At 62.6% G+C, this 54,619-nt stretch carries 57 protein-coding genes and 2 tRNA genes (2 of these 59 cut by a window edge); 32 read left to right on the top strand and 27 right to left on the bottom strand.

Annotated features, from left to right (window positions below; genetic code table 11):
• On the top strand, positions 1–781 hold the 3' portion of the coding sequence (locus Q0949_RS08990; protein ID WP_299370710.1) for a fatty acid desaturase. The gene continues 149 nt to the left of window position 1, outside the view; 781 of the gene's 930 nt are visible here — the last part of the coding sequence; its start codon lies beyond the left edge, outside the window; its stop codon occupies positions 779–781.
• Positions 782–797: 16 nt separating this feature from the next.
• Positions 798–1,697 carry a DMT family transporter gene (locus Q0949_RS08985; protein WP_299370707.1) on the top strand — a complete coding sequence of 300 codons (900 nt, stop codon included), beginning with the start codon at positions 798–800 and terminating at the stop codon, positions 1,695–1,697.
• Positions 1,698–1,703: 6 nt separating this feature from the next.
• On the opposite strand, the gene Q0949_RS08980 is transcribed toward Q0949_RS08985, so the two are convergent.
• Both Q0949_RS08980 and Q0949_RS08975 read right to left on the bottom strand, forming a co-directional pair.
• Complete coding sequence (locus tag Q0949_RS08980; protein ID WP_299370705.1) at positions 1,704–2,408, bottom strand: NUDIX hydrolase; 705 nt, start codon at positions 2,406–2,408, stop codon at positions 1,704–1,706.
• 50 nt (positions 2,409–2,458) lie between these two features.
• A complete protein-coding gene (locus tag Q0949_RS08975; protein ID WP_299370703.1) occupies positions 2,459–2,866 on the bottom strand; it encodes a DUF983 domain-containing protein in 408 nt (135 codons plus the stop codon).
• 198 nt (positions 2,867–3,064) lie between these two features.
• Here Q0949_RS08975 and Q0949_RS08970 point away from each other — a divergent pair, with 198 nt between their 5' ends.
• From Q0949_RS08970 to Q0949_RS08955, 4 genes are all read left to right on the top strand, one after another.
• Entirely contained in the window at positions 3,065–3,505 is a 441-nt protein-coding gene (locus Q0949_RS08970; protein WP_299370701.1) for an EF-hand domain-containing protein, read from the top strand.
• A gap of 62 nt (positions 3,506–3,567) precedes the next feature.
• The gene (locus tag Q0949_RS08965) at positions 3,568–4,155 is read left to right on the top strand and encodes an RNA polymerase sigma factor (protein WP_299370699.1); all 588 of its coding nucleotides are present in this window, start codon (positions 3,568–3,570) and stop codon (positions 4,153–4,155) included.
• Positions 4,156–4,162: 7 nt separating this feature from the next.
• The gene (locus Q0949_RS08960) at positions 4,163–4,534 is read left to right on the top strand and encodes a hypothetical protein (protein WP_299370697.1); all 372 of its coding nucleotides are present in this window, start codon (positions 4,163–4,165) and stop codon (positions 4,532–4,534) included.
• Between the two features lie 2 nt (positions 4,535–4,536).
• A complete protein-coding gene (locus Q0949_RS08955) occupies positions 4,537–5,019 on the top strand; it encodes a periplasmic heavy metal sensor (protein WP_299370695.1) in 483 nt (160 codons plus the stop codon).
• Positions 5,020–5,032: 13 nt separating this feature from the next.
• On the opposite strand, the gene Q0949_RS08950 is transcribed toward Q0949_RS08955, so the two are convergent.
• Positions 5,033–6,430 carry a diguanylate cyclase gene (locus Q0949_RS08950; protein ID WP_299370693.1) on the bottom strand — a complete coding sequence of 466 codons (1,398 nt, stop codon included), beginning with the start codon at positions 6,428–6,430 and terminating at the stop codon, positions 5,033–5,035.
• A gap of 95 nt (positions 6,431–6,525) precedes the next feature.
• Between Q0949_RS08950 and Q0949_RS08945 the strand changes: the two genes are divergently transcribed.
• The 7 genes from Q0949_RS08945 to Q0949_RS08915 all read left to right on the top strand — a co-directional run bounded on the left by Q0949_RS08945 (position 6,526) and on the right by Q0949_RS08915 (position 14,270).
• Complete coding sequence (locus Q0949_RS08945) at positions 6,526–6,810, top strand: DUF3572 domain-containing protein (protein WP_299370691.1); 285 nt, start codon at positions 6,526–6,528, stop codon at positions 6,808–6,810.
• The gene (locus Q0949_RS08940) at positions 6,801–7,529 is read left to right on the top strand and encodes an HAD family hydrolase (protein ID WP_299370689.1); all 729 of its coding nucleotides are present in this window, start codon (positions 6,801–6,803) and stop codon (positions 7,527–7,529) included. The genes Q0949_RS08945 and Q0949_RS08940 overlap by 10 nt, the downstream gene beginning before the upstream one ends.
• Positions 7,530–7,635: 106 nt before the next feature.
• Entirely contained in the window at positions 7,636–9,198 is a 1,563-nt protein-coding gene (locus Q0949_RS08935) for a trimethylamine methyltransferase family protein (RefSeq protein WP_299370687.1), read from the top strand.
• A gap of 97 nt (positions 9,199–9,295) precedes the next feature.
• Positions 9,296–9,883, top strand: coding sequence for a heme NO-binding domain-containing protein (locus Q0949_RS08930; protein ID WP_299370685.1), 588 nt, complete (start codon positions 9,296–9,298; stop codon positions 9,881–9,883).
• Positions 9,880–10,917: a GGDEF domain-containing protein gene (locus Q0949_RS08925; protein ID WP_299370683.1), complete on the top strand. Its 1,038-nt coding sequence runs from the start codon at positions 9,880–9,882 to the stop codon at positions 10,915–10,917. Before Q0949_RS08930 ends, Q0949_RS08925 begins: the two co-directional genes overlap by 4 nt.
• 252 nt (positions 10,918–11,169) lie before the next feature.
• A complete protein-coding gene (locus Q0949_RS08920; protein WP_299370681.1) occupies positions 11,170–13,200 on the top strand; it encodes a hypothetical protein in 2,031 nt (676 codons plus the stop codon).
• The gene (locus Q0949_RS08915; protein ID WP_299370679.1) at positions 13,197–14,270 is read left to right on the top strand and encodes a transporter substrate-binding domain-containing protein; all 1,074 of its coding nucleotides are present in this window, start codon (positions 13,197–13,199) and stop codon (positions 14,268–14,270) included. Before Q0949_RS08920 ends, Q0949_RS08915 begins: the two co-directional genes overlap by 4 nt.
• Positions 14,271–14,306: 36 nt before the next feature.
• Here the strand turns inward: Q0949_RS08915 and Q0949_RS08910 are convergent.
• The 5 genes from Q0949_RS08910 to Q0949_RS08890 all read right to left on the bottom strand — a co-directional run bounded on the left by Q0949_RS08910 (position 14,307) and on the right by Q0949_RS08890 (position 19,030).
• Positions 14,307–14,381: transfer RNA gene (locus tag Q0949_RS08910), tRNA-Glu, on the bottom strand.
• An 80-nt stretch (positions 14,382–14,461) separates the two neighbouring features.
• On the bottom strand, positions 14,462–16,201 hold the full coding sequence (gene recJ / locus Q0949_RS08905) for a single-stranded-DNA-specific exonuclease RecJ (RefSeq protein ID WP_299370677.1): 1,740 nt from the start codon (positions 16,199–16,201) through the stop codon (positions 14,462–14,464).
• Between the two features lie 61 nt (positions 16,202–16,262).
• On the bottom strand, positions 16,263–17,231 hold the full coding sequence (gene glpX, locus Q0949_RS08900) for a class II fructose-bisphosphatase (protein WP_299370675.1): 969 nt from the start codon (positions 17,229–17,231) through the stop codon (positions 16,263–16,265).
• 33 nt (positions 17,232–17,264) lie between these two features.
• Positions 17,265–18,551 carry a homoserine dehydrogenase gene (locus tag Q0949_RS08895; RefSeq protein ID WP_299370673.1) on the bottom strand — a complete coding sequence of 429 codons (1,287 nt, stop codon included), beginning with the start codon at positions 18,549–18,551 and terminating at the stop codon, positions 17,265–17,267.
• A 137-nt stretch (positions 18,552–18,688) separates the two neighbouring features.
• Entirely contained in the window at positions 18,689–19,030 is a 342-nt protein-coding gene (locus Q0949_RS08890) for a hypothetical protein (RefSeq protein ID WP_299370671.1), read from the bottom strand.
• A gap of 49 nt (positions 19,031–19,079) precedes the next feature.
• Between Q0949_RS08890 and Q0949_RS08885 the strand changes: the two genes are divergently transcribed.
• On the top strand, positions 19,080–19,679 hold the full coding sequence (locus Q0949_RS08885) for a TetR/AcrR family transcriptional regulator (RefSeq protein WP_299370669.1): 600 nt from the start codon (positions 19,080–19,082) through the stop codon (positions 19,677–19,679).
• Between the two features lie 47 nt (positions 19,680–19,726).
• Here Q0949_RS08885 and Q0949_RS08880 read toward each other — a convergent pair whose 3' ends face one another.
• From Q0949_RS08880 to Q0949_RS08870, 3 genes are all read right to left on the bottom strand, one after another.
• Entirely contained in the window at positions 19,727–20,638 is a 912-nt protein-coding gene (locus Q0949_RS08880; RefSeq protein ID WP_299370667.1) for a pirin family protein, read from the bottom strand.
• Between the two features lie 376 nt (positions 20,639–21,014).
• Positions 21,015–21,434, bottom strand: coding sequence for an SRPBCC domain-containing protein (locus Q0949_RS08875; RefSeq protein ID WP_299370665.1), 420 nt, complete (start codon positions 21,432–21,434; stop codon positions 21,015–21,017).
• A complete protein-coding gene (locus tag Q0949_RS08870; protein WP_299370663.1) occupies positions 21,431–21,751 on the bottom strand; it encodes a metalloregulator ArsR/SmtB family transcription factor in 321 nt (106 codons plus the stop codon). The genes Q0949_RS08875 and Q0949_RS08870 overlap by 4 nt, the downstream gene beginning before the upstream one ends.
• Before the next feature lie 136 nt (positions 21,752–21,887).
• Here Q0949_RS08870 and Q0949_RS08865 point away from each other — a divergent pair, with 136 nt between their 5' ends.
• Positions 21,888–22,346 carry an MmcB family DNA repair protein gene (locus Q0949_RS08865; RefSeq protein ID WP_299370661.1) on the top strand — a complete coding sequence of 153 codons (459 nt, stop codon included), beginning with the start codon at positions 21,888–21,890 and terminating at the stop codon, positions 22,344–22,346.
• Between the two features lie 13 nt (positions 22,347–22,359).
• On the opposite strand, the gene Q0949_RS08860 is transcribed toward Q0949_RS08865, so the two are convergent.
• Positions 22,360–22,548, bottom strand: coding sequence for a DUF6324 family protein (locus tag Q0949_RS08860; RefSeq protein ID WP_299370659.1), 189 nt, complete (start codon positions 22,546–22,548; stop codon positions 22,360–22,362).
• A gap of 81 nt (positions 22,549–22,629) precedes the next feature.
• Between Q0949_RS08860 and Q0949_RS08855 the strand changes: the two genes are divergently transcribed.
• Entirely contained in the window at positions 22,630–23,112 is a 483-nt protein-coding gene (locus tag Q0949_RS08855) for a GNAT family N-acetyltransferase (protein ID WP_299370657.1), read from the top strand.
• A gap of 59 nt (positions 23,113–23,171) precedes the next feature.
• Positions 23,172–23,248: transfer RNA gene (locus Q0949_RS08850), tRNA-His, on the top strand.
• Positions 23,249–23,346: 98 nt separating this feature from the next.
• On the opposite strand, the gene Q0949_RS08845 is transcribed toward Q0949_RS08850, so the two are convergent.
• On the bottom strand, positions 23,347–23,637 hold the full coding sequence (locus Q0949_RS08845) for a DUF6476 family protein (RefSeq protein ID WP_299370655.1): 291 nt from the start codon (positions 23,635–23,637) through the stop codon (positions 23,347–23,349).
• Between Q0949_RS08845 and Q0949_RS08840 the strand changes: the two genes are divergently transcribed.
• The 3 genes from Q0949_RS08840 (at position 23,636) to Q0949_RS08830 (ending at position 26,755) form a co-directional block, all read left to right on the top strand.
• Positions 23,636–24,661, top strand: coding sequence for an RluA family pseudouridine synthase (locus tag Q0949_RS08840; RefSeq protein ID WP_299370653.1), 1,026 nt, complete (start codon positions 23,636–23,638; stop codon positions 24,659–24,661). The two genes, Q0949_RS08845 and Q0949_RS08840, sit on opposite strands and share 2 nt — an antisense overlap.
• A 213-nt stretch (positions 24,662–24,874) precedes the next feature.
• A complete protein-coding gene (gene rpoH / locus Q0949_RS08835; RefSeq protein WP_299370650.1) occupies positions 24,875–25,771 on the top strand; it encodes an RNA polymerase sigma factor RpoH in 897 nt (298 codons plus the stop codon).
• A gap of 66 nt (positions 25,772–25,837) precedes the next feature.
• On the top strand, positions 25,838–26,755 hold the full coding sequence (locus tag Q0949_RS08830) for a hypothetical protein (RefSeq protein WP_299370648.1): 918 nt from the start codon (positions 25,838–25,840) through the stop codon (positions 26,753–26,755).
• Here the strand turns inward: Q0949_RS08830 and Q0949_RS08825 are convergent.
• Positions 26,752–27,927, bottom strand: a complete 1,176-nt coding sequence (locus Q0949_RS08825; protein WP_299370646.1) for a dipeptidase — start codon at positions 27,925–27,927, stop codon at positions 26,752–26,754. The two genes, Q0949_RS08830 and Q0949_RS08825, sit on opposite strands and share 4 nt — an antisense overlap.
• A 137-nt stretch (positions 27,928–28,064) precedes the next feature.
• Between Q0949_RS08825 and Q0949_RS08820 the strand changes: the two genes are divergently transcribed.
• Entirely contained in the window at positions 28,065–29,042 is a 978-nt protein-coding gene (locus Q0949_RS08820; RefSeq protein WP_299370644.1) for a Gfo/Idh/MocA family oxidoreductase, read from the top strand.
• A gap of 21 nt (positions 29,043–29,063) precedes the next feature.
• Positions 29,064–29,333 (top strand): DksA/TraR family C4-type zinc finger protein, encoded by a 270-nt coding sequence (locus Q0949_RS08815; RefSeq protein ID WP_299370642.1) that lies wholly within the window; start codon positions 29,064–29,066, stop codon positions 29,331–29,333.
• A 7-nt stretch (positions 29,334–29,340) separates the two neighbouring features.
• Here the strand turns inward: Q0949_RS08815 and Q0949_RS08810 are convergent, their stop codons facing one another.
• From Q0949_RS08810 to Q0949_RS08795, 4 genes are read right to left on the bottom strand one after another with little or no spacing between them, the layout of a single operon-like run.
• A complete protein-coding gene (locus Q0949_RS08810) occupies positions 29,341–30,624 on the bottom strand; it encodes an aminotransferase class III-fold pyridoxal phosphate-dependent enzyme (protein WP_299370640.1) in 1,284 nt (427 codons plus the stop codon).
• 4 nt (positions 30,625–30,628) lie between these two features.
• Positions 30,629–31,732, bottom strand: a complete 1,104-nt coding sequence (locus Q0949_RS08805) for an enolase C-terminal domain-like protein (protein ID WP_299370638.1) — start codon at positions 31,730–31,732, stop codon at positions 30,629–30,631.
• Positions 31,729–32,835 (bottom strand): enolase C-terminal domain-like protein, encoded by a 1,107-nt coding sequence (locus Q0949_RS08800; RefSeq protein ID WP_299370636.1) that lies wholly within the window; start codon positions 32,833–32,835, stop codon positions 31,729–31,731. The genes Q0949_RS08805 and Q0949_RS08800 overlap by 4 nt, the downstream gene beginning before the upstream one ends.
• Before the next feature lie 19 nt (positions 32,836–32,854).
• Positions 32,855–35,305 carry an FAD-dependent oxidoreductase gene (locus Q0949_RS08795; protein WP_299370634.1) on the bottom strand — a complete coding sequence of 817 codons (2,451 nt, stop codon included), beginning with the start codon at positions 35,303–35,305 and terminating at the stop codon, positions 32,855–32,857.
• A 68-nt stretch (positions 35,306–35,373) separates the two neighbouring features.
• On the opposite strand from Q0949_RS08795, the gene Q0949_RS08790 reads away from it, so the two are divergent.
• From Q0949_RS08790 to Q0949_RS08780, 3 genes are read left to right on the top strand one after another with little or no spacing between them, the layout of a single operon-like run.
• Positions 35,374–36,261: a MurR/RpiR family transcriptional regulator gene (locus Q0949_RS08790; protein ID WP_299370632.1), complete on the top strand. Its 888-nt coding sequence runs from the start codon at positions 35,374–35,376 to the stop codon at positions 36,259–36,261.
• Entirely contained in the window at positions 36,258–37,343 is a 1,086-nt protein-coding gene (locus Q0949_RS08785) for an aromatic ring-hydroxylating dioxygenase subunit alpha (RefSeq protein WP_299370630.1), read from the top strand. The genes Q0949_RS08790 and Q0949_RS08785 overlap by 4 nt, the downstream gene beginning before the upstream one ends.
• Before the next feature lie 35 nt (positions 37,344–37,378).
• The gene (locus Q0949_RS08780; RefSeq protein WP_299370628.1) at positions 37,379–37,771 is read left to right on the top strand and encodes a carboxymuconolactone decarboxylase family protein; all 393 of its coding nucleotides are present in this window, start codon (positions 37,379–37,381) and stop codon (positions 37,769–37,771) included.
• A gap of 9 nt (positions 37,772–37,780) precedes the next feature.
• Here Q0949_RS08780 and Q0949_RS08775 read toward each other — a convergent pair whose 3' ends face one another.
• The 6 genes from Q0949_RS08775 to Q0949_RS08750 form a co-directional block, all read right to left on the bottom strand.
• A complete protein-coding gene (locus Q0949_RS08775) occupies positions 37,781–39,601 on the bottom strand; it encodes a M3 family oligoendopeptidase (RefSeq protein ID WP_299370626.1) in 1,821 nt (606 codons plus the stop codon).
• Positions 39,602–39,666: 65 nt separating this feature from the next.
• On the bottom strand, positions 39,667–40,524 hold the full coding sequence (locus Q0949_RS08770) for an amidohydrolase family protein (protein ID WP_299370624.1): 858 nt from the start codon (positions 40,522–40,524) through the stop codon (positions 39,667–39,669).
• The gene (locus Q0949_RS08765; RefSeq protein WP_299370622.1) at positions 40,517–42,109 is read right to left on the bottom strand and encodes an ATP-dependent DNA ligase; all 1,593 of its coding nucleotides are present in this window, start codon (positions 42,107–42,109) and stop codon (positions 40,517–40,519) included. Before Q0949_RS08765 ends, Q0949_RS08770 begins: the two co-directional genes overlap by 8 nt.
• A complete protein-coding gene (locus Q0949_RS08760; RefSeq protein ID WP_299370620.1) occupies positions 42,106–43,107 on the bottom strand; it encodes a ligase-associated DNA damage response exonuclease in 1,002 nt (333 codons plus the stop codon). The genes Q0949_RS08765 and Q0949_RS08760 overlap by 4 nt, the downstream gene beginning before the upstream one ends.
• 38 nt (positions 43,108–43,145) lie before the next feature.
• The gene (locus Q0949_RS08755; RefSeq protein ID WP_299370618.1) at positions 43,146–44,087 is read right to left on the bottom strand and encodes an alpha/beta hydrolase; all 942 of its coding nucleotides are present in this window, start codon (positions 44,085–44,087) and stop codon (positions 43,146–43,148) included.
• The gene (locus Q0949_RS08750; protein ID WP_299370616.1) at positions 44,087–44,377 is read right to left on the bottom strand and encodes an SCP2 sterol-binding domain-containing protein; all 291 of its coding nucleotides are present in this window, start codon (positions 44,375–44,377) and stop codon (positions 44,087–44,089) included. The genes Q0949_RS08755 and Q0949_RS08750 overlap by 1 nt, the downstream gene beginning before the upstream one ends.
• A 173-nt stretch (positions 44,378–44,550) precedes the next feature.
• Between Q0949_RS08750 and Q0949_RS08745 the strand changes: the two genes are divergently transcribed.
• The 5 genes from Q0949_RS08745 to Q0949_RS08725 all read left to right on the top strand — a co-directional run bounded on the left by Q0949_RS08745 (position 44,551) and on the right by Q0949_RS08725 (position 49,511).
• Positions 44,551–45,009 (top strand): tetratricopeptide repeat protein, encoded by a 459-nt coding sequence (locus Q0949_RS08745; protein ID WP_299370614.1) that lies wholly within the window; start codon positions 44,551–44,553, stop codon positions 45,007–45,009.
• A gap of 21 nt (positions 45,010–45,030) precedes the next feature.
• Positions 45,031–47,922, top strand: a complete 2,892-nt coding sequence (locus tag Q0949_RS08740) for a helicase-related protein (RefSeq protein WP_299370612.1) — start codon at positions 45,031–45,033, stop codon at positions 47,920–47,922.
• The gene (locus Q0949_RS08735) at positions 47,923–48,309 is read left to right on the top strand and encodes an RNA-binding S4 domain-containing protein (RefSeq protein WP_299370610.1); all 387 of its coding nucleotides are present in this window, start codon (positions 47,923–47,925) and stop codon (positions 48,307–48,309) included.
• Positions 48,310–48,360: 51 nt separating this feature from the next.
• Positions 48,361–48,696: a ferredoxin FdxA gene (gene fdxA, locus Q0949_RS08730; protein WP_299370608.1), complete on the top strand. Its 336-nt coding sequence runs from the start codon at positions 48,361–48,363 to the stop codon at positions 48,694–48,696.
• 302 nt (positions 48,697–48,998) lie between these two features.
• A complete protein-coding gene (locus Q0949_RS08725; RefSeq protein ID WP_299370606.1) occupies positions 48,999–49,511 on the top strand; it encodes a CarD family transcriptional regulator in 513 nt (170 codons plus the stop codon).
• Between the two features lie 54 nt (positions 49,512–49,565).
• Here Q0949_RS08725 and cobS read toward each other — a convergent pair whose 3' ends face one another.
• A complete protein-coding gene (gene cobS, locus Q0949_RS08720; protein WP_299370604.1) occupies positions 49,566–50,330 on the bottom strand; it encodes an adenosylcobinamide-GDP ribazoletransferase in 765 nt (254 codons plus the stop codon).
• A 71-nt stretch (positions 50,331–50,401) separates the two neighbouring features.
• On the opposite strand from cobS, the gene cobT reads away from it, so the two are divergent.
• Entirely contained in the window at positions 50,402–51,409 is a 1,008-nt protein-coding gene (cobT, locus tag Q0949_RS08715; protein WP_299370602.1) for a nicotinate-nucleotide--dimethylbenzimidazole phosphoribosyltransferase, read from the top strand.
• 63 nt (positions 51,410–51,472) lie between these two features.
• Here the strand turns inward: cobT and Q0949_RS08710 are convergent, their stop codons facing one another.
• A complete protein-coding gene (locus Q0949_RS08710; RefSeq protein WP_299370600.1) occupies positions 51,473–53,344 on the bottom strand; it encodes a monovalent cation:proton antiporter-2 (CPA2) family protein in 1,872 nt (623 codons plus the stop codon).
• A gap of 18 nt (positions 53,345–53,362) precedes the next feature.
• Positions 53,363–53,818, bottom strand: coding sequence for an Lrp/AsnC family transcriptional regulator (locus Q0949_RS08705; RefSeq protein WP_299370598.1), 456 nt, complete (start codon positions 53,816–53,818; stop codon positions 53,363–53,365).
• 136 nt (positions 53,819–53,954) lie between these two features.
• Between Q0949_RS08705 and hppD the strand changes: the two genes are divergently transcribed.
• On the top strand, positions 53,955–54,619 hold the 5' portion of the coding sequence (gene hppD, locus Q0949_RS08700) for a 4-hydroxyphenylpyruvate dioxygenase (protein ID WP_299370596.1). 430 nt of this gene lie beyond the right edge of the window; the window shows 665 of its 1,095 coding nt (coding positions 1–665); it begins with the start codon at positions 53,955–53,957; the stop codon falls past the right edge of the window.

Below are 54,619 nucleotides of genomic sequence, written 5' to 3'. Positions count from 1 at the left end.
GGTCCTGGCGGTTTCGCTGGTCTTGCACGCGTCGCTGACACATGAAGTCCTGCATGGGCACCCCTTTCCGTCCCGCAGCCTCAGCGAGGCCTTGGTCATCGTCAATCCGGGGCTATTCATCCCCTATCTGCGGTTTCGCGACACGCATCTGGCGCATCATCAGGACGCCAACCTCACCGATCCTTACGATGATCCCGAGACGAATTACCTCGATCCCGTGGTCTGGCTGCGGCTCGCTCTATGGGTGCGGGTGTTGTTGGAGGTCAACAACACGCTGGCCGGTCGGATGCTGATTGGTCCCGTCTTGGCGCAGGTGATGTTCATGCGGAGCGATTGGCAAGCTGTGCGGATGGGCGATCGCCAGGTGGCACTGGGTTGGGCGTTGCATGTGCCGGGATGCATCGTGGTGCTGATGTTGGTGGTATGGGCGCCAATCCCGTTCTGGGCCTATCTGTTGGGGTGTTACGGGGCGCTGTCGGTATTGAAAATCCGGACGTTCCTTGAGCATCAGGCGCATCAAAAGGCACGCGGGCGCACGGTCATCATCGAGGATCGGGGGCTTTTGGCGTTCCTGTTTCTGAACAACAATTTCCACGTGGTACATCACATGCATCCGCGGGTGCCGTGGTACCGTTTGCCCGCGCTTTACCGGGCCAGTGCGTCGCGGTACCTGGCCTGCAACGAAGGCTATCGATATCGATCCTATATGCAGGTTTTCGCCCGTCATTTCCTGCGCGCCAAGGACAGCGTGCCGCATCCGCTCTGGTCCTCCGACCGCTGATACGGGATAGAGGGCCATGACCCTCTGGATTCCCATTACACTCGCCGCTGCCTTCTTTCAGACGTTGCGGTTCATGTTGCAACGGCAGTTGTCGCTGGGCACGTTGAGCGCGTCTGGCGCGACGCTGGCGCGGTTTGTGTATTCCGCGCCACTCGTGGCGGTTCTGATCAGCATCTACCTGTGGGCCACAGAGCAGAGCGTCCCTGTGTTTGGGCCTGCCTTGTGGGGCTTTGGCATGTTGGGTGGGTTGGCGCAGATCCTTGCGACCGTGGCCACGGTGCGCCTGTTTCAGGCGCGCAACTTTGCGGTGGGCATCACATTCAAGAAAACCGAGGTGATGCAGGCCGTTTTGGTTGGTTGGGTCCTGCTGGGAGATGCGGTCAGCGGTTGGGGCCTAATGGCCATTGGACTTGGGCTGGTGGGCGTGGTCCTTCTGTCGGTCCCGCCCGGGCGCGGGTTCGGGTGGCGCGACATGGCGAACCCGTCCGCAGGGCTCGGGTTGGTGGCGGGATTGCTCTTTGCAGTCTCGGGCGTGTGTTACCGCGGCGCGTCGTTGAGCCTTGACCTTGAGGATCCGCTCGCACGCGCCGGGCTGACCCTCGCGGTCGTGACGGCGATGCAGACGATTGCGATGCTGATCTGGCTGCGGTGGCGCGATCCGGGGCAAATCGGTGCCGTCTGGGGGGCGCGGCGGGTAGCGGTCTGGGTCGGTTTGATGTCGATGGCCGGGTCATTCTGCTGGTTCACGGCCTTCACCTTGCAGAACGCCGCCTATGTCAACGCGGTCGGGCAGGTCGAATTGATCCTGAGCGCGCTGGCGTCGGTGCTGGTCTTCCGCGAGGCGATCAGCGGGCGCGAATGGCTGGGCATGGCGGTGCTTTTGGCGTCCATTCTGATGCTGATCGCGGTGATCTGACGGGGATCAGTCGGGCTGGGCGTAGCCGCGCAGACGCAAGAACAGGCTTTCTTCTTCGTTGTTCTTGAAGAATGGCACGCTTGCGGGGGGGGCCGGGTCCGTGACGCGGGCGGCGATTTCGCTCAGGACGACTTCGGTGATGAACGGCATGTCATAGGACCGCACGTCGTCCAGTGCGACCCATTGCAGATGCGACAGCTCGTCAGAGGCCGCAGAAAAATCGTCAGGGTCAGAGGCCAGAGTGTCCGCGTCGATCAGGAAAAATCGCGCATCGAAGCGGCGCGGGCGGCCCGGAGGGGTCAACGCGCGGAACACGAATTGCAACGGTGCGGCGTGCGGGCGGTGGCCGGTCGCGGCAAAGTCCTGCCAATCGGGCGGTGCATCGGGCCAGTGGTCCCTGGTGCCCAGGACCTGGCCAGTTTCTTCAAACAGCTCGCGAATGGCCGCTGCGGCGAGGGCCGAGCCCAGATCCGTGGCGCTGTCGTCGCGCAGGCGCGCATCATTCGGGGCCGTTACCGCGGTTGCGAGCGGTACGTGATGATCGCCCGCGTCCACCGCGCCACCCGGAAAGACGAACTTGTTCGGCATGAACACCGCCTTTGCCCCACGCTGACCCATCAGGATGCGCGGTGCGACATGCCGGTCCCGCAACACGATCACCGTGGATGCGTTGCGGATGGCCGATTTGTCCTGAGATATATCCTGTGCCATTGCGGGCCCCTGATCTGTGCTTGGATCCGGCCCGCTGCAAGGCGCGGTGTTTAACCGGCGCGGGCGAAACCACCCATGCCGCGCGCCCACTGAAAGCCGACAATGGCCCCTTTGAGCCTGGGCAGAAGGTAGAGCGACAAGCCCACGCAGCCAACCGCAAAAATGGTGAACAGCACCAGGGGCTCGGGCCGCCATGTGACAAAGACCCAGTGCAAGAGCGGTGCCATCAGGTGCCCAACCAAGAGGATCGTCAGATATGCAGGCCCGTCATCCGCACGATGGTGCGAATAGTCGAGTTTGCAAACGGGGCAGCCGGGCGCCACCTTGAGATAACCCTTGAGCAAGCGGCCTTGCCCGCAGCGCGGGCAACGGTTGCGCCAGCCGCGCCACAACGCAGGGCGGACGGGGTGTCGGGCATCTTCGGAATGTGCCACTTCGGCATTTGACTGGGTCTGCATGTGAACAGCTTTCTGTATTGGTGCCGCCAAACTGGGGGTTGGTGCAGCAAAGCGGAATGCCGCAATCTGTCCTTGCGTCCCGATGTCGCGTTGGTGACGCCAAAACTTTTTTCGACGGAAATGCGACGGCCCCCCGTTTGACCTGTACCCGGCGCAGAAAAGGACCTGCGCCATGAGGCAAAAAAACGGAGTATCAAAATGCAACGAAGCACATTTATCGCAGGTATCGCGGCAGCTGCCATCGGGATTTCCACAGTCGCTGCTATGGCGGCAGGTCGTGGTGGCCCGGATTTCGCAACGCTGGACGCAGACAACAGCGGTGAAATCTCGCTTGCCGAACTGCAAGAGGCCGGGAATGCCCGCTTTGCCCGCGCGGATGCGGATGGCGATGGGTTCCTGACTGAGGCGGAGCTGATCGAAGCGGCCAAGGGTCGTGCCGAAGACCGTGCCGCCAAGATGATCGAGCGCATGGATGCAAATGCGGATGGCAAACTGTCGGCGGACGAACTGAAACACCCGCGCCGTGATCCCGCTCGGTTCTTTGAACGTATGGACGCGGACAAAAGCGGTGGCATCAGCGAAGAGGAATTCGCCGAGGCCCGTGACAAGATGCGTGGTAAGCGCAAGTCCAAAAACTGATCACAGCCGCCTCAGACCCTGCCCCTTGCAATAAGGGGCAGGGCAGGGGTAGCCGGGGTTTGATGACTATGCCGCTCGATACGGATCCGCAGACGGACGATGCCGCGCTTTTGGCGCGCTTTGCGCGTGGTGATGCCGGTGCGGCCCGGACACTGACCGCGCGCCTTGTGCCGCGGGTCCATGCGCAGGCGATGCGGATGCTGGGCGATCAGGCAGCGGCCGAGGATGTGGCCCAAGAGGCGATGATGCGCTTGTGGCGGATTGCGCCGGAGTGGCGGACGGGCGAGGCAAAGGTGACGACGTGGTTGTACCGTGTTGTCGCCAACCTGTGCACCGACCGGCTGCGGGCACGGTCGCGCGGACCGGTTGGGCTGGACGAGGCGGCAGAGCCCGAAGATCCTGCGCCATCGGCAGAAGCGCAATTGCAGACGCAAGCCCGCCACGACGCATTGCGCCGCGCCTTGGCAGAACTGCCGGAGCGCCAGCGTCTCGCGGTGATGCTGCGCCATTTCGAAGGGGCGTCGAACCCGGAGATCGCGGCGCGGTTGGACATCAGTACAGAGGCTGTCGAAAGCCTCACGGCGCGCGGCAAGCGGGCATTGGCACAGGCACTCAAAGGGCAGGTCGCTGCCCTTGGATACGAAGGATGAACATGCGATGACACAGAACCGCCCCCCCGAACCATCGGATCCGCGTTGGCTTGATGACATCTTGGACGATCTGGCGCAGGCGCCGGTGGCGGCACCTTCGCCGCAGCTGATGGCGCGTGTTCTTGCGGATGCGGAGACGATGTTGCCCGCCCCGGGCGGTGTCAGACCGGCGCGGCCTTGGTGGCAGCAGATGGTTCAGGGACTGGGCGGTTGGGGCGCCGTTGGCGGTCTGGTTGCCGCGGCGGCCACCGGGTTTGCGGTTGGGCTGGGTGGGATTGACCCCACCGGTACGGATGCGCTTTGGTCGCTTGGCTATGACACCCTGTTTGAAGAAACGGGCGGGCTTGATGCCTTCGGCTGGGATTGGGATGAGGGTTGAGCATGAGCGATACATCTGGAACACCGCTGTGGATCAAGCTTTTGCTTGGGATCTCCCTCGCCGCGAACCTTGCGATCATCGGGCTGGTGGCGGGCTTTGTCCTGCGCGGCGGCCCCTTGGGCGGCAAGGGCCCCGGTGCAATGGGGTATGCCATGCCCTATGTGCTGGCACTGCCGCACGAGGATCGGCGCGGTGTGTTCAATGCGGTCCGGCGGGATGATGCCCTGCCGAACCGCAGGGATCGCCGTGCACAATTCAATGCCATGATTGACGCGTTGCAGACCACGCCGCTGGACGTCCCTGCGATCGAGGCGGTCCTTGCCAGCCAGGCCGACGGGGTCACGCGTGTTCAGAAACGGGCGCAATCGGAATGGCTGTCCATCGTGTCGGCGATGTCGGATGAAGAGCGCATTGCCTATGCCGGGCGGATCAAGGATGTATTGAGACGTGGCCCGGACCGGAAAAAGGGCGGGCCCAAGCGCTGAGCCACTGCTGCGTTCAGGCCGCCGGGCGGCTGAGCGTGACGCAATCGCGCCCCTTGGCCTTGGCTCCGTAAAGCGCCTTGTCCGCCCGGTCGAGAAGGCTTTCGGGTGTGTGAGCTACGGTCAGGGCCGCGGTTTTCGCGGGATCGCACACTGTCATTCCGATGGAAATGGTTGCGGTGACATCTGCGGACGAACCGGGCACCTCAAAGGGCGTGTCCCGCACGATCTGACACAGACGCTGGGCGGCGTTCTTGGCATCCTGAAGGCCCGCTCCAGGCATGACAATCAGGAATTCTTCGCCGCCGATACGAGCCACCATATCAACAGCGCGCAAGTTCTCGCGCAGCCTGCGGGCAGTGTCGACCAGCACTGCATCTCCTGCCGCGTGCCCGTGTGTGTCGTTGATCTTTTTGAAGTGATCCATGTCAGCGACCATGACGGCAAAGGGTCTGCCCGACCGGGTTGCCCGGTCTGCAATTCGGGCCAGGTGCGGCATGGCATAGCGTCGATTGTGCAGCCCGGTCAGCGGGTCGATCAGCGCCGCCTCGATCCCGGTGCGCACCGTGTCGCGCAGCGCATCGGACATGCGCTTGCGTGCCAGCAGAGTTTCGAGGCGCAACGCGACTTCGGATGGGTCACGGTGGAACGCCATGACGTCATTGGCGCCCATGTCCAGCATTTGCGCGCCAAGCTTGCAGTCGGGATCGACCTGCACCACGAGGATGACGCTGTGTCGCGTGCTCGCGTTGCTTCGGATCGTGGCCAGCAGACCAAGCATGTCTGCACTCGCATCCGGTTCCACGACCAGCACGAAACCGTCCGCGGCCTTGTCCTTGGAGCGGTGTTCGACGGCGGCTGCGGGGGTACAGCTTGCCACCGTGGCACGTGTATTTTCGCACAAGGCGGGTCGCCAGCTTTCAAGTCGGGCCTGATCTCGGGCAACAACGCGCACGGATTGCGCCGGGCCAAACTGCGTGCTGGGCTCTGCAAATCCAAGCGCGCGCGAGGTGCCGTCGCGCAGCTTCCATTCCGTTGCGGATGCAAAGGCACGGATGACGCTGCGGATCCGGGCCAGCAAAAAGCTGTCGTCGAGCGGTTTTTCCAGCACGTCTTCGGCGCCAGCGCCCAAAAGCCGGATCCGTGTATCGCCGTCACAGCCATTGCCAAGGACAATCAGAGGCACCTTGCCATGCAATCCCGCCTTGCGCATCCGGTTCATCAGCTTGAGGGGTCCGCCATCGGGCAACGTGTCTGCACAAAGAATGATATCGGGGCGGCTCTTGCCCATGGCACGAATGGCGTCGGCGATGCTGCCTGCTTGATCCATGTCATAGTGGCTGGCCGCCAGTTTGACCCGCAGCACAATGCGATTTGTAGCGATGGGATCAACAACCAGAACCTTGCCATGCATCCGACATTTCCAATTCGTAACAAAGAGTGTGTAATCGGTTCTTGACCCTTTAGGTTAACAAAGGGTTTCCAAATGGCGGTGAAGGAGCGTTTGTGATGTCGATGAAGCGAGAAACCGCCGAAGTTGTGGGCCTGCAGGCGCTGACGTGGATGGCCGGAAACGAAGAGTTGCTGCCCGTTTTCCTCGGGGCGACAGGCGCCAGCGAAGCGGATGTGCGGGCCGGGGCGACCGATCCTGCGTTTCTTGGTGCATTGCTGGATTTCATAATGATGGACGATGCCTGGGTGACGGAATTCTGTGATAGGGCGGGTCTGCCCTATGATCAGCCGATGCAGGCGCGCGCGGCCCTGCCCGGTGGGGAGCAGATGCATTGGACGTGAACGCACATGTCCCGATCCGTGGTATCATCTTTGACAAGGACGGCACGCTGTTTGATTTCGGCACTACGTGGGAAGCTTGGGCGGCCGGGTTTCTGGTGCGCATATGCGGACAGGATCTCGACCGTGCGCGGCGTGTGGGTGCTGCAATAGGCTTCGACCTTGACCAGCGCCGCTTTGACCGCACCAGCGTCGTGATCGCGGGCACGCCCGAGGACATCGCCGATGCGCTGCAGTCACAATTTCCGGACATGGCACGGGCCGAATTGCTGAGCATTCTCAATGACGAAGCAACGCTTGCACCGCAGGCCGAGGCGGTGCCGCTCTTGCCGTTTCTCACCGCGCTCAGGGCGCGTGATCTGCGTCTGGGCGTGGCGACCAATGATGCCGAAGCTCCGGCCCGTGCGCATCTTGAGGCCGCGCATGTCGTGCCGTGTTTCGATTTCATCGCCGGATCGGACAGTGGATATGGCGGCAAGCCGGATCCAGGCCAGTTGCTGGGATTCTGCGAAGCCACCGGCCTTGTGCCGGAAACTGTGGTGATGGTGGGCGACAGCCTGCATGACCTGCGCGCAGGGCAGGCCGCTGGAATGCGACGTATCGCTGTTTTGACCGGACTTGCCGAGGCTTCGGAACTGGCTCCTTACGCGAGCGTGGTCTTGCCGGATATCGGTCACATCCCTGGGTGGATCGATATGCAGGTGGGCGTGCGTCCAACGTAAACGGCCTCTTGCCCCCGAAAAACGACACAAGCCGTCGCAAACGGAGATGTGCACCCACGGGCCCTGCGGTGAGGTAGGCCTCACCAACAGGGCGGAGGATCATGCCATGGCCGGGACAGAACAAAAGCGCAGAACACGCGGAGGCGGCCGCGCCGGTGCAGCGGCGCGCCGGGGCGGGGCGGTGATCGAACAGATGCCGTGGAACCCGCCGGTGATGACCGACCTGCCGGTAGAGCCGCTGACCCCGGAAGGGGTCGAAGCAATTCACGACGGCGCTATGCGCATTCTCGAAGAGATCGGCGTGCAGTTCCTGAACGAGGAAGCCCTTGGCATACTGCGCGAGGCGGGGTGCCGGATTGACGGCGACATCGTGCGTATGGACCGTCATTGGGTCATGGAGATGATCGGCAAGGCGCCGTCCGAATTCACGCTGACCCCGCGCAACCCGGATCGCAAGATCACCATCGGCGGCAATCATCTGACCTTTGGCAATGTGTCATCGCCGCCCAACTATTGGGACATGGAGATTGGCACCAAGGTGCCCGGCAATCGCGAGATGTGCCGCAACCTGCTGAAGCTGACGCAGTATTTCAACTGTATCCATTTCGCAGGCGGCTACCCGGTCGAGCCGGTGGATATCCACGCCAGCGTGCGGCACCTCGACGTGGTCTATGACAAGCTGACGCTGACGGACAAGGTCATGCACGCCTATAGCCTCGGCAAGGAACGCGTCGAAGACGTGATGGAGATGGTGCGTATCGCAAGTGGCCTTACGGATGAAGAATTCGAAGCCAGCCCGCGCATGTATACGAATATCAATTCGACCTCGCCACTCAAGCATGATCACCCGATGATCGATGGCTGTTTGCGGCTGGTGCGGCGTGGACAGGCCGTGGTGGTCACGCCCTTTACCCTTGCGGGGGCCATGGCGCCGGTGACCATGGCGGGTGCGGTTGCGCAATCGATTGCCGAAGGGTTATGCGCGATTGCCCTCTTTCAATATGTCAGGCCCGGCGCGCCCTGTGCGATCGGCACGTTCACATCGAATGTCGACATGAAAACCGGCGCGCCTGCCTTTGGTACGCCCGAGTACATGCGTGCCACTCAAATGACCGGGCAACTGGCGCGCTTTTACGGCCTGCCGATGCGGTCTTCGGGTGTGTGTGCAGCCAATGTGCCAGACGGACAGGCGATGTGGGAAACCTCCAACAGTCTCTGGGCTGCCGTGCAGTCCGGGACGAATATGGTCTACCACGCGGCCGGGTGGCTTGAGGGGGGGCTGATCGCCAGCCCTGAAAAGTTCATCATGGATTGCGAGATATTGCAGCAAATACAGCGGTATCTGAACCCTGCGATCACCGGGACTGGTCCTGATGACATTGCGTTGGACGCTATCAAATCGGTCGGAAACGAAGGCCACTTCTTTGGCATTCAGCACACCCAGGACAGGTACACGACGGCCTTCTACCAACCGTTTCTGAGCGATTGGAAGAATTACGAGGGCTGGGAAGCCGCAGGGGGTGTGTGGACGCAGGAACGCGCCCACCGAATGTTCAAGGACATCATCGCAAATTTCGAAGCGCCGCCCATGGCGGAGAACCTGCACGAAGAGCTCAAGGAGTTTGTGGCACGTCGCAAGGCCGAGGGCGGGGCGCCGACCGATTTCTGAGCCAGCGACCGGGCGCGCAAATAGATCGAATTGTATCTGTTATCGGATTCTTTAGGGCTGCACGCGCAAAGTGCGTCCGAGGATTTGGGATAGAACGATGCATGGGCTGATCAATCGCGCGATTCAGTGTTTCGTCACTGACAGTTACGGCAGCGACAAATGGGTTGAAACGACCCGTGTCGCTGACCTTTCCTTTGTCGAATTTGAGGCGATGCTGATTTATGATGACGAGATCACGCCAAACCTGCTGGATGCGGTCAGCCAAGTCCTGAAACGTCCCCGCGACGAAGTGATGGAAGATATCGGTACCTACCTCGTATCCCATCCCAATGTCGAAGCACTGCGCAGACTGCTGCGCTTTGGCGGTGTAAGCTTTGTCGAATTCCTGCATTCACTCGACGACCTGCCGGATCGTGCGCGTCTCGCGGTCTCGGATCTGAACCTGCCCAAGATCGAATTGCGGGACCATTCGCCCAGCCAGTTCAGCCTGATCTGTGACAGCCCGGTGGCGGGATATGGCCATGTGATGATGGGTATCTTGCGGGCAATGGCGGATGACTATGGCGCGCTGGCATTGCTCGAACATACCGGCGGCGGGCAGGGCAAGGAAACGATTTCAATCACGCTGGTCGAAACAGAGTTCGCCGAAGGCCGGACATTTGATCTTGGGGCACGTGCGGGATGAGTGGGGTTGCGATGATGACAGAAGCGTTGGATGTTTTGTGTCCCATGCACGTGGTCCTGTCGCATACCGGTCACGTGATCCATGCCGGGCCGACAGTGCAGAAACTGCGCCCCGATGTGCCGCTGGTCGGACGGCGTTTCCTTGAAATATTCGATCTGAAACGCCCGCGTGCAATCACCAGCATCGACGGTCTGCGCGCCACGGCAGGCACCAAGCTGCACCTGCAATTGCGGGATGCGCCCCACACCGAGATCAAGGGCGTTCTGGTGGCGGGCCCCATATCCGGGCAATGTATTGTCAATCTGTCCTTTGGCATTTCGGTGGTTGACGCGGTGACGGATTATGCGCTCACCAGCGCCGATTTCGCAGCTACCGACCTCACAATCGAAATGCTCTACCTGGTTGAGGCAAAATCCGCAGCGATGGATGCGTCGCGCAAATTAAACCTGCGATTGCAGGGCGCGATGATCGCTGCCGAAGAACAGGCGTTTACCGATACGCTCACGGGTCTGAAAAACCGCAGGGCTATGGATCACGTGCTGGCCAGGCATCAGCAATGGGGCACCCGGTTCGGATTGATGCAAGTCGACCTGGACTGGTTCAAGGCGGTCAATGACACGCTTGGACATGCGGCTGGTGATCACGTATTGCAGACCGTGGCGCGCGTCATGGTGGATGAGACGCGCGACACCGACACGGTTTGCCGCGTGGGCGGCGATGAATTCGTCATCATCCTACCTTACGCCAAGGGTTGGGATGCGATGGAATCGATCGGCGCGCGGATCATTGCGCGATTGTCGCAACCCATCCCGTTCCAGGGCGAGGTGTGCCGTATTTCCGCCAGCATCGGCACCGCGATCTTCGAACCGGACGGCGATGAAACCATAGCTCAGGTGATGGATAATGCGGATGTCGCTCTCTACGCATCCAAAAATCGTGGCCGCGCGCAGCAGACGATCTATACCGAAGATCTGCGGATGGACGCCAAGAACCTCACCCCGCCTGCGGGCCGGTCCACAGTGGACAGTGCTTGACGCAAGGGTCAGGAATGCCTGACCTCAACGCTGCGTTGAATTTTCGCGCAAGGCGTGTTAACCTTTGTTATTGTTTTATCGATGCAGGTTCTCGCCATGTCACATTTTTACAGTGCTTTTTTGTTGTCAGCCCTGATTTTTGGGACCGGCTCATTCCAGACAAGTGATCCGTCATTGCCCCAAGCGGGCCCATGCAACCCTGAAGTGAGCCGCTGCCTCTGATCGGCGGTAGGCCAGTGTTGGTCCAAAATTATGAATTCGTTGATCTTCGCGGGCGTCGTTATCGCGGGGGCGATTACGCTCATGATCGAGGCGTATCGCAACTATAACTCCTCGCTGACGTCCATCCCCTTCAAGGAGCATCCGATCCTCCAGAACGTGGAGGTCGCCAAGCTGTGCACGCCGCGTGAAAAAAACATCGGGTTCCTGTTTTATTCGCTGCTCTATCTGGTCACCTATGTCGTCGTGCTGAGCTCGACCGAGATTTACGAATTGGTGGCCCAGGCCGCGGCGTCCAACTCCGAAATCGGGCCGACGGACGATATTATCGGGACGAACCAGGATCCGCTGAACCTGCTGAACACGCAATATGGCAAGCCCATCTTCATTTCGGCGGCCATCATCTCGATCTTTTCCATCGGTGCGTTGCGCCCGGTCGAGAGCACCATGCGATCGCTGGCACACAGGCTCGCAGGTGTGCCGCGCGGCGTCTATGCGGTGATTGAGGAATTGCACGCGATCCCCTTCGAAACCTTCGATGTGGCCTGCCAAAAGCCGTTGTCGGACATGTTCCTGGAAAATGCCGACGCCACATTCAAGGCGAGCTATGACAAGAGCCAGATCCCCTCGATCCTCAGCTCGCTGCGCACCATTGACTACCTGGCGCCAGCTATAACGGGAAAACAGCGCATCCAGCACTTCCCGTTCAGCCAATTGTCCACGATGAGTGAGCTGTCCACCCGACTGGAATACGATGTTGAGAACCTCAAGGATCTGCTCAAGGTCAAGCTGCCGGATGATGCAGCGGAGCGCAAAAAACTCTTCGACACCGCTAATGCCGTCGCGAATGACACCATCGCTCTCTTTGCTGTCCATTTCTTGCGCAACAACCGTGCCATCAAAAACATGGACGAAAAAAGCGCGATTTCCATTATCAACGAACGGATAAAACGGACGTACCGGGTTGAGATGAATTCCTTTGCGATGGGGCTGTTATTCTCACTTATGGCGGTCCCCGCGGCCTACGCGGTGATCCTGACGTGGAATGTCGCGGCGTCACCGATCTCTCCGCGGCTTGCGCAGGCAGATGTGCGCGAAAGCATCCAGCTGCGGCAAATGCCCATCGGGTTCGAGACACGCTGCACATTGTCTGCTTCGGATAGTCTGCCATTTGATCGATATGACGCGGAACGCTGGGGGCTTGACCCCGGCCGGACGATACCTGATGGCGCGGATCCGGCCGATTATGTGCCCTTTGATCTGAACCGCGGGACGGATCGGGACGACATCGCCCAAGCCCCGCAGGACAGTGACGCGGCCAAGCAGGCGGGATTGGACCGCTCGGAACGGGCCGCTGCGCGCAGTTGCGCCGCGATCTGGCGTAGCGTGATCAAGACGCAGTCGGCTGAGCGGCGGCAAAGCATTCTGGCCCTTTCCTTCTGGTGGTGCGTCGCGGTGTTCTTTGCGACCGCCTTGGCGGCCGTCACGGCAATTTTCGGCCGCGAGGTGCGCAAGGAAGACAATTCCTGGCCCGATTGGGAGCTGCGCCGCATTCCGTTCCTGCGCCTGTTTTCCATGGCGGTGATACCGGCGATCATGGCTGTTCTCGGCGTATTCATCGGCTCTTTCCTCGAATTCTACGTCAAGACCGGCTTTGACGCGACAGAGAACCAGATCCAGTTCTTTTTGAACAGCAAATGGGCCTTCTTCGTCATGCATGCAGGCGTTGGCTTTTTGGTGGCCATCGCGGTTTTGATCTTGACCGATCAACATGATCAACTGAACGCCGCGTGGACGATTGTGATCGGTCTCATCTTCTCCGTGTTGATTGTGGGGTGGTATTACCTGACCATCGTGGCCAGCTATCCACCCACGTTCATCAGGCCAACCCCGGACAATTTCCCGTTCAACTTCGAGATGCGAGAGGCGCTGGTCTATGCGGTGCAGCCGTTCTTCTTCATCCTTTTCTTTGCGGTCTTCCTTGAAGTGACCGAAGAGAGCGCAGCGGAGAAACGCAAGCGCAAGCGGGCGCAAACACGTGGTACAAAGGCGGCGACGACATGAGGCGGATGATTGCATTGATCTGCGCGGCTTTGCTCGCGGCTGGCGCGGTTGGTGCGCAGGACGCGTCGGTCCCGCCGGGGGCCAACGAGGACAAGCCACTATTGCGTATCGGCGTGCGCTCTCATGCACGGCCGTTCTCCTATAAATCCACCCGCGCGCCCAAGGGGCTGTCGATATCGACCGGGGCCGGTCCGATCCGGGCCGAAGGGTTCGACGGCTATCTGGTCTATGTCTGCGATGAAGTGCTCAAGCAGATGCTGATCAATCAGGACGATGCTCCCAATTTCGACGCAAGCCAGATCGTCGTCGAGGATATGGACGCCCTGATCAAGGCAGAGCGCGAACGCTTTCCCGACGCGCAGTTCGAATTTGACCGACTTGATCTGCTGGGGGGCAAGATCGACATTCTGTGCGATCCGGCCACGATCAACGCCGAACGGGTCAAGCGGTTTGCCGTTTCTCCGCCGTTGTTCATCGCGGGCATCGGATATCTGACACTGAAGGACGCGGTACCGCCCCGCAATGCGTGTCAGGCGGATAAGGCGCTGATTGGGTTCGTCGGCGCCACGAATGCGGCCAGCACCGGAATCCGGACGATCGTGAATGCCGGAGAATGGCGCAACACCAAGGACAAGGTGACAGCCGCCTTGCGCGACAGTGGTGCAGGCGTCAGCGTTTGCCCGCCACCCTATGGGATTAACGGTGACGGCGGGCTGTTTTATGCAGGGCCCAATCACTCGGACGTCGCACGCCGGTTCTGTTCGGGCGAGGTGACGTATTATGTCGGCGATCTTGAAATCATCACCGAACACGCCCGCGCCGTGCCAGGATGTGAATTCACCAGCGGCGCCAAGAGCTTTACGACCGACCGTTATGCGATCTTTGCCAAGATCGACTACAGAAATGACGAGGCCAAGGCGCAGTTGATCAGTCGTTTCTACGAAGTGCTGAGCCGCGAGATCGCCACTTCGGCGTCATTGCTGGATCGCGCATTCATCGCAACATTCGGGGAAACACCAAAGAGCCAGAAGCTGGATTTGTTTTTCTGGGCTATGCGCGGCGTTCCCTGAACTGGGGTGCGCGGTGATATGGTCATGCCGGAAAAATGGCATCCCGTAGGGGAATCGAACCCCTCTTTCCAGGTTGAAAACCTGGCGTCCTAACCGATAGACGAACGGGACACATGGTGTGAGCGCGTATCTAGGCAATCAGCTTTTCCGGTGCAAGCGGAAAAATCGCCTTTGACCCAGTTTGTCGCTCTTCAGGCGGGTGCCGCGTCCTGCAATTGCAGTTGCACGGACTGGCGGCCACGAAACGTATTGATCTCCAGCCGCCCGGCCAGATGAAACGCGGCGCCGCCATGGTCGGAAAGGGCAGGACCAAGGGGGCCATCAAACGCGCCAAAGGCGATCGCGTCCAACCGTGCGCCGCCAGGTTCGCCAAAGGTGATCTTGAGATGGGTTTCCCCAACCCGGCGGGCATGCAGGATACGCGTCGCCGAAAACGCATAGCGCGGGCCCGGCGCGCCCGCGCCGAATGGTCCGGCGGTGTCGATCTGATCCAGCAGTTCCACGGTCGCTGCACCGGGCATCAGCGTGCCGTCCAGCCGCAAATCCGCAGGCCCCAGCGCGCCCGCACCTTGCCGCGTCAGCAGGTCTTCCAGCCGCGCCATGGCCGCTTCGATCTTGTCTTCGGCGACCGTCAAGCCGGCGGCCATCTTGTGACCGCCCCCCTTGATCAACAGACCCTCGGCCGCAAGGCGCTGGATCGGCGCGCCAAGGTCAATGCCCGACACCGAGCGCCCCGACCCTTTGCCGATCCCGTCCTCGATTCCGATCACGATGCTGGGACGGTTTGTCGCCTCCTTGAGCCGTGAGGCCACGATGCCCACCACACCCGGATGCCAACCTGCACCCGCCGCCCATGCCAGCGCACCGTCGGGTCCACGTGCCCCGCATTGCGCCAGAGCTTCGGCGCGCACCTGCGCCTCGATATCGCGTCGTTCCGCGTTCAAGGCATGAAGCCGTTCTGCCAACGCGTCCGCCTCGTGCGGATCGGAGGTGGACAACAGGCGCGCCCCCAGATCTGCCTGCCCGATGCGGCCCCCCGCGTTGATGCGCGGTCCAAGTACATAGCCCAGGTGATAGGTCGAGGGCGCGGTATCCAGGCCCGCAATATCAGACAGAGCCACGAGGCCCGGCCTTGCGCGCCGGGCCATGACTTTCAATCCCTGCCGAACAAAGGCGCGGTTCACCCCGATCAATGGGGCAACATCCGCCACCGTGGCCAGCCCTACAAGATCCAGCATCGCCATCAGATCGGGCGCCTGCCGTCCTGCTTCGCGCAATTGACGCCCCGCCTCGACCAAGAGCAGAAACACCACCGCCGCTGCGCACAGATGCGCCAGCGATCCATCCTCGTCCTGTCGGTTTGGGTTCACCACGGCGCGGGCAGGGGGCAGTGTCTCGGCGCCCAGGTGATGGTCCAGAACAATCACATCCGCTCCGGCGGCGGCGGCAATCGGCCCGTGCGAGACCGTCCCGCAGTCGACACAAATGATCAGCTCATGATCGGCCGCCAAGGCTGCCATGGCCGCGTCATTGGGGCCGTACCCTTCGTCGATGCGATCCGGTACATACAGCGTCGCACTGTGCCCAAGGGCACGCATCCAGCTGAGCAACAGTGCCGCCGAACTGCCACCATCCACATCGTAATCCGCAAAAACCGCAATGCGCGCGCGCCGCGTTACGGCAGCCAGAATCCGTGCCGCGGCGGTCTCCATGTCCCGCAAACTGCGCGGGTCCGGCATCAGGCCGCGCAGTGTCGGCGCCAAGTAGGCCTCTGCCGCCTCCGCAGGCACCCCCATGCGCGCGAGGACCTGGCTGACGGGGCGCGGCAGGCCGGTCTGCTGCACGATTGCCTCGGCGGCACGGTCGGTCGCGGCATCCGGCCCGACCCATCGGCGTCCGGTCAACGATTGCTCGACCCCCAAGAACGCCACGCGCTGCTTCCTTTCGCTTCAAATACCTCCGCCGGAGGCACGAAATCATCTGCCGGATGGCTCAGACGGTGTGCGTAGGGGTCCGGTAGCTCATGCGCCGCACCGAGCCGGTCTTGGACCGCATCAACAGTGTCTCGCAGGTCAGCCAGCCGGGTTCGCGGTGCACGGCCTGCAAGAGCGAACCGTCCGTCACGCCCGTCGCGGCAAAGATTACATCCTGCGTGACCATGTCATCGCGGCGGTAGACACGGTCCAGATCGGTGATCCCGGCTTTGGCGGCGCGGCCCTTTTCATCTTCGTTACGGAAAAGCAACCGACCATAGATCTGGCCCCCCATGCATTTGAGCGCTGCGGCTGCCAGAACCCCCTCGGGTGCGCCGCCTTCTCCCATGTACATGTCGATCCCCGTGGAAGGGTCAGCGCAGTGCATGACGCCGGCCACATCGCCGTCGGTGATCAGGCGGATGGCCGCACCTGTGCCACGAACCGCGTCGATGATCCCTTCGTGCCGGGGGCGTTCCAGGATACACACGGTGATGTCCGCGGTTTCGCAGCCCTTGGCCTTGGCCAGCGCAGACACCCGTTCTGCGGGCGACATGTCCAGGGTCACCGTGTCTGTCGGAAAACCCGGACCAATGGCCAGCTTGTCCATGTAGACGTCCGGCGCGTGCAGCATCGATCCGCGCGGGCCCATCGCGATGACTGTCAGGGCGTTGGGCATGTCCTTGGCGGTCAGGGTCGTGCCTTCCAGCGGATCCAGCGCAATGTCGACGCCCGGCCCATTACCGGTGCCGACCTCTTCGCCGATATAGAGCATCGGCGCCTCGTCACGCTCACCTTCGCCGATCACGACAACGCCCGCGATGTCGAGCATGTTCAACTGCTCGCGCATGGCGTTCACCGCCGCCTGGTCGGCTGCCTTCTCGTCCCCGTGGCCTACCAGCCGCGCCGATGCGAGTGCGGCGGCTTCGGAGACCCGAGCAAGGCCGAGCGACAGGAGGCGATCCTGGAATTGTGCGGTGGCAGTCATGGTAAAAGTCCTTTTGATTGGAAATGCGGGCCGTCAGACGGATTCGATGCGCAGAACGACAGGGTCCGATGTTAGAACCCCAGTGGATTGCATGGAGGCCAGCGCGTCATCCACCGCCGCCCGTGTACAGGTATGCGTTACGATCAGCACGGGGGCTGACGTATCGTCATGGCCGTACTGGCGCATACGGTCGATGCTGACGCCCGCCTCGCCCAACACAGTGGCGATCTTGGCCAGGGCACCCGGTTTGTCGACCAGAGCCATGCGCAGGTAGTAGGGCGCGGGCAGCACGGACGCAGCACGCGGAGCCGTGTCGAGGCCCGCGGCAGGCTGTCCGAAGACGGGCAGGCGGGTGCCCCGCGCAATGTCACAGACGTCGCCCATGACGGCAGACGCCGTTGGCCCTTCACCTGCGCCGGGACCACGCAAAACGACCTGTTCGACGGCGTCCCCTTCGATGGCGACCATATTGGTGCCGCCCTGCAACTGCCCCATGGGCGAGGTGTCGGGGACAAGGCAGGGCATCATGCGCTGCTCGAGGCCGCGTCCGGTGCGTTGTGCCACGCCCAAGAGCTTGATCTTGTAGCCCATATCGGCGGCGTGGCGAATGTCCTCGATGCTGACGCGCTCGATGCCTTCCAGCTCGATCCCGTCAAAGTCCACCCGTGTGCCAAAGGCGATGGATGACAGGATGGCCAGTTTGTGTGCGGCATCGATACCGCCCACGTCCAGCTGCGGGTCGGCCTCGAGATATCCCAATCCGTCGGCTTCGGCAAAGACCTCTTCATAGGACAGGCCGGCACTTTCCATGCGGGTCAGGATGTAGTTGCACGACCCGTTCATCACCCCGACGATACGCTTGATCTCGTTGCCCGCGAGACCTTCGGTCAGGGCCTTGATCACGGGGATCCCGCCCGCAACGGCCGCCTCGTAGCGCAGCGAGACGCCAGCGGCCTCTGCCGCCTCCGCCAGCGCCTGACCATGTATGGCGAGCATCGCCTTGTTGGCGGTGACCACGTCCTTGCCAGCGGCAATTGCGGCCTCGACGGATGCCTTGGCGGGGCCGTCCGTGCCGCCCATCAGCTCGACATAGACGTCGACGTCATCGCGGGTCGCCAAAGCGACGGGATCGTCTTCCCACGCGTAGCTGCTCAGCGGGACGCCGCGATCCTTGTCGCGGCTGCGTGCGCTGACGGCGGAAATCGAGATGTCGCGACCGGTTCGGGCGCTGAGCAACGCGGCCTGTTGGCGGACAATCCGCACCACCCCGATCCCTACAGTTCCCAATCCTGCAATGCCCAGGCGCAGCGGCGTCGTCATGTCGTGGTCCTTTGTTGGGTACGGACCACAGGCCCGGTGTTGAGGGCGATGTAGCGGGTTCCGGGCGGGGGTGCAATTGCCGCGGCAGGGTGCTGCGCGGTCGCAAGCGCTTTGGTCATGGGCATATGCCCATGTTTTCAGCTGACACCGCGCCTCAGCCGGGCGCGGGTCGCCGGATCCAGGATGGGTCTGCTTTGCAATGCGCGGGCGCGGGCCCGCAACGCCGCGACACGCGCGTTGAGGGTTTCGGTTGTCGCGACCGGGTCAGCGACCAGCGGATCGGAGATTGAGCGCACCGTGTCAAGTGGCACGAGGGCCGGAAAGTCCGCGTTTTCGAGATCGGGTGCAACCGTGCCGTCTAATTCGGGAAACTGGGTGCATGCGGCCAAGGCAAGGAAGAAAAAAACGTGGAAGGCGCGCATTGCAGGGATGATCCGCATCGAGAACTGTTGCCATGGTGATGCACCAAGGGGCTGCATGGTGCAAGCACCGCTTGGTTTGGAACGGTTGTTCAGATAAATCCCGCCCATGGCGCGCACCACTGGTTCTCATTCCGACATCACCGGCCCTCGCATTCGCGCGGCGGCCTTGACGCTTTTTGCGCGATATGGGTTTGCGGCCGTGTCCATGCGCCAGATCGCCAAGGAAGTGGGGGTGCAGGCCGGGGCGCTGTACAATTATACGCCTGACAAGCAGAGCCTGCTGGTAGAGTTAATGCGGGACCACATGGTCGAGTTGTTGGCGGCCGTTCAGGACGATGACCGGGCGGCGCCGGTGGTCCGGTTGGAACGGTTCGTGCGGTTCCATATCGGGTTTCACCACGAGCGGCCGGATGCGGTTTTCATCGCATATATGGAATTGCGCAATCTCGAGCCGGAGAATTTCGCGGAGATCGAGACCTTGCGGCGTCGGTACGAGGGAGTGCTGGAGCGCATTTTGGACGCCGGGATGGCGCGCGGGGATTTCGCAGTGGCGGATGCCAAAGTGACCACGTGGGCCGTTATTGCAATGCTGACGGGCGTGAACACCTGGTTTCGGTCCGGGGGGCGCTTGAGCCTTGATCGGGTGCAGGACCAGTATTGGCAGATGGTGCGGCGGATGGTGGGATCGGTGGGTGGCTCTGTTTGACCTGACGGTCAAAGGCGCCCACCCACCGACCCTGGGGCGCGCTTTGGTCAGTGGGCCGGTTTGATGAAGGTGCCGTTGCGCAAATCCTGCATTGCCTGCATCAATTCGGCCTGGGTGTTCATCACGATTGGCCCATGCCAGGCGACGGGTTCGTCGATGGGCGCGCCGGAGATCAGCAGGAAACGAATGCCGTCCGGGCCGGCTTGCACGGTGACTTCGTCGCCGGTGCCGAAGCGGATCAGGGTGCGGTCGCCCGAGAGGTCGCGAATGTTGACCTCCTGGCCTGCGATTTCCTTTTCGAGGAGCACGCCCGCAGGGGAGGATGCGTAGGCAAAGGCACCTGCACCTTGGAACACGTAGGCAAAGGCGCGGCGGTACGTGTCGATGTGGAACGTCTTTTTTACGCCCGCGGGCACGGTGATGTCGAGATATTGGGGGTCCGCTGCAATACCATCCACCGGGCCGGTTTTGCCCCAGAACGATCCGGTGATGATGCGCACATGGGTGCCGTCGTCATCGGTGACTTCGGGGATGTCGGCACCCTCGATGTCCTGGTAGCGCGGCGCGGTCATTTTCTGTGCGGCGGGCAGGTTGCCCCAGAGTTGAAAGCCATGCATCTGGCCTGATGCGTTGCCGTGCGGCATTTCCTGGTGAAGAATGCCGGAGCCTGCGGTCATCCACTGCACCGAGCCTGCGCCCAGAGTGCCTGCATTGCCCAGCGAGTCGCTGTGTTCCACCGTGCCTTCGAGGACGTAAGTAATTGTCTCGATGCCGCGATGGGGGTGCCATGGGAACCCTTTTTCGAAATGTTCCGGCAGGTCGTTGCGGAAGTCGTCGAAGAGCAGGAAGGGGTCAAGTTCTGTCGGGTCCTGGAAACCGAACGCACGGTGTAGATGAACACCAGCCCCTTCCAGCGTGGGTTGTGCGCGACGGGTTTCGATGGTGGGTCTGAGGGACATGCGTGTCTCCTTTGCTGGCGTGCGTTGACGCATAAGTAACGCGGCGCTGTGCGACCTCAACCAGCGGACATGCGCGGGGACTGTGCGCAAATGTGCAAAACGGGATGGGCAAAGTGACGGGACCACCACAACCGTGCGGTTCTCTCATTCCCGAGGACCTGTATATACAGGTGGGCGCCAGGTAAATGGACCAGGGTCCAGACAGAGCCAGCTCCCTCGGAATTGCTTAAGGCCACCGGAATGCAACCGTCCACAAGAAGGGCAGAGCCCGTCACCGCGATACATAGGCGCGGTAACGCGGCGGGGCAAGGCGTGGCGTGAAATGGAAACGTGCGTCTATGCCGGGTTTCATGGTTTTCCGGGCGGAGAGGGGTGATCAGGGATCGCCGTGAATGTCGACGCGCATCCGCATGAGGTGATCGTCCCAACCCTTGTCGAGTGCCAGCATCAGACCGAAGGCATGCTCGCCCTGCGGGAGGCCGTCATGGACAAGTGCAAGTTCCGTGCCGCCGGGCACATCCGCCAGTGTCCAGCGCACCGTGCTGACCGCGTCGCCCATCGGGCCGACAGTGAACGTATATTCCAGGTACTCGGGCGGGTGCGCCGCAACCACCTTGCCCCAGATCAGCAGGTCACCGCTGGTGGTTCCGAACATTTCCAATGTCTCGCCTTCCGCCAGCGCCGATTTGGGGGCGTGGAACCATTTCGCAAGCTTTTCGGGTTGGGTCAGATAGTCCCAGACCAACGTGCGTGGCGCTTTGAGAAAGATCGTTTTGCGGAGATGTGTGTCGGTCATTGGATTTCCTGTTCTATGTTTGATTTGAGATCAGCGAGGCGGTCGTCCCAGAAGCGATCGAAGAATTCGAGCCATCCCAGAACCGGCGTCAGGCCAGCGGGGTTCAGGCGATTGATCCGTTCCCGTCCGCGGGCTTCGACATGGATGAGGCCGCCATCGCTCAGGACGGTGAGGTGTTTTTTCACCGCGCCACGCGTCATTTCGAAACGGTCGGAGACCTGCGCGATCGTCATGTCTTGTGCGGACAGCAGACGCAGGATGTCGCGGCGCGTCGGGTCGGCCAGGGCGCGAAAGGCGTTTTGTGTTGGGTCTGGCATGGTGTCAGATCATTCCTTCCAAAAGTGATTCCATTTGGTGTTATCTTTAATATGATACTTTTTGGTATCATGTAAAGGGGCGCGCTCACATGGATGATATCTTGCGTTTGTTCACACTTTGTTCATAAACTGAGCCATGGAGCAGATCACGGATACCGCCACCCTGATGCCCGGACAGATGTTGGCGCGCGGCGTGTCGCGGCACATGGCGTCCCTTGGCTGGGTCACGGTCGAGGAATTGGTGCCGGCGCGCGGGTTGCGCGTAGACGTGATGGCGTTGGGACCCAAGGGTGAAGTCTGGGTGGTCGAGTGCAAGTCAAGCCGTGCGGATTTCATGTCCGACGGCAAATGGCAGGGATATCTTGAGTGGTGCGACCGGTTTTTCTGGGCGGTGGACAGTGATTTCCCGGTGGATCTTTTGCCGGAGGGCACCGGGTTGATCATCGCGGACGCCTATGATGCGGAGATCATCCGCATGGCACCGGAGACAAAGCTGGCGGCGGCGCGGCGCAAGGTCATGGTGCAGAAATTCGCGACCCACGCGGCGCGGCGGCTGCAAGCGCTGCGCGATCCGGGCGCGGGACTGGGCTGGTAGTTTCGGGCGCCGATCAGCGTTTCAGTGCACCGGCTGCTTTGGCAGCTGCACGGATTTCGTCAGCGATTTCATTGGCTTCCTCGGGGTCGAAATCCATCGGGATTTCCACACCCTTGGCTTCGATATAGATGCGTACCATGCCTTGGTCGGTGGGTCCGATCTGCATGTTGGCTTCGATGTCGCGTTCGCTGTTGATACCCATGGATGTCTCCGGTGCTGACAGAGGCGACGTGCTAGCCTGCGCCCGCTTGAAAGGCAAGCGCCATGCGGGCATGCTTGCGCGATGACGGAGGTGATTTTGCGCCCTTTCGCGCCAGCGGACACGGACTGGCTGGTGGATCAGCACGACAGGCTTTATGCCCGCGATGAAGGGTTCGACGACAGTTTTGGGCCCTTGGTCCGGTCGATCCTTGACGGGTTTGCGTCTGGCCATGATCCGGCTTGCGAGCGCGGTTGGATTGCGATGCAGGGCGGGCATCGGTTGGGGTCGATCTTTTGTGTGCGGCACAACGCGGAGCTGGCCAAGTTGCGGCTGTTCCTGCTGGTGCCGGAGGCGCGTGGCAAGGGGGTGGGGAGGATGCTGCTCGAGGCGTGCATGGGGTTTGCGCGTGACTGCAAGTATAGCGGTATGACGCTTTGGACCCATGAGAGCCACCGCGCGGCCTGTGCGCTTTATGCCAGGGCGGGGTTTGCGTTGGAAAGTGCGACGCCGGTGCATTCCTTTGGTCAGGATCTGGTGGAGCAGACCTGGGTCTGCCGGTTCTGAGTTTTATCGGTTGCGACGGTCTTGCAATCGGTGCGGCGCATGGGTATTTGGTCCGCAGTGCCGCCTTAGCTCAGTAGGTTAGAGCGCCTGATTGTGGATCAGGAGGTCCCCCGTTCGAGCCGGGGAGGTGGTACCACCCCTAAATGTAATGATTGACTGTTGGTCGTTGGCTGGTCTGTTTTGCGCCCTGCCGGCGCAAAAGGCGCCCACCCACCGACCCCTTGTGGGTCGGTGTCAGTCGATTGTGAGTGTCTGGCGCAGCGTGCCTGTGACCTGGTCGAAGATCAGGATTTCCTCGGCCTCGGTGACAACAGCGAACCAGTCCGATCCGACCGTGAACGCGGTTGCGGTCGTGCCATCCGGCAGTGTCACACGGTCGGGCAGGGGAATTGCCGCTGGCTCTTCGTTGAGCCGGATGACAAGCAGGCCAACCACCGTTACAACGCCACCGATCATGATGATCGTCAACACCGTGACCAGCCTGCGCAGGAATGCGAGGTTGGCCGGTTCTTCTGGGGTGCCCATGTCGTCCACGTCCGTGTCCTTTGTGATTGCCGCTGATCCGCCGCCGCGCCTTGATAAGGCGATTGCTCGCGACGTGCCAGAGGCGGCCGCGCTGTCGCGCACGCGGCTTGCGCGTTTGTTGGCGGACGGGGCCGTCACAGTCGATGGCGTGGTGGCGGAGGATCCCAAGGCGCGGGTCCGCGAAGGTGCGGTGATCGACGTATTGGTCGAAGCGGCAGTGGAAAGCCATATCGCGCCCGAGGACATCCCTCTGGACGTCGTGTTTGAGGACAGCGACCTGATTGTTGCCAACAAGCCTGCGGGCATGGTCGTGCATCCCGCCCCCGGGTCACCTTCTGGCACTTTGGTCAATGCGCTGATGCACCATTGCGGTGATGATCTGTCCGGGGTGGGGGGGATGAAACGGCCCGGCATCGTGCACCGGATCGACAAGGACACCAGTGGGCTTTTGGTGGTGGCCAAGACCGATGCCGCGCATCACGGGCTGGCCGCACAATTTGCCGCGCACACGGTCGAGCGGTATTACAGGGCGCTTGTCTACGGCGTGCCCGATGCGAATGATCCACGCCTGCGCGGGGTCAAGGGCACCAGTTTCGAGCCGGGCAATGTTCTCAAGCTGACGACGCAGCTGGCCCGGCACAAGACGGACCGCCAGAGGCAGGCGGTGCTGTTTCAAGGCGGGCGCCACGCCGTGACGCGCGCGCGGCTGGTTGCGCGTTACGGCACGCCGGAAGTCATCGCGCAGGTCGAATGCTGGCTCGAAACCGGGCGCACGCACCAGATCCGAGTGCACATGGCGCATGCAGGGCACGGGTTGGTTGGGGATCCGGTCTATGGCGGGCGGCGCAAGCTGGCCAAGGGCGCGTTGAGCGACGCCGCCACCGCCGCCGTGCAGGCATTCTCCAGACAGGCGCTGCATGCGGCCGTACTGGGTTTCGTGCACCCGGTCAGCGGGGAAATGTTGCGGTTCGAGGCCCCGATTCCGGAGGATCTGGCTGATCTGATTGCGGCGTTGACCAATTAACCGGGAACCGCCCGGACGATTAATGCATTCTTTACCCAACGCTGTAACGAACAGCACATGCGCGTGAGAGCACCGGTGTAACACTGCACATCCGGCGCCGCGCATGTCATATTCACTTTGCGACGACCCCCGCCTCTTGAACGCGGGGGATCGCCGTCCCATATGCAATGTTAAGCCCCTAAACATGGAAATCAGGGGGACAGGAGGGACATCATGGCCAATTACGCAAATCTGCCCGCACCCACACCCGAAGGCGGTTTGAACCGCTATATGCAGGAAATCCGCAAGTTTCCGCTGCTGGAGCCGGAAGAGGAATACATGCTGGCCAAGGCCTGGGTTGAGAAAGAAGACACAGGTGCGGCCCACAAGATGGTCACGAGCCACCTGCGCCTCGCGGCGAAAATCGCGATGGGGTATCGCGGCTATGGCCTGCCCCAGGCCGAGGTTATTTCCGAGGCCAACGTTGGTTTGATGCAGGCGGTCAAACGCTTTGACCCCGAAAAGGGCTTCCGCCTCGCCACCTATGCGATGTGGTGGATTCGCGCGTCGATCCAGGAATATATTCTGCGGTCGTGGAGCCTTGTGAAGCTCGGCACCACATCGGCGCAGAAGAAGCTGTTCTTCAACCTGCGCAAGGCCAAGGCCAAGATCGGCGCGTTGGAAGAGGGCGATTTGCGCCCCGAAAACGTGGCACAGATTGCAACCGATCTTGGCGTGACCGAGGCCGAAGTGATCAGCATGAACCGTCGTTTGTCGGGCGGTGACGCGTCGCTGAATGCGACCGTCGGGTCCGAAGGCGAAGGGTCCATGCAGTGGCAGGACTGGCTGGAGGATGAAAGCGCGGATCAGGCGGGTGACTACGAGGCACGCGATGAACTGGAAGTGCGGCGCGAGATGCTGGCCGAGGCACTCGATGTTCTCAATGACCGCGAAAAAGACATCCTGACCCAGCGGCGTCTGGCCGATCAGGCGGTGACGCTCGAGGATCTGTCGTCGCAATACGGCGTCAGCCGGGAACGCATCCGCCAGATCGAGGTGCGCGCGTTTGAAAAGCTGCAAAAGAAAATGCGCGATATCGCCAAGGCCAAGGGTCTTTTGGCAACGGCATGACCCGCGCGGGTCAGTCCATGATGAAAAGCCTCGCCTTTCCGGCGGGGCTTTTGCATATCTGGGGCCATGTCCAACCTCGTTTTCCATGTGCCCCGATCCTGGTTCTCGCTGAGCGGTGAGGGGTTTCGCCCGTTCTATGTGCGCCTGATGGAAGGGTTGGAGGCGCGGGGTGTGCCCTATGACGTCGAAGTGCTGGACCGCGACACGCTGCCTGCGCGCGTGGAGGACGATGCCGCGGTGCACATCATTCATCACGGACGGTTCGCCCACCCCCGCGCGCGCAATGCGGATGTGGCCTATATCTATCCGTTCTGGAACTTTGACCCACAAGGCATTCGCGCCTTTTCCTCCATCGGGCAGATGGCGTTTCCTCAGGGCGATATCGACCCGGACATCGCGCGCCCGTTCTTTCGTCGGTTGCGTCAGCGCATCGTGGGCGGTCGCACCTCGCGTTATGAACAGCCCGCCGCCGCGACCGATGTGGCACCTGCGCGGGCAGTCGTATTCCTGCAGTCCGAAGGGCACAGGATCGTGGGCGAGACCTGTTATCTCGACCGGTGGCAGATGTTGCGCGGCGTGTGCACGGCGGTTGACGGCCCCATCCTGGTCAAGCCCCATCCGCGCGACACCGACCGCACGACACCAAGGCAGTTGCGCGCACTACAACGAGAGTTCCCGCATTTGCAGGTCAGTGATGGCAATATCCATGATCTGATCGCGGCGGCCGACCGGGTGGTGACAATCAACTCTGCCGTGGGGGTCGAGGCCTATCTGCACCGCAAGCCGGTTGTCCTGTGCGGCCAGTCCGATTTTCACCACATCGCCGACGTGGCGCGCAGCCCCGAAGACCTGGCGGCGATCCTGACCCGGCCACCGCGCAAACGCGCCTATGACAAGTTCATCTGGTGGTATTTCGGCGACAGATGCCTGAGCAGCATGGATCCGAACCTCGCCGATCATGTGATTGCGCGCTGCGGGCTCTAGTTCAGCCGCGCCTGCAAAACCCGCACCATGTTGCCGCCCATGACCTTGGCGATTGTCTCGGTGTCCAGCCCTGCCTCGACCAGCGCATGGGTCAGCGCGGGCAGCTCGGACGTATCAAAGGCCGTCTTGACCGACCCGTCGAAATCCGAGCCAAGCGACACGTGATCGGCCCCCACGGTATCCACCGCCTGCACAACCATGGCGGCGATGGCCTCGGGCGTGGCGTCGCGGCACAGGATCGACCCCCAGTATCCCAGGCCGATCACGCCGCCAGTCTGGGCCACGGCGATCATCACGTCGTCCTCGAAATTCCGTTGCACCGGGCAAAAACCGTGCAGGCCGGTATGGCTTACGATCACGGGCATATCCGTCATCGCGATCACGTCGCGCGCCACCTGCGCGTGCGAATGCGCCAGATCCAGCACCATGCCGCGGGCCTCGATCTCGCGCACGACCGCGCGGCCAAAGTCGGTCAGCCCACCATTGCTCAGCCCATGCAGCGACCCGCCCAATGCGTTGTCAAAGAAGTGGTGCAGCCCGATGATCCGGTGCCCCGCGGCCTCCAGCCGATCCATGTTGGCAATGTCGCCCTCCAGCGCGTGCGCGCCTTCGATGCCCAGCAAACCACCAACAGCCGTGCCGCCTTGCGCCCGGTCGGCAAGGTGCGCGTCCAACTCGGCGCGGGTCGTAATCACGCGTAACCGGTCCGGCGCGCGCTCGGCCACGCGGTGCAGGCGCTCTGCCTGATAGACGGCGCGTTCAATCAACGATGTCCACGTGCGCGGCGGCCACAGCTGGCCAATGGCCAGCGGGGTGATGTTGTCAAAGGCATCCGCCGAATTGCTGGCATAGTTCTGACCTGCGGGCGATTTGGTGACGGCCGTGAACACCTGCAACGCTACCCCGCCTTCGATCAGGCGCGGGATGTCCACATGGCCCCGTGTGCCACGCTTGGCGATGTCGCGCTTCCACAGCAGGCTGTCGGCGTGCCAGTCACCCACCACGAGGCCTGCGTGCAGCGCCTCGGCGACGTCCGAGACGGGGTAGGGGTCATGCGGCACGACCGTATTGCGGCTGCTTTCGACATATGCGGGCGCAAAGGTCAGAAACGCCCCGATAGCGATGACTGCCAGAACAACTAGGGTCAAAAGGGCGCGTTTCAGTAGTCGCATGGCGGGGCTCCGGTCCGTTTGGACCATCCTTGGCATGCCGCCCGCACAGGTCCAAGTGTAACGGGACGGCACCGCGGGCTTGTGACCTGACCGGCGCGCGGTATGGTTGCGCAAACACATGCAGGGAAGGACGCGCAATGACACAGCCGATCAGATGGGGGATCCTGGGTGCCAGCAATTTCGCCCGCAAGGACATGGCCCCAGCCATCCACGCGGCCCGCGGCGCCGAACTTGTCGCCCTGGCCACGTCTTCTGCGGCCAAGGCGGCCCCGTTCCAGGACTTCTGCCCCGGATTACAGGTGTTCGAGGATTACGATGCGCTGCTGGCCAATCCGGGGATCGACGCTGTCTATATCCCGCTGCCAAATCACCTGCATGTGGAATGGTCGCTCAAGGCGCTGGCGGCAGGCAAACACGTGCTGTGCGAAAAACCGATGGCGATGGCCGCAGCAGACTACGCGCAGCTGGTTGAGGCACGCGACGCATCGGGGTGTTTCGCGACCGAAGCCTACATGATCGTCAACCACCCCCAGTGGCAGCGCGCGCGCCAGTTGCTGCGCGACGGTGCCATCGGTGATCTGGTCCATGTCGAGGGGCTCTTTTGCTACAACAATGCAAGCGAGACGGACAATGTGCGCAACCGCCCCGAAACCGGCGGCGGGGGTATTCCGGACATTGGCGTCTATACCTATGGCATCACCCGCTGGATGACAGGCCAAGAGCCCGCAGAGATCACCCATGCGGACGTGGATTTCGAGAACGGCGTGGACGTCGTGGCGCGCGTTTCGGCGCGGTTTCCATCCTTTTCGGCGCATTGGGTCAATTCGATGCGCATGCACCCGATACAGGATATGAACTTTGTGGGCACGGACGGCGTTATCCGCCTGACCGCACCTTTCAACCCGGCGCGGTTCGCGACGGCGCGGCTGGAATTGCACCAGGGTACGGTGGTGACCGAAGAACGCTTTCCCGGCGTCGATCACTATGTGCTCCAGGTCGAGGCGTTTACCGCGCATGTGCGGGATGGCGCGCCCTATCCGTGGACTCTTGAGGACGCGCGGGGCACGCAGGCGATGATCGATGCGGTTTTTGCCAAGGCTGCGGCGGGGCAGTAACGCGACAAAAGGAGGTCACATATGGCAGGCGGATGGGCCAAGGACGGCGCAGTGTCGGAACAGATCGAAGCGTCGGTGTCGGATGAACTGGCGCGGATGAAGGCGCGGCGCCAGCCGGTGGGCGAAAGCCTGACCCACTGTGCCGAATGCGAAGAGCCGATCCCCGAAGCGCGCCGCGCGGCGCTGCCCGGTGTCAAGCTCTGCGTGGATTGCGTGGCCGAACGCGACGCGGCGCACAAGGTGCGCGGCGGGATCAACCGGCGTGGCTCAAAAGACAGCCAGCTGAAGTAAGCGCGCGCTACGTCCGGCGCATGACCAACGCTTGAACGGCGGCCAGCACGGCGGCCTTGGTCTGGTCCAGATCGGCCTCGGTTATCGCCAGCGACGGATAGAGCTTGCCCGCTGATTTGAAGATCCCCAACCGCCGCAGCATGTCGTTGTAAAGCGCCGAGAGACCCGGATCGTCATGCTGCGCGTCCCTGTAGTCACGACAGGGCCGGTCGGTAAAATAGATGTCAAAAAGGGTTTCGTCACCGCAGATCCGGTGCGCAATGCCTGCTTGTGTCAGCGCGTCGCTCTGCATCTTCTGCAATTGCCCGCCAATGGCGCGCAGCCGGTCATAGGCACCTTCGCGGCGCAGGATCTCCATCGTTTTCAACCCGGCCGCAGCGGCCACGGGGTTGCCGGACAGTGTGCCCAGTTGCATCAGCCATTTGTCCGCCCCCACCACGGCCTTGTCGAAATGGCGCATGATGTCGGCGCTTGCGCCGAGAGCGGCAAGGGGGAAGCCGCCCCCGATGATCTTGCCCAGCGTGCAAATATCGGGTGTCACGCCATAGCGTTCTTGAGCGCCACCATAGGCGAGCCGGAACCCGGTGACGATTTCATCAAAGATCAGCAGCACGCCGTGCCTGTCGCACAGGTCACGCAATCCTTGCAGGTATCCGGGCACCGGGGGGATGATGCGTTGCAAGGGCTCCGCGATGATGGCGGCCACGTCGTCGTGTTCGCTCAGCAGGGCCTCGACCGCGGCGAGATCATTGTACGGCGCGATCAGCATCTGATCGGCGACGCTTTGGGGAATGCCCGCACTATCCGGCACGGGTTGCGGAAAGTTGACGCGCGCGGCGGGGGCCAGGCTCATCTGCGCCTCCGCACTCATCCCGTGATATCCGCCTTCGAATTTCAGGATCTTGTCGCGCCCGGTATAGGCGCGCGCCAAGCGGATGGCATACATGTCCGCCTCGCCGCCCGAGGCGACAAACCGCACCTGTTCGCAGCACGGCACCGCATCCACGATTGCTTCGGCCAGTTCGACACCTTTGGCGTTGTTGGCAAAGAACGTCATGCCCTTGGGCAATTGTTCGAACACGGCTTCCAGCACTTCGGGATGTCCGTGGCCCAACAGCATCGGCCCCGATCCGATCAGATAGTCGACATATTCGTTGCCATCCTCGTCCCAGACGCGGCTGCCTTCGCCGCGGGCGATGACGATGCCGGGGTCGAAATTGCCAAATCCGCCCGCGGGCAACACGGCTTGCGCACGCGCGATCCATTCGGCTTGGGTGCTCAGTTTCTGCATGGGGTCAATCCAGTTCCAGAATGGGGTGCCCAAGAATGTCCCGATCCGGGGCCACGCCCAGTCCGGGACCCTCGGGTGGGGCGATGCGACCGTTGTGGCGCGTCGGGCAATCCGGCGCAATCCGGGGCGCGACATAGCCCGACAGATCACAGGTGTTCAGCAACGCGCCCTGTGGCGTCGACGCGGCAAAGTGCAGCGACGCGGCGGTCACGATGTCCGAGCCCCACGTGCATTCCGCGCAGATTTCCGCACCCAGATGCACGGTCAGATCCCGCGCGCGGCGCATCGCCGACAGGCCGCCGAACTTGGACAGCTTCAGCGCCACCGCATCCAGCACGCCCAGTTCCGATGCACGCATGAGCGAGGCGAGGTCATGCGCGCCTTCGTCGATCTTCATGGGCAGCCCGGTGGCGCGGCGGACGTCGGCGCAATCCTCCAGCCGCTTGCAGGGCTGTTCCAGCATGATGTCGAGATGTGCGACCGCGCGGCCCGTGCGGGTCGCCTGCAACTTGGTCGCGCCGCAATTCCAGTCGCCATAGACCAGCGGGCCATCGCCAACCGCCGCCCGCACCTTGGCCAACCGCTCTGCGTCTGCCTGCCAATCCGCGTCCGCACCCAGTTTGACCTGAAACTGCCGGATGCCGGTTGCGTATGCCTCCCGTGCGATCCGCGCCATCTCGTCTGGTGCGATACAGGTGATCGAATGGTAAAGCGGCATATCGGCCCGCGTCCGACCGCCCAGCAGCGCATAAAGGGGCAGACCGCTCGCCTGACCAAACAGATCCCACAGCGCCATATCGACGATGGATTTCGCATGGGCGTGACCGGGCAGAACCCCGTCCAGCTTGCGCATGGGCGCATCGATGCCAAAAGGCGATATGCCGAGGATATGCGGCGCCAGTTCCGTGATCGCGCTGGGCACCCCATCGGCAAAAGCGGGCAGGTAATGCGGGATCGGACAGACCTCGCCCCACCCGCACAGGCCGGTATCCGTCTCGAGACACAGCACATGCGTCTTGACCGTGTCACAGGTCTTGCCCTCGGCCATGTAATAGGTCTCGTGACTGGTCAGGCCCAGGGACCATAATGTGATGCGGCGGACCTTCATGCGTAGACGGCCACCGGTTCGCCCAGTGCCGCCTCGTCAGGATGCACGCCCAAACCGGGCGTCTCCGGTAGGTGCAGATGCCCGTCCGTGTTGCGCGGGCCGCGTCCATCCGCAATGTCGATAGTGATCATATCCTGACAGGCCCACACCGCATGGCACTGCGCGTCGGGGATCGTCGCGGCCAGATGCAGCGCCTCGCAGTCCGCCAGCACCGTGCCGCCCGTGGCCATCACGAACATATCAATGCCATGGGCAAGTGCGACGTCGCGCATTCGTGCGGCCTTGGTCAGACCGCCGACGCGGTTCAGCTTGATGCCGAACACCTCCGCCAGCCCGTCGCGGGCGATGCGGGTGGCATCCTGCAAGGTCACCAACGCCTCGTCCACCGACACGGGTGCTGCGTGTTTGCCCGCGATTGCGGCAATGTCATCAAGGGTTTCGCAGGGCTGTTCGAACATCACGTTCAGGTCTTCGGTCGCCGACATCACCCGTAGCGCCTGCTGACGGCTCCACCCCCGGTTGACGTCATAGAGGATGATTTCACCGTCCCGCCGCAGATTCTCTACATCCCGAATGCGGGCAATATCACGGGCCACATTGCCGCCGATCTTGACGGAATGGGCGACATAGCCACGCTGCCGGTATCGGTCGATGACGGCACGGGTATCTTCGATGGATTTGGCCCCGACAGAGGAGGCGATGGAGCGCGGCGTGCGCGACCCGCCGCCCATCAAATCCGCAATCGGCAACCCTGCCGCCTGACCGGCAATATCCCAGCAGGCCATGTCGATCGGGCTTTTGGCATAGAGATGACCGGGCAGGGCCGTATCCATGGCCCGTTCCACATCCAGCACGCGCCGCGGATCAAGCCCCAGAACGAAGGGTGCCATGGTTTCGATCCCCGCGCGGATGCCGGGGCCGTGGGCGGGGACATAAGTATGGCCCCATGGCGTGCCTTCGCCCCAGCCGGTGATCCCGGCATCGGTTTCGATCTTCACCAGCGTGGCATCCAGCACTTCAAATTTCAGGCGACCGCCCGACAGCCAATAGGGATGCTCGAGCGGCAGGTCGACATGATAGACCGAGATCCGTTTGATCTTCATCCGCACCTCCTGCGCCGCGTCATTGCGCAGGCTCCGTCACCACATCGGCACGCGGGCGCAGGCTTTGTGCATCATAGGCCGGTTCATCCAGAACGCGGGCCGCGCGCGGTTGCCCGTGAATGACCACTTCAAGGGCCGTGCCGGGGGTCGCAGCCTCCGGTTTGATGTAGGCAAAGGCCAGTACCTTGCCGACAGTGGGCCCATAGGCCACCGACGCAGTGGACCCGACCACCACCCCGTCGCGCAGCACAGCCTCACCGCCATGGCCATCGGCCTTGCCGTCCGGTTCGATCTCGAGATAGGCGCAGACCCACCGCAGGCCGGAGTCCAGCGTCCGCTCTCGCCCCAGATAGGCCTTGTCCGCGCGGGCAAACCGCAGCACGTCCGCTTCGGCCAGTGTCACTTCGTTGGTCAACTCTCCGGCACCCTTGAAACCCTTCTCCATGCGCATCGCATTCATCGCAAAGGAACCGTAATCCGCGATGCCATGTGGCATGCCTGCGGCCCACAAGGCGGTGTAGACGTCCACGCAGGCGGCATTTGGCATGTGGAATTCCCACCCCAACTCGCCCGCATAGGACATGCGAAAGGCCCAGATGTCGTGACCCGCAACGCGGATTTGCCGCGCGGACAACCAGCGAAATCCGGCATTCGACAGATCCGCATCCGTGCATGCGGCCAGAACATCGCGTGCGCGCGGCCCATTGAGCGACAGGGCGGACCAGTCCGAGGACAATGCCGTCACATCGACATCGTCGGTGCCGCGATGCTGCGCCAGATGATCCAGCAAACGCTGCTCGAAGAACGCGGCACAGACCAGATAGAACCGGTCTTCCGCCATGCGCACGATTGTCGTCTCCAGCTCAATCCGGCCCGCTTGGTTGAGCATATGTGCGAGCTTAACGGAGCCCACCTTTTGCGGCATCCGGTTGGCCGTCAGACGATCAAGCAGCGCATAGGCATCCGTGCCGGAAACAAGCACCTTGGTAAAGGCCGTGACATCCATCAGCCCAACCCGTTCGCGGACGGCCTTCACTTCGGCGGCAACCATGTCATCGACCGGGGTGCGATGGAAGGAATAGTGATCCTGCTGCGCGATACCACGTGCGAAAAACCGCGGCCGTTCAAAGCCATAGACCTCTTCATGTACCGCACCCTTGGCCTTCAGCACATCATGGAGCGGGGAGGGTTTGATCGGCCGCCCGGCCAGCCGGTTGAAATGGGGGAAGGGGATTTCGTGCCGCAAACAATAATCTTCCTCGGCCTTGACGACCTGCCAGTCCTTCGTGGCATAGCTGCCAAATCTGCGCGGGTCATAGTCGCGCATCGAGATGTCCGCTGCGCCGTGCACCATCCAGCGCGCCAGTTCGCGCGTCAGGCCGGGGCCCCAGCCGATGCCGATCTGTGTCCCGCAGCAGCACCAGTAATTGCGCACGCCTGGTGCCGGGCCGATCAACGGGTTGCCATCGGGCGGGTGGCTGATCGCGCCGTGTACTTCGCGCTGAATGCCAAGCTCCGCAAAGATCGGCATGCGGTTCAGGCTCTCTTCGAGATAGGGCATGACCCGATCGTAATCGGCATCGAACAGCCAATTCTCGTAGTCCCACGGACAATGGTCGTGCCAGACGGAATTCGGGTTCTCCTTTTCGTAGATCCCGATCAAACCGCGTTTCTGTTCCATGCGGATATAGCCCGACACTTTCCTGTCGTCGCGGATCACCGGCAGCTCGGTATCGAGCGCGTCAAATTCAGGGACCGGTTCGGTGACGAAATAGTGGTGCGTCATGGATGTCATTGGCAGTTGCAGGCCCGACCATTCGCCCATTTGCCGCGCATAGGTCCCGCCGGCATTGACAACATGTTCGCAGGTGATCGTGCCCTTGTCCGTCTCCACCTGCCATTCGCCTGACGGCAGTTGCGTGATGTTTGTGGCGCGGCACCGCCGAATGATCCGCACGCACTTTTGTCGTGCGCCGGCGGCCATGGCCATTGTCACATTCGTCGGGTCCACATGCCCATCATCAGGCGTGTGCAGCGCGCCCAGCACCCCGTCGAGGTTATAGAACGGATGCAGCCGCGCGACCTGTTCCGGCCCCACAAGTTCGATATTGAAACCCAGGGCGCGACCCACCGACAGCGTGTGCCGCAGCCAGTCCATCTCATCCGGGGTATAGGCCAGCCGGAAGGACCCGCAGCCATGCCATGTGACAGGCTGGCCCGTCTCTGCCTCCAGCCCACCGGAATAAAGACCGGTGTTGTAGTCGACGCATTTGCCCAAGCCAAAGCTGGACGTGGAATGGGTGATCTGACCTGCTGCGTGCCACGTGCTGCCGGATGTCAGCTCGGCCTTTTCAAGCAGGACGGTGTCATGGCCCCACCCTTCGTGCCCGAGGTGATAGGCAAGACCCACGCCCATGACGCCGCCCCCGACGATGACGACGCGTGCGTGGCTGGGGAAATCAGTGGCCAATGGAACGTCCTTTTGCGAGTCGCTTTTCCTCTCGACAGGCTAAGCGGACAAAAGTACCATCGTCAATCATGAATGGGACAAATGTATCAAGCTCGATTCTGCAACGTCTGGCGGGCGAACTGGCGGAACTGACCCCCGAGGCGCGCAAGGCCGCGACCTATGTGCTGGAGAACCCGCGCGATGTGGGTGTCTCGACGGTGCGCGAGATCGCCAAGGCCGCGAACGTCAAGCCGAACACCGTGGTGCGCATGGCGCGGCAGGTGGGTTTTGAAGGCTATGAGGATTTTCGCGCCCCATTCCGCGAGGCCATCCGCAGGGGTGCTGCTGATTTCCCGGACCGCGCGCGCTGGCTCCAGGATATCTCGAAATCGGGGGACCTGGGCGGCCTTTTTGCCGATATGGTCCGCGACGTCATGGCCAATATCGAAGAGACATTCGCGGGCATCTCCACGGATAATCTTGAAACGGCGGCCCGTGCGATCTGGTCCGCGCGGCGTGTGCTGACCCTTGGAGTGGGCGTCAACAATTCGGTTGCCCGCAACTTCACCTATCTTGCGTCGACCGGGATGACCGAATTCCACGCCATCCCGCGCCCCGGATCTACCCCGGTGGACGATCTTGCCTGGGCGGATCAGAACGATGTGCTGATCGCGATCACCTGCAAACCCTACCGGTCCGAAGTGGTCGAGGCCGTGTCGATCGCGCGCGCGCAGGGGATGACCATCATCGCCCTGTCCGACAGCCCGGCCAGCCCCATCGTGCGAATGGCGGATCACGGCTTTGTCGTCAGTGTCGATACACCGCAGTTCTTCCCTTCTTCCGTCAGCATCATCGCGCTCCTCGAGACACTCCTGTCCTTTGTGGTCGCGGTCGCCAGTGACGAAATCGTGGAACGTGTCGAGACATTCCATGCGCGGCGCCACCAACTGGGCATGTATCATACGGAGGAGAAATGACCGGGCCGGTAAGATCGCTCGAGGCGCGCTATTACACCGATCCGCAGGTGTTTCGCGCCGAAAACGCGGGCCTGCTTGCCAGCACGTGGCAATTTGGCTGCCACGTGTCGGATGTACCGGCGCCAGGGGCGTACACCACCTTCGAGATCGCGGGCGAAAGCCTGTTTGCCATTCGCGGCCGTGATGATGAAATCCGTGTGTTCTACAATGTCTGCCAGCATCGCGCGCACCAATTGGTCGAGGGACGCGGCACAACCCGCGTGGTGGTCTGCCCCTACCATGCCTGGACCTATGAATTGACCGGACAGCTGCGCGCAGGCCCGAACCTCAGGGCCGTCGAGGGCTTTGACATGGCGTCAGTCTGCCTGACGCAAGTGCGCGTGGAACAGTTTCTCGGATTTGTTTTCGTCAATCTCGACCCGGATGCTGCCCCGATGGAGGACTGGTTTCCAAACGCCCGTGCCGAACTGGAAGACTGGGTGCCCAACTGGGCCGATCTCAGGCCGCTGGAATGGGTGGAGATCGCCGAGAACTGCAATTGGAAGGTGTCGGTCGAAAACTATTCCGAATGCTATCACTGCGCCCTGAACCACCCGACCTTTGCCAATGGGGTGGTGCGGCCTGAAACCTATGATATTCAGCCGCAGGGCATGTGCCTGCGCCACACGACCGAATGCCAAAGCCTCGAGGACATGACCTATGATATCAATTCCGGCTTTGCCCACAGCCACGAATATTCCAGCTGGTTCCTGTGGCCGATGTTCTCGTTTCAGGTCTATCCGGGCAATGTGCTGAACACCTATCACTGGCGCGCGGTGGATGCTGATCACGTTGTGGTCTGGCGCGGCTGGTATTCGGTCGACGGGGCCGAGGATGCGAAAATCCGGCAACTGGCCCGGCAGGACCGCGAAACCACGGTGGAAGAGGACATCCATCTGGTCGAATCCGTGCATCGCGGCCTGCGCTCACGCGGATACGTGCCCGGACCGCTGGTCGTGGACCCCAAGGGGGGCGTGAACTCCGAACATCCGGTCATGCATCTGCAACGCTGGATGCGCGCGGCGATCGATGGCCGCGCCTGAAAACGAACATGCCCGCAGAACAAGGATCAGAGACCATGACCGCATTCGACGAGGATCTGTTCCTCAAGGGGCTGGAACAGCGCAAGGCGACGCTGGGCGCTGCCTATGTGGACCGCAACCTCGCCGCCGCCGACGATTTTACCCGGCCATTTCAGGAGGCGATGACCACATGGTGCTGGGGCTTTGGCTGGGGCGATGATGTGATCGACGCCAAGACGCGATCCATGATGAACCTGTCGATGATCGGCGCGCTGGGCAAGATGCACGAATGGGAAATCCACTGCCGCGGCGCGATCAACAACGGGGTCAGCCACGACGAAATCCGCGCCATCATCCACGTGATCGGCATCTATTGCGGCGTCCCGCAGGCCTTGGAATGTTTCCGCGTCGCCCGCAAGGTGCTGGCCGAGGCAGAGCAGGGGGCCTGAGGCCCGTGCTCAGCCCTCCATCGCTTCGAGTTCGTCGATAAAGCCCGAGATCATCGACAGGCCCTTGTCCCAGAATTTGGGGTCAGACGCATCAAGCCCAAACGGAGCCAGCAATTCCTTGTGATGTTTGGACCCGCCCGCGCGCAGCATGTCGAAATACTTGTCCTCGAACCCTGTCGCACCCTCGGCATAGACCGAGTACAGCGCGTTCACCAAACCGTCGCCAAACGCATAGGCATAGACGTAGAACGGCGAATGCACGAAGTGCGGGATATAGGCCCAGAAGGTCTCGTACCCTTCCATGAAGTCAAAGGCCGGCCCAAGGCTTTCGGCTTGCACTGACATCCACAGTGCGTTGATGTCTTCGGGCGTCAACTCACCGCCACGCCGCGCCGCGTGCAGCTTGCACTCAAAGTCATAGAACGCGATTTGGCGCACAACCGTGTTGATCATGTCCTCGACCTTGCCTGCCAGCATCACCTTGCGCTGCGCGTCATCGCGCGCCCCGTCCAGCATTTTGCGGAAGGTCAGCATCTCGCCGAACACGCTGGCCGTTTCGGCCAGTGTCAGCGGGGTCGAGGACAGCATCTCGCCCTGTTCAGCGGCCAGAACCTGGTGCACACCGTGGCCCAGCTCGTGGGCCAGCGTCATCACGTCCCGCGGTTTGCCTAGGTAGTTCAGCATCACATAAGGGTGCACGTCCGTCACGGTCGGATGCGCAAAGGCACCGGGCGCCTTGCCCGGCTTCACCCCTGCATCGATCCAGCCTTTCTTGAAAAACGGCTGCGCCAGATCGCCCATACGCGGATCAAAGGCGCTATAGGCGTCCATCACGGTCTTCTCGGCCTCGTCCCAGCCGACGATGCGCGGGTCTTCCATCGGCAGCGGCGCATTGCGGTCCCAGACCTGCATCCGTTCCAGCCCCAGCCACTTGCGCTTGAGCTCATAATACCGGTGGCTCAGCTTGGGATAGGCATCGACCACGGCGTTGCGCAGGGCCTCGACGACCTCCGGCTCCACCTGGTTGCTCAGGTGCCGCCCCGTCTGCGCCGTAGGCATACCGCGCCACCGGTCCAGGATCTCCTTTTCCTTGGCCTGCGTGTTGTGCACACGGGCAAAGGTCTTGATATTGCCGGAAAACACCTCCGCGAGTTCCCGCGCGGCCGTTTCGCGCTTCTTGCGATCCGGATCGGTCAGGAAATTCAGCGTGCCCTCGATGTTCAGCGCCTCGCCGTCGATATCAAAGGTCAGCCCGGCAATCGTCTCGTCAAACAGCCGCTCCCACGCGTCGCCCACAACGCCCAGATCGTGCAGGAATTTCTCCATCTCGTCGGACAGCTGGTAAGGCTTCATCGCGCGGATCTTGTCAAAGATCGGGCGGTAGCGCGCCAGATCCGCATTCTGATCCAGCAGGCCCGACAGGTGATCATCCTCCAGCCGGTTCAGCTCCAGCGTGAAGAACACCAGCGGGGTCGTGAAGTTGGTGATCTTTTCCTGACAGTCGGACATGAACTTGGCCCGGCCCGCATCGGTGGTCAGCTGGTAATACCGCAGCCCGGCATAAGACATGATGCGCCCCGCCACCTGATTGATGCGCTCTTGCCGTTGGATACAGTCCAGCAGGCCCGCCGCATCCAGCGTCTCCAACCTGTTCTCGTAATCCGCGGCAAAGCTCTTGCACGCCTCTTCGAGCCAATCCAGATCGCGTTTCAGCTCCGGCGCGTCCTCACTGGCATAAAGGTCGTCCAGGTTCCACTCCGGCAGATTGCCCAGCGGCTGATCTCCCGAGGCGGCGTTGGCATCACGGACGGGAAAGGGGAGTTGGAACATGGAATTACCTTCTGTTTCGCGTTGGCCCATAGGTATGGGGCAGGGTGCATGGGGGCAAGGGGGCGCTAGGGCGCAAAGAGGCGGTTGGGCGTGTCGACGTGGATTTTCTGGCGCTCTGCCGCAGTCGTGATCGCAGACAGCCCATCAGCCAGCGCTGCGGCACGTGGCATGCCCGCCCCATTCAGCATCAGGTGCGGCCAGTCAGAGCCCCACAGACAGGCATCCGGATTGGCATCGATCAACCGCCGCATCAACGGCTGGACTCCCGCGATGTCCGCCGCCAGCCGGTAGGGCGCGGACAGCTTGATATAGGCGTGCCCCTCGGCCAGCAGACTGCACAGCGTGTCGATCGCCGGTGTGTCGGGGGTCAGGTCCATGGGCCAGCCGCAGTGATCAATCACCAGCGGCACGGGCAGGGCGCGGACGTCATCCGCAATCTGTGCGATGTGCTGATCCGCATGCAGCAGCATCTGAATGTGCATGCCCTGATCGGCCAGCGCGGGCGCCATCGCCTTGGCGCCGTCCCACGTCAGAACACCCCCATGCACATAATTCAGGCGCACCGCGACCATGTTGTCCTGTCCCAATGCGCGCACCTGTGCGTGCGTGGCCCCATCGGGCAGCAGCCCAACCCCCTTGGCCCGCCCGCCCAGTGCCGCCACGGCGTCGCGCGTCACCGCGTTGTCGGTGCCATAAAGGATCGAATGCACGATCAAGGTCCGCGCACAGCCAAGCGCGTCCAGATGCGCGTCGAACAAGGCCAGCCAGTCGTCGAAATCATGCCCCGGTGCCGGGTTCTGGGCGCGGTTGGGCGACAGCGGGTGTTGCGGCCCGCCCAACATGTGTACATGCGCGTCCCATGCGCCTGTCGGCAATGGCGTCGCGGGCCGGTTCGGCGGGCATGGAGGCTGCGCGTTATCCATAGATCTCCAACATCTGGTTCAGGTCATCGAGGCTGTTGGCCTCTTGAATCGGCTTGTCGTGCCGCCACCGCGACATACGCGGAAACCGCAGCGCAACGCCAGATTTGTGTCGCGGCGAGGCCTGGATCCCCTCGAACGCGATCTCGAACACATGTTCCGGCGTGACCTGGCGCACCGGGCCAAACCGCTGCTGCGTGTTCTTTTTGACCCACGCGGTGATCTTGCGGAATTCTTCGTCGGTCAGCCCGGAATAGGCCTTGGTGAACGGGACCAGATCGTTCCCGTTCCACACCGCAAAGGTAAAGTCGGTGAACAGGTTCGCGCGCCGTCCGTGCCCTGATTGCGCATAGATCATGACCGCGTCGATGGTCAGCGGATCCAGCTTCCATTTCCACCAATCCCCCTTCTTGCGCCCCGTCAGATAGGGACTGTCGCGCCGCTTGAGCATCAGCCCCTCAGCCTGCGCGTCGCGCGCAGTGGCGCGGATCTCGGCCAGCGCGTCCCAGTGGTCGAACGCGACCGTCGGTGACAGTTTCACGGGCGCATCTGTGGGCAGGGTTTCACAAAGTTTCTCAAGGGTTGCGCGACGTTCTGCAAGCGGAACTTGCCGATAATCAACACCGCCCCATTCCAGCAGATCATAGGCGTAAAGGATAACCGGGGCATCGCGCAGCAGCGCCTTGGGCACCGTCTTGCGCCCGATCCGTTTCTGCAACGCGTTGAAGTTCTGCGGTACGCCGTCCCCCCATGCCAGCAATTCACCATCCAGCACCGTACCATCGGGCAGGAAATCGCGGATGCGGGCCAGTTCGGGAAAGCGGTCGGTCATCAACTCTTCGCCACGCGACCAGACAAAGTGTTCGCCACCCCGCAAAATGACCTGCCCCCGGATGCCGTCCCACTTCCACTCCGCCTGCCAATCCGTTGGTGCGCCCAGATTTTCCGGCTCTCCCTCCAACGCATAGGCCAAGTAGAACGGATAGGGCCGCGAGGCCGCCGCCGCCGGGTCGTCCTCCAGGATCAACTGCTCCCATGTGGTCGACGCCGGATCCCAATCCCCCATCAGCCGATGCGCCATTTCCGGCTCTTCCCGCCCCGTCGCGCGGGCCAGTGCGCGGGTCATCAGCTTTTGACTGACCCCGATGCGGAACCCGCCGGTCAGCAGCTTGTTGAACAGGAACCGTTGGGTCGGATCCAGCGATGCCCACGCATCGAGGACAAAGGCCTTTCGATCTTCTTCTTCCGCCTGAGAAATGCCGCGCAACGCGTTGATCCAATGGGATAACCCGAGATCAGTATGAGTTGCTGCCGGAGGCAGGACCAGCGCAATCGTCTCTGCCAGATCCCCCACAATCGGATAGGCCTCTTCGAACAGCCACAGCGGAATGCCCGCCACCTCGGCCCCCCATTCGCGTAGCCGCGTGGTGGTCACCGCCCGTTTCGGTCTGCGCCCCGAAAAGATGGCGATGGTCCAGATCCGGTCCTCTTTGGGCGCCGATTGGAAATAGTCGGTCAGCGCCGAAACCTTCACCGTGGTCCTGGTCGATTGATCTATGGCGTTGAAGAGGTCGGCGAACTGCTTCATGCCGCGTCTTCCTCTATCTCTTCGCCGCCAAACTCGGTCTCCAGAACGCGTGCATTCCAGCCGTTTTCGTTCAGGTAGCGGGTAAAGATCTCTGTATAACCATGGGTGACATATATATTTTCTGCCTCCGTTTCAGTGATCGTCGCCAAAAGGTCCGACCAGTCCGCATGATCCGAAATGACAAAGCCGCGATCCCCCGCACGCCGTCGCCGAATGCCGCGCAGCGCCATCCACCCGGACGCAAAGCCTGTTTCCTGCGTGCCAAACTTGCGCGCCCACGCCGATCCCAGCGCCGAGGGCGGCGCAAGCACAATCGCTCCGGGATGATCCTTGGGCACCAGATCAGGCCCGGCCCGGACCGTGTCCGGTAACGTGATACCCTGGCCGCGCATCACCTGATTGGTGTTCTCGATGGCCGTATGCGTGAGGATCGGGCCGATCTGCGGATCCAGCATCGACATCAGCCGCTGCGCCTTGCCCAGGGCATAGCAGCCCAGAAACGCCGTCTTGCCCGCCTGCGCACAGTCCCGCCACCAACCGTTGATCTGCTGCGCTATTTCGTCCTGCGGCTGCCAGCGAAATACCGGCAGGCCAAAGGTGCTTTCGGTGATGAAGTGATGGCAGCGTACGGGTTCGAATGGCGTCGACAGCCCGTCATCCATACGTTTGTAATCCCCCGACGCGACCCACACCTCGCCCGCCACCTCGACGCGGATCTGGGCCGATCCGGGCACGTGGCCCGCGGGGTGGAACGACACGCGCGCGCCGCCGATCTGTCGCACCTCACCATAGCGCACCGTGTCGATATCGATGTCGCCCAACCGATGCCGCATCACCGGCGCCGCGATATCCGTGGCCATATAAGCGCCCATGCCCGACCGCGCATGATCGGCGTGGCCATGGGTGATCAGCGCCCGCGCCACGGGCCGCCACGGGTCGATATAGAAATCGCCGGCGGGGCAATAAATTCCTGCGGGGGTAAAGGTCAGCGCGCTCATGGGCGCAAACCTAGCGTGCAATCCGCGCAGCGCCAGCCTCAGGCGGCCTCGGCGAACCTGTGTGCCACCGTGTCAAAGATGCCGCTGCGTGTGTTGGCGTCTTCCATCAGGACTTCGTGTTCGCCCTGCTGCATCCTGTGCAGGTTACCGTTGTCCCAGGTGTCCATGCGCGCCTCGATCCGGCCCACATGCACGATACGTTCGTTTGTGCCAAGGAACGAATCGCACGGTATCGCCGGGCTGGGCATGCGCGCCAGCGCCAGCGTTTCATCCAGCGCCTCTCGCAGCCAGACAAAGCTTGGCCCCCCAAGTCCCAGTTCGGGATGGGCCAGCAATTGCGCCCGCATCATGTTGAACATCTCGAGGTCAGAGGTCAGGAAATTGTTGTCGAATGGCGCGGTCAGCACATAGGAATCCGGGATCCGTCCGGGCGGCAGGCGGTGCCCCTGTCCCAAAACCGGCATCATCTGGCTCAGCGCCCATGCCACGGGCCGCAAGGTTGGCGCAATCCGGATGCCCCACATCGGCCCGGTAAAGGCCGCGGCCTGCACCCCCAACCCTTCGTGCAGCGACCGCAGGCCGATACACCCGCCCATCGAATGGGCCATCAGGTAAAACGGTTTCGGCAGATCCAGCTTGTGGGCCGCGGCAATCATCGCCTGCACGTCCAGCTGGTAGTCGGCAAATGTCTCGACATGCCCGATCCGCTCGTCATCAAGCAGCCGGTCCGCCAGCCCCTGACCACGCCAGTCGATCACGATCGTCGCAAACCCCCGCGCGGCCAGATCACCGGCGGCAGAGGCGTATTTCTCGACATATTCCGTGCGTCCGGGGAACAGTAGAACAGTGCCCTTGGGGGCCTGCGGATGGTACACGCCAATCCGCAGTCGCACGCCATCGGATGCAGTGATCCAGTAGGCCACGCCGTCGATCGGCGCGGGGCCTACATCGGTGAAAAGGGGCGCGGCCGACAGGGTCATCAGGCCAGCACAGAGGCCAGTTTCATGGCCATGCCCATGTCACCGTCCACTTTCAGCTTGCCGGTCATGAAGGCGGCTGTGGGGTTGGTGTCACCCTCAAGGATCGCGCGAAACGTGTCGGCGTCCGCAGACAGGGTCACGTCAGCGGCCTCGTCACCGGCGCGCGCGCCATTTGCGTCCATCATGATGGCGCCTTCGCCGTCAATGTCGAATTTCGCGGTGCCGTCGAAATCTGCGCCAGCCAGCTTTTCGTTCAGAACGGCGACGGCTTCGGTCACGGTGTCACTCATCTTTGATGCCCTTTTTGGTCAGTGGCCGGGCGGCGTGTCTAGAATTTACAGCCCGGCCTGTTACATTCACCGTTATGGGCACTCGTATTCGCAAACTCTACCCTGTCGTCACGGCACTTTTACTGACAGTAGGGAATTCCTTACCTGCGCACGCGCAATCCTCGCTTCACGAGATGATGCAGGCGCTCCGCGACGCCAAACCGGCCGAGGCCACACGCCTCACGCGCGAGATCGAGCGAACATGGGCGCAGTCGGGGTCAACCTCGCTCGACATGCTCCTGCGCCGGGGCCGCGAAGCGCTGGAGGAAGAGCAGGTCGATATCGCCATCGAACATCTGACCGCCGTGACAGACCATGCGCCGGATTTTGCCGAAGGCTGGCACGCGCGCGCCACGGCGTTCTACATGAAGGGGCTTTATGGTCCGGCGCTCGATGATCTTCAGCGAGCGCTGATCCTGAACCCCGACAATTACAACGCCATCTTCGGGCTGGGCGTGATGTTGCAGGAATTTGGCGACTTTGCGCGCGCCGAGGCCGCGTTTCGCGAGGTGCTCGACTTGCATCCCAACCACGAAAACGCCACCAAGGCGCTGGAGCAGCTGCAAGCCAAGGGCATTGGCCGGACGCTCTGACGAGTGATTGGGGGACTGCCCATGTCGGGCGACGCACGTGTGGTGGCCGTTCTCGGCCCCACGAACACAGGCAAGACCACCTATGCCATCGAACGTATGCTGGGCCACCGCACCGGCGTGATCGGCCTGCCGTTGCGTCTGCTGGCGCGCGAGGTCTATGACCGCATCGTGGCCTTGCGCGGCCCCTCTGTCGTGGCGCTTGTCACCGGCGAGGAACGGATCGTGCCGCCGCGCACGCAATACTGGGTCTGTACGGTCGAGGCGATGCCCGAGGGCATGGGGGTCGATTTTCTGGCCGTGGATGAAATCCAGCTCTGCGCCGACCCCGAGCGCGGCCATGTCTTTACCGACCGTCTGCTGCGCAGCCGGGGTCTCCACGAAACGCTGTTTCTGGGGGCCGACACGATGCGCGGGCCGATTTCCGCGCTGGTGCCCGAGGCGCAATACATGCGCCGCGAGCGCATGTCACAGCTGGTCTATTCCGGCCAAAAGAAAGTCTCGCGCATGCGCCCCCGGTCGGCCATCGTCGGGTTTTCGGTCGACAACGTCTATGCCATCGCCGAACTGATCCGGCGGCAAAAGGGCGGGGCGGCGGTCGTCATGGGCGCGCTCAGCCCCCGCACCCGCAACGCCCAGGTCGACATGTACCAGAACGGCGAAGTGGACTTCCTCGTGGCCACGGACGCCATCGGCATGGGCCTCAACCTCGACATCGACCATGTTGCGTTCTCCAGTCTGACCAAGTTCGACGGGCGGCGAATGCGGCCTCTGGCCCCCAACGAATTGGCGCAGATCGCAGGCCGGGCCGGGCGCGGGCAAAAGGACGGCACGTTCGGGGTCACGGGCGACGTGCGCCCGCTGGATGACGGCACCGCGCAGGCGATCATGGATCACCGCTTTACCCCGCTCAGCAAATTGCAATGGCGCAACCACGCGCTGCAATTCGGCACCATCGACGCCCTGGTACGCAGCCTCGAGGCAGCGCCCGATCACGAAGTGCTGGTGCGCGCCCGCGAGGCCGACGACGTCATGGCGCTCAAATCCCTGTCGGCCTCCGCCGAGGTGACCGCGCGCTGCACGGATGCGCGCTCGGTCCGCCTGCTCTGGGATGTCTGCCGCGTGCCCGATTTCCGCGGCATCAGCCATCAGGAACATTCCGCCCTTCTGGACGTTGTGTTCAGGTACCTGCACGAACGCGGCACCATTCCGGGCGACTGGATGGCCCGCCAGATCAAGCGTATCGACCGCGCCGACGGTGATATCGACGCCATATCCAAGCGATTGGCGTTTATCCGCACATGGACCTACGTGGCGCAACGCAAAGGGTGGGTCGACGACGAAAGCCATTGGCGGGACGAGACTCGCCATGTAGAAGACCGCTTGTCAGATGCGCTGCATGCGAAGCTGACGCAAAGATTTGTAGACCGGCGCACGTCAGTGCTCCTGCGCCGGCTAGGCCAGAAGGAGGCCATGGTGGCCGAAGTAAATGATCAAGGTGAAGTGACTGTCGAAGGCGAGTTCGTCGGCAAGTTGGACGGGTTCCGGTTTTCCCAGGACAAGGGAACGGGCGCGGCCGAGGCAAAGACGATCAAGACCGCCGCATTGCAGGCGCTTGCACCGCATTTCCACCTTCGGGCGGACCGGTTCTACAACGCGCCGGACACAGAGATTGATTTCACCGAACAGGGCGGCCTCATGTGGGGCTCTGCCGCCGTGGGCAAGCTGGTGGCAGGCGCGGATGCGCTCAAACCCATGGTCGAGGTCTTTGTCGACGATGTGGCAGGCCCGGAGGTTGCGCAAAAGGTGCAACGCCGGTTGCAGCACTTCATCGACCGCAAGATCGCGGCCCTGTTTGAGCCACTGATGAACCTCCAGCGCGACGAGACGCTGACCGGGCTGGCCAAGGGCTTTGCTTTCCGCATGGTCGAGGGTCTGGGCGTATTGCCGCGCGTAACCGTGGCCGAGGACGTCAAGGCGCTGGATCAGGACGCCCGCGGCGCGCTGCGCAAGCACGGTATCCGGTTTGGCCAGTTCACGATCTTCATGCCGCTGCTGCTGAAACCCGCGCCAACGCGCCTGCGTCTGGTGCTGTGGTCGCTGGTCAACGGCCTGTCCGAATTCCCCGAATCCCCACCGCCCGGCCTTGTAACCGTGCCCGCCATCACCGATGGCCCGCGCGGCGTCGACACGATGTCCGGCTACCGCAACGCCGGTGACCGGGCCATTCGCATCGACATGCTGGAACGGCTGGCCGACATGCTGCGGGCCGAGGATTCGCGCGGCGGGTTCGAAGCCAAGGATGACATGCTCTCGATCACCGGCATGACGCTCGAACAGTTCGCGGGCCTGATGGAAGGTCTTGGCTACAAGGCCGAAAAGGGCGAGCGTGAAAAGGTCAAACCGGTGGATGCCAAACTGTCTGGCGCGCCCGATGCCGATACACCGGTGATGGATGCGGGCGACATGGCCCCCGCCACGGCCGCAGGCGACGTGCCCGCCCCCGCAGATGTGCCCGAAGGGACCGCCGACATTGTGGACGCGGGCCAGGCGCCGATCATCTCCGAGGCCGCGGAAGTGACCGAGGCCGAGGGTGGCATCCCGGTCAACTCCGAGACCGAGATTGATCCCGGCACCGCACCCGACGCGGCCACCGCCGAGATGGAAACCGAGGTCTTCTATACCTTTACCTGGGGTCGCAACGCAGGCGGCAATCGCCGTTCGCAGCAAGGCGGCAAACCTCGCGGCAAGGGCGCGCCCAACAAGGGCGGCAAGCCCGGCGCCAAGGGCAAGGGCCCCCGCAAGGACGGCAACAAGCCGCAGAACTTCTCGGCCCGCCCGCCGCGCAAGGAAAAGGCGATCGACCCCGACAACCCATTTGCCGCGGCCCTCATGGGGCTTAAGGACGGCAAGTAAGTGGTTGAAGACACGGGCAAGCTGCGCCTCGACAAGTGGTTGTGGTTTGCCCGGTTCTTCAAGACACGGTCGCTGGCCGCGACCCGCGTGGCTGCCGGTGATGTCCGCGTCAACGGCGACCGGGTCACCAAACGGTCCACCACGATTGCACCCGGTGACGTGCTGACCTTTTCACAAGGCCGTGTGGTGCGCATCGTTGAGGTCGCCGCGGTGGGAAATCGGCGCGGACCCGCTCCCGAAGCACAGGCGCTTTACACCGATATGTCCCCGCCACCGCCGCCCAAGGAAACGCCCGTTCCCGAAAACCCGCGATTCGAGGGAAAAGGCCGCCCGACCAAACGCGACCGCAGGCAGGGTGATCTTTCGCGTGCGCGCCACCTTGAATGATGGCGGCTGCTGATTTAGCTAGGCCTCTGACTGACACATGAGACAAACCGCATGACCTATATCGTCAATGACAGCTGCATTGCCTGTAAGTACACCGACTGCGTCGAAGTGTGCCCCGTGGACTGCTTTTACGAAGGCGAGAACATGCTGGTGATCCACCCCGACGAATGTATCGACTGTGGTGTGTGCGAGCCCGAATGCCCCGCCGACGCCATCCGCCCCGACACCGAGCCGGACATGGAAAAGTGGGTTGAGTTCAATCGCAAGTATTCCGAGATGTGGCCCGTCATCATCACAAAGAAAGACCCGCTGCCTACCGCCGACGAGATGGACGGCAAAGAGGGCAAGATGGAACTCTTCTCCGAAGCGCCGGGCGAGGGCGGCTGAGGCATCGAATCGCCTATGGGCATGATTTCGCCCTGAGCGCATTGCTATAATCGAGACGGAACGGCTTGATAAAGCAGGGCTTTCCGAAAGTTTCCTTTAGGTCAGCTTTCGAATCCCCCTTTTTTGTGCTATGGTATCGGAACAACTGACATACGGACGCTGCACTGGCCCGCCGCCCATTTTGGCGGGACACAAAAATCTTTGACCGTGAACCGCACTTGGACGAGGCATTCCATGCCCCGCCTGATGCGGTTTTGACTGTCAAAAAAGCACGCCACCCCGTGGTCGCATGAGGATCAGGAATGACAAAATCAAAGAAACTCGACTTCCGCCCGAACGAATACGTGGTGTACCCCGCCCATGGCGTGGGGCAGATCACCTCTGTTGAAAAACAGGAAGTGGCCGGCATTGAGTTGGAACTGTTCGTCATCTCGTTCGAGAAGGACAAGATGACGCTGCGCGTGCCCACCAACAAGGCCACCGAAATCGGCATGCGCGCGCTGTCGAGCCCGGACGTCATCAGCCAGGCGATGAAGACGCTCAAGGGCAAGGCCAAGGTCAAGCGGGCCATGTGGTCGCGTCGGGCGCAGGAATACGAGCAAAAGATCAACTCGGGCGATCTGATCGCCATCGCCGAGGTCGTGCGCGACCTGCACCGTACGGATGACCAGCGCGAGCAAAGCTACTCCGAGCGCCAGCTCTATGAGGCGGCCCTCGAACGGCTGACCCGCGAAGTGGCAGCCGTCTCTGGCGGCGACGAAATCGCGGCCGCCAAGGAAGTCGGTGACGTGCTGACCAGCCGCGTCGCGGCGTAAATCGCGCAACTTAAGTGTTTGAAAACAAACGTGTCCCCGCGGGGACACGTTTTTTTATGCGCCGAGGGCGACCAAAGTGATCAACACGGCGATCTCCGTTGCGATCTGTGTAGCGCCCAGTATGTCGCCGGTTTGCCCGCCGATCTTGGCCCGCGCAAGCAGGCCCATCGCGCCCGCGACCCCTGCGGCGATGATCAGTGCCCAGAGCGCGTGCCCCCCCAGCAATGCGACGGACAGGACCGCCGCAATCAGAATCGCGGCAATGGTCGGCCCGGTCGTGGCCCGCCCCACCTGACGCGACAGCCCAACCTCGCGGGCATGGGGCATCGCACACATCAGTGGCACCATCATCGCGCGGCTGATGACCAGCGCGGCCACCAAAGCGGTCCATGTGATCTCTGCCATCGCGGTCCAGCGCAGCCCGAGTGCGAGGATCAGCGCGAGCACGCCGTAGGCCCCGATGCGGCTGTCCTTCATGATGTCGAGCCTCCGCGCGCGGTCGTGCCCGCCCCACAGCCCGTCCGCGGTGTCGGCAAACCCGTCTTCGTGCATGGCACCCGTCAGCATGATCAGCGCGCCCAGAACCAGCCCTGCCGTCAGCGCGTCGGGCAGGCCCATCGCGGGGAGGACGTAGCACAGCGGCGCCACGATCAGCCCGAGGATCAGCCCCACCAGCGGATAGGCCCAGACCGCCCGCGCGGCCCCGTCGAAGGCGCGGTCGGGCAGGGTTGGCAGGGGCAGCCGCGTCAACAGGACGAGGGCCGCGGGCAGGTCCCACAGGCGCGCGCGGGGGGGCATGTCGGTTTCTTTGTGTGCCATGTCCGGTCCTGACTTGCGGGCGTCTGCGCATTGGGTAAACAGCAAGGCACCAACAGGCAAGGACGACGGATATGAGTTTCGACACATTGGACGCGCTGCGCGCACTTCTGGCAGATATGCCGGGCGCGGACACCGAGGCGGGTGACGCGGCGGCGGCGCGCAATGGCCAGCTGACCAAACCGCCGGGGGCCTTGGGACGGCTCGAGGATCTGGCGATCTGGTATGCGGGCTGGCGCGGCGATGCGCGGCCCCGGATCACTGCGCCGCAAGTGATCGTCTTTGCGGGCAATCACGGCGTGGCCGCGCGCGGGGTGAGTGCGTTTCCGCCAGAGGTGACCGTGCAGATGGTGGCGAATTTCGAACATGGTGGGGCGGCGATCAACCAGTTGGCCAAGGCCTTTGGCGCGCGCATGGATGTGGTTTCGCTGGATCTGGACAGACCCACGGCCGATTTCACCGCAGGCCCGGCGATGTCGGAGGCCGAGGTGGTCGCGGCGCTGCGTGCGGGCTGGGACGCGGTGGACGCGCAGGCGGACGTGCTGGTTGTGGGCGAGATGGGGATTGGCAATACGACCTCTGCGGCCGCGATTGCCGCGCGCCTCTTTGGTGGGTCAGCGGCAGACTGGACAGGGCGCGGCACGGGCGTCGAGGGCGACGCGCTGGCGCTGAAGACGCGCGTTGTCGAAGAGGCGCTGCTGCGCCACGCGGATGCAGGCGACGGGCTTGATGTGTTGATGCGGCTGGGCGGGCGCGAGTTGGCGGGCATGGCCGGGGCCATGGCGCGGGCGCGCGCCCTGCGCATTCCCGTGATCATGGATGGGTTCATCTGCACCGCTGCCGCGGCCTGTCTGGAAAAGACGGTCGCCGGTGCGCTGGATCATGTGGTGGCCGGGCATCAGAGTGCCGAAGGCGCCCATGGGCGCATGCTGGAAGCGTTGGGCAAGGCGCCACTTTTGTCGCTGGGCCTGCGTCTTGGCGAAGGATCGGGCGCGGCCCTGGCCATCGGCGTGTTGCAGGGTGCCATTGCCTGTCATTCGGGCATGTCGACCTTTGCCGAGGCGGGCGTGTCGGACGGGTGAGCCGGTGGGATGGTCTGTTTTGCTGACGCAAAAGGCGCCCACCCACCGACCCTGCGTTATGGCTCAGGCGCGTTTGGGGTCGTCCTGGCGTGCCGAGAGGGCCGCTTCGAGTGTTTTTTCCAGTGACTTGGCGCGTGCGACGTATGCGTCGTTTCTGGAGGCGGGCACGTTCGGGTCCCAGACCTCGGCCAGTTGGCGCACGGCGTCACGGTCATGGGCGTAGAAGACGCGCTCAGCCTCGGCGGCCTCGTATTCGGTGAGGCCGAGATTTTCCAATGCGTAGCGGCCCGCGCGCAGCGAGCTGTCGAACATTTCGCGCACGATGTCATCGGCACCTGCCTGGAAGAGTTTGTACACGTGGACCCGGTCATAGGCGCGGGCGATGATGTGCAGGTCGGGCCGTTCCTTTCGGGCATAGGCCACCAGCTTGGTTGCCGTTTCGGGATCATCCAGCGCCACGACGAGGATGCGGGCATGGTGCAGCCCTGCGGCGTGCAGAATGTCGGGGCGGCTGGGATCGCCGAGAAAACCCTTGAACCCGAAGCGGCGCATCAGCGCGATGGTTTCCATGTCATGGTCCAGCACCACGGTCTTGAAGCCAGAGCCTTGCAGCAGACGGTTCACGATCTGGCCGAACCGTCCGATGCCCGCGATGATCACCGGGCCAGCCTCGTCTATGTCGTCGGCTTCGACATCCGTTGTGGTGTCTGCCATGCGCCGGTTGATCGCTTCGTAGAGGATGAAGAGCAGCGGGGTGATCAGCATGGTCAGTGCGACGACGAGCAGAAGTGTTTCGGCCACGTCGCGCGGAATGATCCCCTGGCCCACCGAGAAGGCCACCAGCACGAAGCCGAATTCGCCGGCCTGTGCCAGCCCGAGCGTAAAGAGCCATCTGTCCCGGCCCGTGATGGCGAAGGCGCGGGCAAGGCAGTAGAGCACCGCGCCCTTGATCAGGATGACCAGAAGGGCCATCGAGATCAGCGCTGGCCAGTCTTCGAAGAGGAGGGTGAAGTTGATGCCTGCACCCACAGTGATGAAGAAGAGGCCGAGGAGCAGACCCTTGAACGGTTGCAGGTCGGATTCCAGCTCGTGGCGGAATTCGGAGCTGGCCAGCACCACACCGGCGAGGAATGCGCCGAGCGCGGGCGAGAGGCCCACCAGCATCATCAGGAAAGAGATCGACACGACGATCAGGAGCGCCAACGCGGTGTACATCTCGGGCAGGCGCGCAGCGTGGATAAAGCGGAACACGGGCCGGGTCAGGAAGACACCGGCAAAGATCACGGCAGCGATGGCGGCAATGGTCACAAGCGTGACACCCCATGCAGGCAGCCCTTCGACGAGGCTCATCGTGGCATGGCCGTGGTCGCCGTGATCGTCCCCGCGCGAGATCGAGCCATCCTGTGAAATCTGGATCGGCAGGGTCACCACAAGCAGCGGCAGGAAAGCGAGGATCGGGATCACCGCGATGTCCTGTGTGAGCAGGACCGAGAAGACGTTGCGCCCGCCCTTGGTCTGCATCAGCCCCTTTTCCGACAGGGTTTGCAGGACGATCGCCGTGGATGAGAGCGCCAGTGTCAACCCGATGGCCAGCGCCACGCCCCAGGGTTGGTCATAGGCCATCGCGACGCCCATGAGGGCAATGGCGGAGAGGGCGACCTGCATGCCGCCCAGGCCCAGCAGCTTGTGCCGCATGTCCCAGAGCGCGCGGGGTTCCAGTTCCAGCCCGATCAGGAAGAGCATCATCACCACGCCAAACTCGGCAAAGTGCTGCAAATCCTCGGTCTCGGACCCGACGAGCCCCAGCACCGGGCCCACGATGATGCCTGCCGCAAGGTATCCAAGCACAGACCCAAGCCCCAACCGCGCGGCGATGGGCACCGCGATCACGGCCGCAGCGAGGTAGATCGAGGCCTGGTAGAGGAAGCTTTCCATGTCCGTCTCCGATAGGTGTCAGGTCGGCAGGGGGCCGTCCGGTTTGAGTTGGTCCATCACGATCTGGCTGTGCACCCGCGCCACGGCGGGGTGCGGCAGCAGGATGTCGTGGATCAGACTGTTGAGTGCGGCGAGGTCGACGCAGTAGACACGGAGCAGATAGTCCGCATCGCCCGTCAATGTCCAAGCGCTTGTGATCTGTGGCTGGGTGTTGAGCAAGCGCGCGAAGCTGGTGGAGTGTTCGGGGCCATGGGTGCCGAGGTGGACCTGGACGAACCCCTGCACGCCAAGGCCAAGCCTGCGCGCATCGAGGCGGGCGACGTAGCCCTCGATGAAACCCTCGGCCTCGAGCCGTTGCTTGCGCCGACCGATCTGGCTTGGCGACAGGTTGAGCTGTGCGCTGAGGTCCTGCGCGGTCAGGGTCGCGTCCCGTTGCAGCGCGGTCAGAAGTCGGGTGTCGGTCGAATCGAGCATGTGCGGGTTCTTTGCATGTGAGGCATGAAATATGCGTGAAAGACGCGCCGAACGGAAGGGTCTCGACTGAGAATGCGCGGATTTCCGGCGGTGGATGCCGTAGCTTTGGGCACAAGCAGCCTCGAGGAGACGCATCATGGGCCCATTCCCGCACAATGCACCGAAATCGCAGATCACCGAAGACAACCCCATGGGGACGGACGGGTTCGAGTTTGTCGAATTTGCCCATCCGGATCCGGAGGCGCTGCGGACGCTGTTTGCGCGGATGGGCTATGCGAAGGTGGCGCGGCACCGCAGCAAGGAGATCGAACTTTGGCAGCAGGGCGACATCACCTATGTGCTGAACGCGGAGGCGGACAGCTTTGGCGCAGGCTTTGCCGCCGATCACGGGCCATGCGCGGCATCGATGGGATGGCGGGTCGTGGATGCGCAGCACGCCTTTGAGCGTGCCGTTGCGCTGGGGGCGACACCCTATGAGGGGACGGGCAAGGTGCTGGACGTGCCGGCGATCTACGGGATTGGCGACAGCCTGATCTATTTCGTGGATCAGTATTACGACACCTCGCCGTATAACGCGGAATATGAATGGCTGGAGCAGTCCAAGCCGCGGGGCGTCGGGTTCTTTTATCTCGATCACCTGACGCACAATGTGCACAAGGGGAACATGGACACCTGGTTCCGTTTCTACGGGGATCTGTTCAACTTCAAAGAGATCCGGTTTTTCGATATCGAGGGCAAGTTTACCGGCCTCTTCAGCCGCGCGTTGACGTCCCCCTGTGGCCGGATCCGCATTCCGATCAA

This window comes from uncultured Tateyamaria sp. (assembly GCF_947487805.1).
GTDB lineage: Bacteria > Pseudomonadota > Alphaproteobacteria > Rhodobacterales > Rhodobacteraceae > Tateyamaria.
This window is presented reverse-complemented; position numbering and strand designations above follow the sequence as displayed.

What these genes read in the sequence shown, in the direction of transcription:
- cobS (WP_299370604.1), bottom strand. Translation starts at nt 50,330, where the DNA reads ATGGCACACAAAGAAACCGACATGCCCCCCCGCGCGCGCCTGTGGGAC.
- glpX (WP_299370675.1), bottom strand. Translation starts at nt 17,231, where the DNA reads ATGACTGCCACCGCACAATTCCAGGATCGCCTCCTGTCGCTCGGCCTT.
- Q0949_RS08810 (WP_299370640.1), bottom strand. Translation starts at nt 30,624, where the DNA reads ATGCAGAAACTGAGCACCCAAGCCGAATGGATCGCGCGTGCGCAAGCC.
- Q0949_RS08965 (WP_299370699.1), top strand. Translation starts at nt 3,568, where the DNA reads ATGACTATGCCGCTCGATACGGATCCGCAGACGGACGATGCCGCGCTT.
- Q0949_RS08935 (WP_299370687.1), top strand. Translation starts at nt 7,636, where the DNA reads ATGGCCGGGACAGAACAAAAGCGCAGAACACGCGGAGGCGGCCGCGCC.
- Q0949_RS08875 (WP_299370665.1), bottom strand. Translation starts at nt 21,434, where the DNA reads ATGACCGACACACATCTCCGCAAAACGATCTTTCTCAAAGCGCCACGC.
- Q0949_RS08880 (WP_299370667.1), bottom strand. Translation starts at nt 20,638, where the DNA reads ATGTCCCTCAGACCCACCATCGAAACCCGTCGCGCACAACCCACGCTG.
- Q0949_RS08725 (WP_299370606.1), top strand. Translation starts at nt 48,999, where the DNA reads ATGACAAAATCAAAGAAACTCGACTTCCGCCCGAACGAATACGTGGTG.
- Q0949_RS08980 (WP_299370705.1), bottom strand. Translation starts at nt 2,408, where the DNA reads ATGGCACAGGATATATCTCAGGACAAATCGGCCATCCGCAACGCATCC.
- Q0949_RS08885 (WP_299370669.1), top strand. Translation starts at nt 19,080, where the DNA reads ATGGCGCGCACCACTGGTTCTCATTCCGACATCACCGGCCCTCGCATT.
- Q0949_RS08975 (WP_299370703.1), bottom strand. Translation starts at nt 2,866, where the DNA reads ATGCAGACCCAGTCAAATGCCGAAGTGGCACATTCCGAAGATGCCCGA.
- Q0949_RS08705 (WP_299370598.1), bottom strand. Translation starts at nt 53,818, where the DNA reads ATGCTCGATTCGACCGACACCCGACTTCTGACCGCGCTGCAACGGGAC.
- Q0949_RS08745 (WP_299370614.1), top strand. Translation starts at nt 44,551, where the DNA reads ATGATGCAGGCGCTCCGCGACGCCAAACCGGCCGAGGCCACACGCCTC.
- Q0949_RS08870 (WP_299370663.1), bottom strand. Translation starts at nt 21,751, where the DNA reads ATGCCAGACCCAACACAAAACGCCTTTCGCGCCCTGGCCGACCCGACG.
- Q0949_RS08750 (WP_299370616.1), bottom strand. Translation starts at nt 44,377, where the DNA reads ATGAGTGACACCGTGACCGAAGCCGTCGCCGTTCTGAACGAAAAGCTG.
- Q0949_RS08950 (WP_299370693.1), bottom strand. Translation starts at nt 6,430, where the DNA reads ATGCATGGCAAGGTTCTGGTTGTTGATCCCATCGCTACAAATCGCATT.
- Q0949_RS08855 (WP_299370657.1), top strand. Translation starts at nt 22,630, where the DNA reads ATGACGGAGGTGATTTTGCGCCCTTTCGCGCCAGCGGACACGGACTGG.
- Q0949_RS08800 (WP_299370636.1), bottom strand. Translation starts at nt 32,835, where the DNA reads ATGAAGATCAAACGGATCTCGGTCTATCATGTCGACCTGCCGCTCGAG.
- Q0949_RS08815 (WP_299370642.1), top strand. Translation starts at nt 29,064, where the DNA reads ATGGCAGGCGGATGGGCCAAGGACGGCGCAGTGTCGGAACAGATCGAA.
- Q0949_RS08915 (WP_299370679.1), top strand. Translation starts at nt 13,197, where the DNA reads ATGAGGCGGATGATTGCATTGATCTGCGCGGCTTTGCTCGCGGCTGGC.
- Q0949_RS08930 (WP_299370685.1), top strand. Translation starts at nt 9,296, where the DNA reads ATGCATGGGCTGATCAATCGCGCGATTCAGTGTTTCGTCACTGACAGT.
- Q0949_RS08805 (WP_299370638.1), bottom strand. Translation starts at nt 31,732, where the DNA reads ATGAAGGTCCGCCGCATCACATTATGGTCCCTGGGCCTGACCAGTCAC.
- Q0949_RS08830 (WP_299370648.1), top strand. Translation starts at nt 25,838, where the DNA reads ATGTCCAACCTCGTTTTCCATGTGCCCCGATCCTGGTTCTCGCTGAGC.
- Q0949_RS08845 (WP_299370655.1), bottom strand. Translation starts at nt 23,637, where the DNA reads ATGGGCACCCCAGAAGAACCGGCCAACCTCGCATTCCTGCGCAGGCTG.
- rpoH (WP_299370650.1), top strand. Translation starts at nt 24,875, where the DNA reads ATGGCCAATTACGCAAATCTGCCCGCACCCACACCCGAAGGCGGTTTG.
- Q0949_RS08765 (WP_299370622.1), bottom strand. Translation starts at nt 42,109, where the DNA reads ATGAAGCAGTTCGCCGACCTCTTCAACGCCATAGATCAATCGACCAGG.
- cobT (WP_299370602.1), top strand. Translation starts at nt 50,402, where the DNA reads ATGAGTTTCGACACATTGGACGCGCTGCGCGCACTTCTGGCAGATATG.
- Q0949_RS08970 (WP_299370701.1), top strand. Translation starts at nt 3,065, where the DNA reads ATGCAACGAAGCACATTTATCGCAGGTATCGCGGCAGCTGCCATCGGG.
- Q0949_RS08920 (WP_299370681.1), top strand. Translation starts at nt 11,170, where the DNA reads ATGAATTCGTTGATCTTCGCGGGCGTCGTTATCGCGGGGGCGATTACG.
- Q0949_RS08790 (WP_299370632.1), top strand. Translation starts at nt 35,374, where the DNA reads ATGAATGGGACAAATGTATCAAGCTCGATTCTGCAACGTCTGGCGGGC.
- Q0949_RS08740 (WP_299370612.1), top strand. Translation starts at nt 45,031, where the DNA reads ATGTCGGGCGACGCACGTGTGGTGGCCGTTCTCGGCCCCACGAACACA.
- Q0949_RS08785 (WP_299370630.1), top strand. Translation starts at nt 36,258, where the DNA reads ATGACCGGGCCGGTAAGATCGCTCGAGGCGCGCTATTACACCGATCCG.
- Q0949_RS08945 (WP_299370691.1), top strand. Translation starts at nt 6,526, where the DNA reads ATGTCGATGAAGCGAGAAACCGCCGAAGTTGTGGGCCTGCAGGCGCTG.
- Q0949_RS08775 (WP_299370626.1), bottom strand. Translation starts at nt 39,601, where the DNA reads ATGTTCCAACTCCCCTTTCCCGTCCGTGATGCCAACGCCGCCTCGGGA.
- Q0949_RS08925 (WP_299370683.1), top strand. Translation starts at nt 9,880, where the DNA reads ATGAGTGGGGTTGCGATGATGACAGAAGCGTTGGATGTTTTGTGTCCC.
- Q0949_RS08890 (WP_299370671.1), bottom strand. Translation starts at nt 19,030, where the DNA reads ATGCAGCCCCTTGGTGCATCACCATGGCAACAGTTCTCGATGCGGATC.
- Q0949_RS08895 (WP_299370673.1), bottom strand. Translation starts at nt 18,551, where the DNA reads ATGACGACGCCGCTGCGCCTGGGCATTGCAGGATTGGGAACTGTAGGG.
- Q0949_RS08955 (WP_299370695.1), top strand. Translation starts at nt 4,537, where the DNA reads ATGAGCGATACATCTGGAACACCGCTGTGGATCAAGCTTTTGCTTGGG.
- Q0949_RS08825 (WP_299370646.1), bottom strand. Translation starts at nt 27,927, where the DNA reads ATGCGACTACTGAAACGCGCCCTTTTGACCCTAGTTGTTCTGGCAGTC.
- Q0949_RS08770 (WP_299370624.1), bottom strand. Translation starts at nt 40,524, where the DNA reads ATGGATAACGCGCAGCCTCCATGCCCGCCGAACCGGCCCGCGACGCCA.
- Q0949_RS08780 (WP_299370628.1), top strand. Translation starts at nt 37,379, where the DNA reads ATGACCGCATTCGACGAGGATCTGTTCCTCAAGGGGCTGGAACAGCGC.
- Q0949_RS08710 (WP_299370600.1), bottom strand. Translation starts at nt 53,344, where the DNA reads ATGGAAAGCTTCCTCTACCAGGCCTCGATCTACCTCGCTGCGGCCGTG.
- Q0949_RS08865 (WP_299370661.1), top strand. Translation starts at nt 21,888, where the DNA reads ATGGAGCAGATCACGGATACCGCCACCCTGATGCCCGGACAGATGTTG.
- Q0949_RS08985 (WP_299370707.1), top strand. Translation starts at nt 798, where the DNA reads ATGACCCTCTGGATTCCCATTACACTCGCCGCTGCCTTCTTTCAGACG.
- Q0949_RS08840 (WP_299370653.1), top strand. Translation starts at nt 23,636, where the DNA reads ATGTCGTCCACGTCCGTGTCCTTTGTGATTGCCGCTGATCCGCCGCCG.
- fdxA (WP_299370608.1), top strand. Translation starts at nt 48,361, where the DNA reads ATGACCTATATCGTCAATGACAGCTGCATTGCCTGTAAGTACACCGAC.
- Q0949_RS08755 (WP_299370618.1), bottom strand. Translation starts at nt 44,087, where the DNA reads ATGACCCTGTCGGCCGCGCCCCTTTTCACCGATGTAGGCCCCGCGCCG.
- Q0949_RS08860 (WP_299370659.1), bottom strand. Translation starts at nt 22,548, where the DNA reads ATGGGTATCAACAGCGAACGCGACATCGAAGCCAACATGCAGATCGGA.
- Q0949_RS08960 (WP_299370697.1), top strand. Translation starts at nt 4,163, where the DNA reads ATGACACAGAACCGCCCCCCCGAACCATCGGATCCGCGTTGGCTTGAT.
- Q0949_RS08760 (WP_299370620.1), bottom strand. Translation starts at nt 43,107, where the DNA reads ATGAGCGCGCTGACCTTTACCCCCGCAGGAATTTATTGCCCCGCCGGC.
- Q0949_RS08820 (WP_299370644.1), top strand. Translation starts at nt 28,065, where the DNA reads ATGACACAGCCGATCAGATGGGGGATCCTGGGTGCCAGCAATTTCGCC.